We start from the raw sequence: 57,671 nt of genomic DNA on the forward strand, positions 1-57,671 counted from the left end.
TTTAACCGCCCAAGCCGTGAAAATCCCCCATAAAACTGGTAGACTTATCCGTCTTTACCGCTACGGCGATCTTATAGGGCAAACCAGCACGAACCCCCGATTTCGCTTACCGTCCGGGCAAGCGTAAGATTATGCGCGTAGCAGTCACCATCTTTTTCCCAAAAACCAACTGATGCCCCCCATCCTCCGCCACCTCAACCACCAACCCTACGCCGACACTTGGCAAGCCATGCAGGCCTTTACCCAGCAACGCAGCGCCGACACCCCCGACGAACTATGGACAGTCGAACACCCGCCCGTCTATACCTTAGGCTTAAGCGGCAAGCGCGAGCATTTGCTGAACATCGGCGACATTCCGGTGGTGCATAGCGACCGGGGCGGCCAAGTCACTTATCACGGCCCAGGGCAAGTGATCATCTATACCCTCATCGACATAAAACGCTTACCAATCAATATCCGTGAACTGGTGACCCTGTTAGAAAACGCCATGATTGCGGCCTTGTCCGACTACGGTATCAGTGCCCAAGCCCGCGCCGACGCGCCAGGGGTGTATGTGCAAGGCAAAAAAATAGGCTCAATCGGTTTGCGTATTAAAAACCATTGCAGTTATCATGGCTTAAGTCTGAACAATGCCATGGATTTGCGCCCATTTACGCTGATTAACCCCTGCGGTTATGCCGGATTGGCAATGACCCAACTCGCCGACCTCGGTGTCCACGTCGCCACCGCCGAGGCCGCCGCCCTTATTATTGACAAAATTACCCCAGCCTTACAGCCATGAACTATCAAGCACCGTCACGCACCACCCCCGAATCGCACCAGCGCAGCACCGAAAAACTGGCGCGTATCCCCATTAAAGTCGAGCAACCGGACACCCTATTGCGCAAACCTGACTGGATACGCATTAAAGTCACCGCCAACGAAGAGATTACCCGCGTCAAGCAATTGCTACGCGAACACCAGTTACACACCGTCTGCGAAGAAGCCGCTTGCCCCAACTTGGCCGAATGCTTCCAACACGGCACGGCGACCTTTATGATTATGGGCGACTTATGCACCCGCCGCTGCCCGTTTTGCGATGTCGCGCACGGCAAACCCCTGCCCTTAGATGCCAACGAACCGCAGCATCTGGCCGATGCCATTGCCGCCATGGCCTTAAAATACGTCGTCATCACCTCCGTAGACCGCGATGATTTGCGCGATGGCGGCGCGGGGCATTTCGCCGAGTGCATCAGCAAAATTCGGGCGCAAACGCCGAGCACCAAAATAGAAATCCTCGTCCCCGATTTTCGTGGGCGGGTCGAAAAGGCGGTTGCCATCCTCATGCAGCAACCCTGCGATGTTTTTAACCACAACCTGGAAACCGTCCCCAGACTGTATAAACAAGCCCGCCCCGGCTCAGATTACCAAGGCTCTTTAGACCTGCTGCGCCGCCACCACGAAGCCCTGCCGCACATCCCCACCAAATCCGGCCTGATGATGGGGCTAGGCGAAGAGACCGAAGAAGTCTATCAGGTAATGCAAGACCTACGCGCCCACGGTTGCTCGATGCTGACCTTAGGCCAATACCTGCAACCGACCAAAGCCCATTTGCCCGTACAACGCTATGTAACCCCCGAAGAATTTGCCGACTATGGCCGGGTCGCCAAAGAACTCGGCTTTAAACAAGTCGCCAGTGCGCCGCTGGTACGCTCGTCTTACCATGCCGACCTTCAGGCTAAAGGGGTTATTTAACCGATAAGGCATTAGCATGATTAATCATGACCAAACACCCCGCGCAATGTCATGAACGGGAAGTCATCTTCCCCTCTGGAGCTGCCCGCTGCCGCTTGCGCTATTAGATGCCCTGCGCGACCTGATTATGCAAGCCCGCCAAGCAGGTTTTACGCGCTGCCGATGTGGCGCAAGTGCAAACCTATTGGCAAATTGGCAGACATATTGTTGGATTTGAACAAGGCGGGCAAGCGCGGGCGGCTTATGGCAAACAGTTATTGCCGCAATTGGCGCAAACCCTGACCAACGAATTTGGTAAGGGCTTTGATGCCTCAAACTTGCGCTACATGCGGCTGTTTTACCAAGCGTTTCCAAATTGTGACGCACTGCGTCACGAATTGAGTTGGACGCACTACCGCTTGCTATTGCGGGTTGATACGCCAAAAGCCCGTTTATGGTATATGCAAGAGACGGCGGAGCAAAATTGGAGCACACGGGTACTGAGACGACAAATAGCCATTAAGGCCGACCCGCAAACGGCGACGGTGTACCCGGCGGCACTAGCGGATCATTACCCCATTCAGGATAATCGTCGGTCAAGGTCTTCATAAACGCCACCACCGCCTGTTCCTGTGCCGGAGTGAGCCCTAAGTTGCCCAACTCATCATGGTTGACGTTTTTCAGCACTTCCGGCTTCGGCCACCCGGACACGCCAAAATCGGGGCTTAAATTATTCGCCACTTGCCCTAAGACATCACGGGTATTATAAAAATGGGTAATCTGCTCCAGCGTCGCAAAGACACCGTTATGGCCGTACGGCGGGGTGATGGCGATATTACGCAATGACATGACCTTATGCTTGCCCCATTCCAGCTTATCCGGGTCGGATTGCCTAATGTCGCTACGCTCACCCAGCCCTAAGTTTGGCTTAGGCTGGCCGGGAATCTTGAAATTGCGCGGCAAACCGATATTGTCATAAGTAAAATCGGTAAACAACGGCGGCTGCGGGTGGCCTTGGGCATCCGTACCCATGCTGCTGATATGGCAACCGGAACAGCCCGCCTTGCCGTCGAACAATTTTCTGCCCTGCTCTTCCAAGGCCGTAAAATGGGTTTGCCCGGCAAGGACAAAATCAAATTTGGCATTAAACTTATGGAAGGCGGGCGACATTTCAAACGCCGCTATCGCTTGGGCCAATTTCTGATAAATGTCCGCCACCGCTTGCGGAGCCTGTTGTTGGAACTGCGCGTCTTTAATATCAGGCACAGCAGCCAAATCCAGTTGGTACAGCTTATAGAACAGCCGTATATAAGCCGGATCGGCTTTCAGTCGGCTGACCACCGCCCATTCGTTAGGCATCGCCATTTCTACGGGGTTTAACAGCGGCTTTTGTGCCTGTTCGGCTAAATCATTAGCCCGCCCATTCCAAAACTGCCCACCTTCATAAGTACCGTCTTTCGCTTCCCAATGGAACGGCGGGCTGAACCCCGCATAAGCCGCACTCGGCGCATTCAGCGTTCCCGTAGCAAACTCAATCGAACCCAGAGACACAGGCGTGCCTTGTTTGACATTGGCAGGATCGACAAAAGCCGGGGCTTTGCCCGCTACTTTTTTAAGGCTATGGCACGAAGCGCAAGACTGGTTACGGCTGGCGGACAAATTCACATCCTGATACAGACGCTGGCCTAATTGTTGTTCCGGCGTTAATTCGGCGACGGCGGGGGCGGCAAAACACAAATACAGTGCGGTGGTAAGCAAGGGCTTGGCAAGCATGGTGGTCACTCCGGTCAATAGCGGGCAAGAAAAACAAACAGATATTGCATTAAATGATAATGATTATTATTTATAACAACCATACTGTCAACCCAACTATGCAAAAATTATGTAAACTGAAAAATTTTCGCCCTTAATTCTGCTATCATGCCAAAATTTTTTATCCCGCTAATTTCAGGAGCACACCATGTCAGAATTTACTAACGTCACCGTCGTCAAAAAAGCCAATGTGTATTTTGACGGCAATGTCAGTAGCCGCACCATCCGCTTTGCTGACGGCAGCAGCAAAACCTTAGGCTTTATGTTGCCCGGCGAATACACCTTTAACACCGGAGCCGCCGAAATTATGGAGATTATGGCGGGCGATCTGGACGTTCTGCTGCCCGGTTCTGAGCAATGGCAAACGGTTACGGGCGGCGAATCGTTCGACGTGCCCGCTAATGCCCAATTCACCGTCAAAATCCGCACCGCTACCGATTATTGCTGCTCTTTCCTTAGCTAAGCCATGCAAAAAGTCGCCATTTTTGCCGATGTGCAGAACATTTACTACACCACCCGGCAACGTTATCAACGGCACTTCAACTACCACGCCTTCTGGGAGCTGGCGACGGCAGACCGGACGGTGGCGGCGGCGTTTGCCTACGCCATTGATAAGCGCGACAGCAAACAGCAAGGTTTCCAGCAAATCCTCCGCACGATAGGCTTTGACGTTAAGTTAAAGCCTTATATCCAACGCAGCGACGGCTCGGCCAAAGGCGACTGGGATGTCGGCATCACCTTAGATGTGATTGACTATGCCAGCCAAGCGGATGTGGTGATTTTACTGTCCGGTGACGGCGACTTTGACCTATTGCTTAACAAAATCCGCACAGTGCATCAGGTCAAAACCGAAGTCTACGGCGTACCCACCCTGACCGCCCCCTCGCTGATCCAAGCTTGCAACCGCTTTATCGCCATTGATGACCAGCTGTTGCTGTAATGGCTTACCTAAACACTCATCCGCCCGAAGCTGGCTACCTTTTGAGGCTGCTCCCTGGAAAGCATGGGCGTGTCCCGCCCCTTTGCAGGTAAATATGGCCTAAGCTCCGCTCCACTTTTTCCGCCCCAAAACCATTCATTGTTACCCCAAACGCTAATTAATCGGTTATTATTCCGATATGCGCCATTTAGATTGCTTACCGCCTGCCGAACAGTGAACACGCACCCAAAAAACGTCCGCACCACTGCCGAAACCGCCGCCCTGCGTAGCCAACAAGTACCGATTTTATACGCCAGCATCCCCGTCTCACTGTTGGGCAACGCCCTGATCGCTTTAATTCTGGCAGGTATCCAAAGCCAAGTATTGGCGGCTTCGGCATTGCTTATCTGGCTTACCGTCCTGGGCGTAGCACTGGCATTCCGCTGGCTGCTGCTCTTGCGCTACCGTAAAGCCAGCCAGCCGGAACCCGACTTATGGCTGCGCCGTTTCCGCCTCAGCATGTTAGCAACAGGCGTGGCGTGGGGGCTGGCAAGCATCCTGACCTTCCCCGTCAACACCCTCCCCCACCAAGCCTTTTTGGCGTTCGCCATTGCCGGCCTGACCGCCGGAGCCAACACCACCTTATCGGTTGACCGCCAGTCTTTATTGGCGTTTACCTTGCCTACCCTTATCGGGCTGATTACCCGCCTGCTAACGGCAGGCACAACTATGCACATCGCCATGGCGGCCATGGTAATGCTTTATCTGCTGTTCACCGACATGATCGCCCGCCGTACCCATGCCGCCATTGTCGAAAACATCCTGTTACGGCACGCCGGAACATTACGCGAGCAAGCCCTGCGCTCCAGCATGGAACGCATGAAACAAGCCCAACAAATCGCCCATTTGGGCAGTTTTGAATGGGATTTGCGCAACAACACCCTACAGTGGTCCGATGAGCATTTTCGGCTGTGGGGACTGCCGCCGCACAGTGCCACACCTAGCCAAGCGTTATTTCTGCGCGGCATACACCCCGACGATACCGACAAAGTCGCCCAAACTATCGGAAATGCCCGCCGTAGCCGCCAACGTTACACCCTTAACCACCGTGTCGTTTGGCCTGACGGCAGCGAACGCTATATGCAGAACCGTGGCGAAGTGGTCACTGATACCGTCGGCAATGCCGTCGCCATCAAAGGCACGGTACAGGACATTACCGAACGGCGGCAAACCGAAGAAGATTTGCGCATCGCCGCCATTGCCTTTGAATCGCTGGAAGGAATTGTCATTACCGATACCCAAAAACTGATCCTAAAAGTTAATCGGGCTTTTACCCATATTACCGGCTATAGCTCCGCCGAAGCCATCGGTAACCCGCTAGGGGCACTACTGAAATCCAGTTACCATGACAGCGATTTTTATCGGCAACTTTGGCAAACCCTTGATAATGAAGGTTCTTGGCAGGGCGAAATTTGGAGCAGCCGTAAAAATGGCGAAGCCTTCCCCGCCGCCCTGAATCTGACCAGCGTCACCGCAAAAGACGGCGTAACCAGCCATTATGTCGCGACGTTTTTCGACATTACCGAACAAAAGAAATCCGCCGCGCTCATCCATAATCTGGCTTTTTACGACCCGCTGACCGAACTGCCCAACCGCCGCCAGATGCAAGATAAGCTGCAATTTGCCCTATTGGCGGGCTTAAAGCACCACCAGCACGGTGCCTTACTGTTTATTGACCTGGACAAATTCAAGGAGCTGAACGACACCAAAGGCCACCATATCGGCGATTTGTTACTGGTGGAAATCGCCAAGCGCATGAAACGTTGCGTCGGTAACGACGATACCGTGTCACGGCAAGGCGGCGATGAATTTGTCGTCATTCTCACCCACCTCAGCGACGATTTTGACGAAGCCACCGCCCAAGCCGAACAGGTTGCCGAAAAAATCCGTGATGCTATCAACCAGCCCTTCAATTTGCAAGGCCAAGACCATTACAGCTCGACCAGCATCGGCATCAGCCTGTTCCGCCACAATGAATTTAGCGTCGACGAACTGCTGCTACGCGCCGACACCGCCATGTACCAGGCCAAACGCTGTGGGCGCAACACCATCCGCTTTTTTGACCCGACCACCCATGCGGCAATGGAAGTGCGCATCGGCCTGGAGGCCGACCTGCGCACCGCCCTGCTGAATAACGAATTCAGCTTGTACTACCAGATACAGACCCTCGACTCAGGCTACATTACTGGAGCCGAGGCCTTGTTGCGCTGGCACCATCCCGAACAAGGCCTCATAGCCCCAGTCAAATTTATCCCGCTGACCGAAGAAATTGGCCTCATCACCGAAATCGGCTATTGGACTTTAGAAACCGCCTGCATCCAGCTTAAGGCCTGGGCAGATAACCCTGCCACCGCCCACCTGCAACTGTCGGTCAATGTCAGCCCCCGGCAATTCCACCAAGACCAGTTTGTCGAAAAAGTCAGCGCTATCATCACCAATACCGGCATTGATGCCAGCAAACTGAAATTGGAACTGACCGAAAGCCTGGTGCTGGACGACATGAACGACACCATCAAAAAGATGAACCGGCTGAAAAAAATGGGGGTGCAATTTTCTTTGGACGATTTTGGCACAGGTTACTCGTCTTTATCGTATCTGACCCAATTGCCGCTGGACCAGTTGAAAATCGACAAAAGCTTTGTCCATAACCTGACCTTAAAAAATGCCGATAACGTCATAGTCCAAACCATTATCGGCATGGCGATTACACTAGGCTTAGATGTGATTGCCGAAGGCGTGGAAACCGCCGAACAGGCGGCTTTTCTCAAAGCCAACTACTGCTACCACTATCAGGGCTACTTGTTCGGCAAGCCCGTACCCTTGGCGGAATTTGAAGCGGCGCTGGCGGCTATGCCGCCGATAAAGCAGGATTGATAGAGGGTGTCAGAACTTAAGGGCGTTTAGGAACGGGTATAAATAACCCGGTCACGCGGGCAAAACTTTTCAGGTTTTAAGTGACCGACTAATTTTATACCCGTTTTGCCAAAGCCTATGATGCAGAACTAGCAAAAAGGATTGGCGACAGCTTTGCCAGCCGCCGCCTTATATAGCCTTAAGGTTTCTTTTTCAAAGCCTCTTGCGCTAGAGCCCACAGTTTGGTTACACCTTGAACTACGACAGGCTTAATCCAAAGGAAAGCGTTTTTAATGCCCGCCAACAGCTTATCCACTGCCGAGGCTTCTTTACTGTCACGCCACAACAAGTATTGCGAGCCGATACCGTCAATAAACACAGGCTTAAACAGCCACATTTCCAAAATCGACGTGACCCACATAAACATAAACGACACCGCCATGCCCATACCGGCAAAAATCACCAGCCAAGCGAAAATCGGGTCGATTTTAGTCAGCCACCACGACAAGATGTCGGCAATCAAAAACGTATACGGCATCCCGATCGCAATACACTTGTACTGCACCGTCGTGGTCTCGGCAAAACTGAAAATCAGCCCGACAAACATGAAAATAAAGCTGATGCCAAATAAATGGATGTGCGAGACCCGCGTCAACGAGGCAAACGTCGCGCCTTGGTCTTCCGCCGTCAAGGCCTTTAACTGCTTAAAGTCCTTAAAGTTAGGCAAGCCGGAAGCCGCTTCGTTATGGCACATTACACAGCGCTCTTCGACAATTTTTTCGATACCGTCTGCTTTATAATCGGCTTCGTCGGCACCGTTTCTGACCCATTCAATGATGTCAAAACGCTCTTGCGCCGAAGCATTCGCCTTCATCGCCCCGTTCAACTGGTTTTCTAACACCGTTCCTGAGCGGTTACCGTAATAGCTATAAACAATATCGTCAATCGATAAACCGAACTTACCGTCCGCCATGCCATGCGTGAATAATATCTGCATTAGCGCGAACAAATACCCTATGCCGACCGTACAGAGATAGCCGGTAAACAACACCTTAATCGGCGTGTCGTGATCTTTTAAGGGCGTGAATTTTGCTGTCATAATGCCACCTGTGAAGTTGAGAAAAAATAGAAAAAATCTGTGGCCGTACGCCGCTAGCCAATAACGCTTTTATGATAAGTCTACCTGATTACATTATTATTGCCATGGTTTATAGTAAGCCATCTGTTCATCAGGCTATTTCCTAAAACACCCTAAATAAGGTCGCCAACCCTTTAAGCGCTGCTGGCCCCAAACCTTATTTATCCCTATCCCTAACCGATAATACTGTAAAATATAAGCAGTTTTTATACCCATATACCACTTAACACCGCCACACTGCCGAATCCATCCACCCTGGCAAACACCAGCACCGACAACAGCCAAAATCCTCCGAACGGCTAGCAAAACATCGGCTAACATGAAACAATACGCGCCCTAAATAAGGGCATTAACGCTGCCGCCGCCCTTAAAATACCGCCACCCGCCATAAAGCCTGTATGGTATGTTACTTGCTGGATTTGAGTAGCGGCCAGAGTTGTGTTTTGAACGCCCCACCGTTGGTACACCAACGCTTTTACCCGACCCCATACCCTAAGCATACGATACGCCCATTATGTTAAATGTGTTATTGATGGACAGCGACTGCGACAACGCCTTGTTAGAAGCCAACCTTGGCCTACTGGGATTTAACTGCTTAAGGATCCGCTACGGTGCCCAGTTTTTGGCCTTAAGCAAAGACATCAAGCCCGATGTTATTATTTTTAACTTGCACACACCCTCAGAAAACCTTTTGGCCGACCTGCACCAGCTCAACCAGCACACACCCCTACCCGTGGTGATGTTTGCCACCGACGGGCATATCGACACCATTAACCAAGCCATTAAAGCCGACATCAGCGCCTACATCGTCGACGGTTTTGCCGGTGGCCGCCTCGCCAGCATCATCTATGTCGCGCTCGCCCGCTTCCGCCACCAGCAAACCCTAAAAACTGCCTTAGAAGAAGCCCGCGCCCAACTGGAAGACCGCAAGCTAATTGACCGCGCCAAAGCCATTTTGATACAAACCCAAAACTTTACCGAAAATGAAGCTTATCATACGCTCAGAAAACTGGCGATGGACCGCAACATCACCCTCGGCGAAATGGCGAAAAATGTCATTGCCATGGCGGCATTGCTTAAATAAACCGTAGTGTTACTAAGACTTCTTAAAAAATCCCATGAAAACGTTTATCAAGGTTACAGAAATTTGGATTCCAGACCGGCAACGCACCCAGTTGGAATTCGGCTCCGGCTTATACGGGGCATTAAGCGAATTTAAGGCCGCCAGCGAACAACAACATTTTGCCTACGACGAAGGCCTACCCGGCAAAGCCTGGGCGCAAGGCCACCCTGTCATGCTGACCACCTTTGAACACTCTTACTTTAAACGCACCGCAGCCGCCCAAAAAGCCGGGCTGACTTGCGGCATCGCCATCCCCATTTTTTCCGGCGACTTCCTGCTTGCCGTCGTCATGTTCTTATGTGGCGACGACGAAGACCACGCCGGGGCGATTGAAGTATGGAGCAATGCCGCCAACCCCGACAGCCTCAGCGTCATAGACGGCTATTACGGCACCTTGCAACATTTTGAGCAATTGTCCAGGCAACTTGCCATGGCCAAAGGCGAAGGCATACCCGGACAAGTTTGGGCTTCGGGTATGCCGGTACTGATCGAAGACATCGGCCAACCGGCTATTTTCGTACGCGGAGTCGAAGCGCAAAAAGCCGGCATCACCACTTGCTTAGGCATCCCCATCGCTGACCACGGCCAGCAAACCTATCTGATGACCTTCCTTTCTGCTAAAGCCACCCCGCTCGCCAAGCGCATCCAAATCTGGATACCCGATGCCCAAGGCAAGCACCTGATTTGCCAACAAGGCTACAGCAAAACCAATAACGAGCTGGCACAAATTTTTGAGACTATCACCATCAGCAAAGGCGAAGGTGCCTTAGGCCGGGTCTGGCTAACCGGTATGCCCGTCATCACCGGCGACCATGAGGCCGAATACAACCCAGAATTGGATAACCTCAGCGCCATGCTGGCAATTCCGGTCATTGAAAGCGGAAAATTAAAAGCGATTGTCACTTTTTTGTTTTAAAACGGCTTGTTATCAGGCGACAACTTGAAAGCCAAGAAAATTAACCATCCTAAGTCCAAGCACTGACTACCCAAGTAGTAAGCTGACCACTATAATTAAACATGTTGCCCGATTGGCGGGCTAAGCCATCAGGCAAGTTAAACATTATGAGGGGAAAGTTGACATGCTGCTGACTAGGCTCAGAAGATTATGGCGAAGATTCTGCAACAGCGATGTGTATGACCGCTATGCAGCCCAAACCACCGGGCAGTTGCTGGAGTCCCGCGAGCAGTTTTTAGACCAGCACCGCCAAGGCTTAATGGTCGATTTAACTGCCGAAGCCCTATTACAAAAAGTTCTGATTACCGAAAGGAATGTGGGGCCGATTATCGGTTGCTTAGCCCCTTACGAAGCGCGTAATATCGCCAAGCTCATTGATTGGGGCATCGTCTGGCTGTTGTTTTATGCGTGTGCCGCCCTAAAAAACCACTTGGCTCCCACAACTGTCGGTTTTGACCCGCAGGCCTACCTCTTACCTATGGCGTATTTCCTGTTCGCCGATGCCCTACCCAATGGGCAAAGCGTAGGCAAGCGGCTGCTCGGCATAGCGGTCATCCACGAAATCACCCGCCAACCCTGCGGCTTCTTCAGGGCGGCGGGCAGAAACCTGTCATGGCTGCTGCTCACCACAGTGTGTTCGCTCATCCTCGGCCCCCATTCCTACTTAGCTCTGTACATCGACATAGCCTTCGCCGCCGGCCCCAGACACAGACGGCTGGGCGACCTGCTCGCCGCAACGGCGGTGATCAAAGTCGGCACACCCAGCAAATGGCCCTATTACCTGATTATCCTAACCTTCTGGGCAGGTATACTAAGCTGGCTGGCTTTTGCCTTTGTCGTCGGCATCCAAGGCTGGCACACCATCGGGTAAGACCACCTGCCCCCTAATGCTGTTGCTGCCGCCAACGGTAATACGTCTGCCCGTCGTCGCATAGCCAACTGACATGCCCGGTGCCTTGCCCGCCCGTTTGCAAAACACAGTGGTGCTCGGCCTTAAATTGTTGCCAATGCCCATCATCCACTTCGACACTGGTGTATAAACCGTATAATTTGACTAACGCCAAGGCCAGCCCTACCGCCAGCAAAGCCCCAAACGGGTTTTGGCGTATAAAGGTAATGGCCGGGCGGGCGGTAAACTCAGGCATGATCATCCTCCAAGGTTTTTACGCCCCACTATACACCCGAAACAGCCTTTCTGATACCCGCCAAACACCCGCACTTACCCGCCCGCCTTCAGGTTTGTACCCACCTGCCGCCTTTGGCAAAAAATTCTTGCCCTCCCTATACTATTCGTAGCGTTTGCCGCTATCATAAGTTACCGCGTCCTTTTACCCGCGCGGCAAGCCCTAAACTCTTTTTTGTCCCCGTCAATATTACTGTCATGGACACAATGGTATAACAAGAACTATAAGCAGAAAAATAATTGAGGAAGTGCATGTCAGACGATAGTTGTAATATTATTAATAAAAACGGATACGGATTCGATCCCAGCTATGGCTATTCTTTAGAACAATTATTAAATGTTGGCAGCCCCAAGCCCCCGAAGGATTTTCTGGCGTTCTGGCAGCAGCGTTACCAACAGGCGTTACGGATAGCACCCTTGCCAAAAATCACCTTTATCAATACCGACAAATCCGGTTGGCAAATCTTCCACATCAGCTACACCTCCACCAATCAGCGCCTGATCCGCTGTTGGCTGATGTTGCCCACACATGGCGTGGTCAAGCGCGGCTTTGTCATCGGCCATGGTTACGGCGGGCGCACCGCACCGGATTTCCACCTGCCGTTTCAGGACGCGGCCTTGCTGTTCCCCTGCTTTCGCGGCCTGGGCCTAAGCCACGAAATGGACATATCACCTGACCCGTTCTGGCATGTCCGCCACCATATTGAAGATGCCGACCAGTATGTGCTGGGCGGTTGTGTAGAAGACATTTGGCTGGCAACCAGCACCCTCCTTAACTTATTTCCGTATTTAAGCGGTCATTTAGGCTATTTGGGCATTAGTTTCGCCGGAGGCATAGGGGCACTGGCCTTAGCCGTAGAACAACGCATCGCCAGGGCGCATTTCAACGTGCCGACCTTTGGCAACCAGCCCCTGCGCCTGCGCCTGCCCTCGCAAGGCAGCGCCAGCAGTGTCCAGCAATACTATTGCGGACATAAAAAGCAAACGTTGAAAGTGTTGCGCTACTACGACGCGGCCACCGCCGCCCAGCATATTACCCTGCCCGTGCATTGCGCCTGCGCCACCTTTGACCCTTGCGTAGCGCCGCCTGGACAATTTGCTATTTACAATGCCTTACCCGGAGAAAAACAGTTATTTGTCTTAGAGGCCGGACATTATAACTACCCAAACCAAGCCCAACAGCAAGATCAGCTAATTAATGAGCTGGCGGCTTTTTTTGCACCACTAGCAAAATAACCCTTACACCTATAACCCACACAAGCAATCAGGAGTTGTGCGATGAACCGCGAATATCACAAATGGTGGAGTGATAATTTACAACGCGATATGGAATTACTGATTTTCGGCCATGCAGGCGCGAAAGTGCTGGTATTTCCCACCCGTGACGGACGGTTTGACGAATATGAAAGGCTGGGCATGGTCAAGGCGCTAAAACACAAGATAGATGAAGGCTGGCTGCAACTGTACTGCATTGATGCCGTTTATGCGGAAACCTTTTATTGCTGGTGGGCGCACCCCTCAGGCCGTATCCAACGGCATATTGCTTATGAAGATTATGTGATAAAAGAAGTGCTGCCGTTTATGGACAGCCTAAACCCGCACGAATGCACCATTTCGCACGGCCTAAGCCTAGGCGCGTTTCATGCCGCCAACACTGCCTTCCGGCATCCGCACTTATTTAAAAAACTGGTGGCGTTTTCAGGCCGTTACGACCTGACCTTAAATGTTGAATATTTCAATGACTTGCTGGACGGCTTTTACAATGAAGACGTGTACTACCACACCCCCTCACATTTTTTGCCCAATCTGGAAAGTGATGATGTGTTAAGCAAACTGAAAGAAATGGATATTATCTTGGTCATCGGCAATGAAGACCCGTTTTTGGATAATAACCAACAGCTTAGCACAACCTTAGCACACAAGGGCATCCGCCATCAGCTCATTTTATGGAATGAACGGGCGCATAGCGGCTATTACTGGCGGCGTATGGCACCGTTATATATTTAAGACAGCCAGCCTTTCAGGCCACCAAAACCTGAAAGGCCGACTTCACAAGCACCTAACTAAGGCAAACGCCCCACAATAAAGGCGTTATTCCTCCGTCGCCACATTGATCTTTTTCGGCTGTACGGCGGCGCGTTTGGGGATAACGATTTCCAGTACACCATGCTTGGACTTGGCGCTGATAGCCTCGGCATCGGCGGTGTCCGGTAAGCTGAAGCGGCGGTAAAAGCTGCCAAAAGAACGCTCGACCCGCTTATAGCCTTCCTGCTCGGTGGTGGCTTCGGTCTTTTTCTCACCCTTCACCGTCAACACCCCATTCTCCATGCTGATGTCGATCGCTTCGGGTTTAACGCCCGGAATATCGGCATGTAAAATAAATTTATCGCTTTCTTCTTTAATATCCACTGCGGGCGCCCACTCCGCCGTGGCAATCGAACCTTCACCGACACTGCTTTGATAACCGCGCTCCAGCTCTTTTTGCAATTGGTTTAATAAGCCCCAGGGCTGATAACGGACAATAGCCATAATAACCTCCAATCTATTCAGTGATAATAACCTTACAATGAAAAAGTTTATTGGGTACCCGATGACGATATAAGGTAGGCTAATAGGGTTTTCAATAGGGCCGAAATAATTTTTTTTCTAAGGCTTGAGGTTTATCCGGCTTAACGACCACCGATTGTTTCAATTATATTTCATATTAATTTTATGAAACATTAAGTTGTTTCATAATAAACAAAAATGAAACACTACTAATCTACTAAATCTGATAAAAATATTATTATAACAATAAGTTACAACAATGGCATAAGCATTGCTATCCACAAGATATAACCATAACAATACAAAAATCCTGCACAACAGGCATCCCTCCCCATTAAACACACGAGGCCGCACCATGTTATTTAAACAACTCTTCGATACCGAAACGTGGACTTACACTTATCTGATTGCCGACCCTATCAGCAAAGATGCCGTGTTTATCGACCCCGTCAACACCCATATCGACGATTACATCAGCTTATTGGCGACGCACGGCTTGCAGTTGAAATACACGTTTGAAACCCATGTCCATGCCGACCATATCACGGCGGGCGGTTTGTTACGCCAACGCTTGGGCACACCCACCGCCGTTAGCGAACTGTGCGGGGCGACCACCGCCGACATCCAAATCCAAGATGGCGACGTGTTCGCCTTTGGCGACAACGAACAGATCAAAGTCATTGCCACTCCAGGCCATACCCCCGGCAGCTTGTCGTTTTTATGGCGTGACCGCTTATTTACCGGCGATTCCTTATTGATTGGCGGCTGTGGCCGTACCGATTTCCAAGGCGGCAATGCCGGGGCTTTATACGACTGCATCAACCAACGCCTGTTCACCTTAGCCGACGAAACCTTGGTCTACCCTGGCCATGACTACCAAGGCCGCTGGGTCAGCAGCATTGGCCAAGAACGCACCACTAACCCGCGCCTGGCAGGCAAAACCCGCGAGCAGTTTATCGACATTATGGCGAATTTGGACTTGCCTAAGCCCCGCCTGATCGACGAGGCCGTACCCGCCAACCGCTATTGCGGCTTGGATGAAAAAGAACGCCAAGATGCGGTGGCGGTACGCGAACATAACACGCCCGCCAGACAAACGGGCACTGTCCAAGATTGGGTCGCCCAAGCCAAGCAGCAGATTACTGAAGTCACCGTCGACACCGCCAAAAAACTGCTGGCCGAAGGCAATGTGGTGTTAGTCGACACCCGCGAAGAAAGCGAATATGCCGCCGGACATATTGATACGGCACTCCTGCTGCCGCGCGGCGTATTGGAATTTAAGATCGGTGGCATTCCCGAACTGGCCGACCACAGCAAAGCGGTGCTGATTTATTGCCGCACGGGCGGACGCTCGGCCTTAGCGGCACAAAGTATGCAGCAATTGGGTTATAAAAATGTGTTGTCTATGGCGGGCGGCTTTGAAGCTTGGCAAAAAAGTGCCTAAATACGCCATAAAGCCAGCAGCCAATTCTTGGAGACCGCGATAATGCCACCTTATTTATCTTTTCTTTATCTAAAGCTTAATAACCGGAACCAAGACATGCACGCTGAACGGGCTGCATTGGCAGCGTTTTTCCCCATTGTGGACTGGCTAAAAAACTACCGCCGCGAAGATATTAGCGATGATGTCTTTGCAGGTGTCATCACCGCGATTTTGTTAGTGCCGCAAGGCATCGCCTACGCATTACTGGCAGGTTTGCCGCCGCAATTGGGCTTGTACGCCAGCATATTGCCGCCCATCGTTTATGCCCTGTTGGGCACTAGCCGCACCTTATCGGTAGGGCCGGTGTCGGTGGCCGCCATTATGATCGCCAGCGCTTTAACCGCCCCCGAAATCAGCGCCTTGGGCAACCCTATCCAAAGCGGCCTGATTTTATCGGCGGAAATCGGCGCGATTATGCTGGCGATGGCAATGTTGCGCATGGGCGGCTTGGTGAATTTCATCAGCCACCCAGTCTTGGCGGGCTTTACCAGCGGCGCGGCCTTGCTGATTATCGTCAACCAATTGCCGCAAGTCTTCGGCGTAAAAATGCCCACCTGCGCACTGGATTTGGGCTGTTACGCCCAAGCGGTAGGCAGCTTTTCCGCGCCGACCCTAGCCATCAGTTTAGGTTCTTTGGCGTTGTTAATTTTTTTCGGCTCGCCCCTCACCCGCTTACTGAAAAAATTGCGCGTTAACCTCTCGGCGATTACCGCTATCAGCAAATGCGGGCCGCTGTTAACCGTCATCCTGTCCACCCTAGCCGTCAGTTACGCGGATTTTGGCGGCAACCCGGTGGCGATTGTCGGCCCTTTACCGTCAGGCTTCCCCAGCCCGCATTTTACTAGCGCCCATCTGGAAACTTGGCGGCTGTTACTGCCGTATGCGGGGTTTATTGGCCTGATCTCTTATGTCGAAAGCGTCGCCATCGCCAAAGTCACCGCCAATTTAAGGGGAGAAAAAATTGCCCCTAACCAAGAGCTGATTGCCTTGGGCAGTGCCAACTTAACTGCCTTCCTGTTCGGGGGAATGCCCGTAGCGGGCGGCTTTAGCCGGACGATGGTCAACTTTTCGGCGGGCGCACGCACCCAAATGGCGATGATTATTGCCGCCACCTTGCTGGGCCTATCGGTGATTTTTTTAAGCGCGTCGTTTGCCAACATCCCCAAAGCGGCACTGGCGGCGATTATCTTGGTCGCTATCTTCCGCTTGGTGCGCATTAAGCACATACTCCATACTTGGCGCTACGACGGCGGCGACGGCATGGCGGAATTGGCGACCTTGTTAGGCGTACTGGTGTTCGGCATCGAGCAAGGCATCACCTTAGGGATTATCCTGACCATCGCCAGCCATTTGCGCAAAACCAGCCAACCGCATATCGCCGTGGTTGGCCGAGTACCCGACACCGAGCATTTCCGTAACATCAAACGCCATAGCGTCGAAACCTGGCATCATTTGTTACTGGTGCGCATAGACGAAAGCATCACCTTCGCCAATGTCAGCTATATTGAAGATTATCTGGCCGGGGAATTGAAACGCCAACCCAACACCCGCCATATCGTGCTGATTTTGAGCGCGGTCAATGACATTGATGCCACCGCCTTAGACGCGCTGGAACTATTTAACCAAGGCCTGCAAGCCTCAGGGAAAACCCTGAACTTGTCGGAAGCCCAAGACAAGGTCATGGATAAGCTGGAAAAAACCGACTTTTTTGAGCAATTGCAGCCGGGCAAAGTGTTCGCCAGAACCGAGGATGCCGTTAAAGCCTTAGGCTAGGCCAAATCACCAACATAGCCTATTGGGTCGGCATCCCCATTATAAAACGCTAAACTGCCCAAGCAGTTGCTTGTAATCGTCAGCAATCGGATGGCCTGCCTCAGATTGCTCTAGCCTATGCCTGTCCAACAGTCCGTCAGCCGAAACTTGGTGTTCGGCTGACCATTGCTTAGGCCTAACCAATTGATGCGGACGCACCTTACCATCAGTACCGAGGCAATGGCTACAAGACTGTAACGGCTCCGAACTGGTCAAATAACGGTACAGCTCTTCTACAAAGGCTGGCGAGTCGGTCAATTTGATGCCGTCTTGAGCCAGCCTTTCCATAGGCAGATGGCGTAGCTGCGGAATATAAATGCTTTGCGGACATTTATAGAAATACCCTTCATGGACGGAATGGCAACCCCAGACATGCGCCAGTTTACAGCTTTTATAAACCCGCCGCGCCAAAGCCTGATCCTCGTAACCGGCGGTGGCAAAAGTCGCCCGGAATTGGTCAAAATAATACACGCGCAAGCGCACCCCATATTTTATCGCCTGCTGTTTGGCCGCTGCCAGCACATTTTCGGGCAAGCGTGAATCTGGATACACCGATATTTCTAACTCATTAATCAGCGTCCAAACGGCTTCCGGCATACGCGGCAATAACAGACCGTTAGTTACTAACAGAATATAACCGCAGATGCCACTGCTGCGGATGGCTTGCAGTACCGCAGGCAAATTGGGGTGAAGCAAGGGTTCACCCCCTAACACTTTTACAAAACGGGGACTATAGAATTTAGCCAGCAGTGAAAAATCCCGCAACACAGTAGCCGGATCAGCCACTTTCTTTTTCACACCCGGAGACGCGTGGTTACAATCCAAACAGGTCAGGTTACAATGGTCAACAACGTTTAATTCACAGCCATTTTGTGGCTGTAGCTTGCCGTTGACTAAGGTGACAGATGATGTCGCGGACAGGCCAATTGGCGGGCCGGCAACGGCATCAGGCCGGGCAAAGCGGGATATAAGCCGCTGCTTTATATTCAACATAAGATTCTTTGCTTTTACTCGCCGTTATTATTGGGTAAAACGGCAGCACGCTGCCTGTCCAAAGCTTTTTTAAAGACCCGCAAGGTATTCAGTTCGACTAGGGATTTACCCGCCGTCATATTTTGCCCATGCCGACGCACATGCAGCGTCACCGCTTCGGGACGGGCAATGGCCAATGCACAGGCACTGGCACTGGCGCGGTTAAACCAGTCGGTATCCTCGGCAAAACGCAACTCGGTGTCAAACAAACCCACGCGGGTAAAAGCGTTGCGCCGATATAAGCCCGCGCCAATATAAAAGCGGAATGCTTCGCCGGGATTACCGACCATATCATAACCGTTGTGTTCAGCATTATGCACCAGCAATTGTGCCCGGCCATGGACAGCATCCAATGCCGGATCGTTAAGCAAAACTTCCGCCAGCATCAGCAAATTGCCTTCCGGCCACAGATCATCCACATCCAAAAAAGCGATAAAATCACCTGACGCATCCTTAATGCCGCGATTACGCGCCGCCGCCGCCCCAGCATTTTCCTGCCGGAAAAACCGGACATCCACGGGCAATTGCGTCACAACGGCTTCAATATCATCGGTAGAACCATCATCAACGACAATAATCTCCAAAGTCGGATAGTGTTGCGCCAAGACATTGGCTATCGCTTCGGGCAAAAAGCTGGCCCCGTTATAGACAGGGATAATGACGCTCAGCAAGGGCTTAGTAAATTCAACGGCAGAACTTTCCACAGCGGCCAACTTTGCGATGTCCACCGCACCCGTTTGCAACAAATGGCTGATTGCCGCCGGAACGGCACTGATGTCACTGCCTAAAGCCATACCCAAACAAGGCACATTGTTCAGTAACGTGTCGATAAATTCATAGGTTTTACGCCCGGCATAAGGCAATTGCGACAGCGTGGTGAACGCAGCGGCACTGCGCAATGCCAATTTGGTTATAGGCTGGAAACGGGTTTCGGCAATACTGCCAAAATGCGGGGCAACAACCGCTTTTAGCGGCAAAGACAGGCGGATTTGCCCCTGATAAGCCGGCCACAATTGCAAGACAGCTTTTTCCCTATCGAGATGGCGAGTATTGGTAAGCCATGGCGCCAAGCCCGGAAACTGCCGCAACTGCTTAGGCACCAGTTTAGCGGTGGCATAAAGGCTGTAGACCCGTGGCTCCGGGTTCAGCCCGACCACCAGATAATCATCGGCAAGATAATGCAATCCGGCGGCCAAGCCTGCCAAAGCCGTTGTCGATTTGCCGACCCCACCCTTGCCGGTGATCAGCAACGCGCCATTCTCATCACCTAAGGCGGCGGCATGTAACAACTGGTGGCCGCACTGCGCCATCCACCAATGGAATAAGGTGCGTAACGGCGAAGCATCGCACCAATAAGGTAAGGCCGCAGGGTCTTGTACCCAATAAATGGCATGGCTGCTGGCCAAATCCATCAGATTAACCGAACACTCAATCCAATGGAAAGCCGTACGGATGCGCGGGCTGTTCATGCCCCAAATATCACCACGATCGGTAAAACACTGCTGGGGAAACGGTGGCGGCGGCATTGCTATGTGCGTCGAAGTGCTGTCCCAAATATGAAACGTCATATCCGGCCCGCGTATCGGTGTGACTTCCAAATGCGCCAAGGCCGCGCCAAAATGCCCCAACAAGGCTTCGCCTGCATAGACTAGGCGAATTAGCGTCCCGGCTAACTGCAAATGGCGGATAACAACACCCGTCTGCGCCTCGGCACGCATGGCACAGTCCATAACTTGATCAAAAAATGCTATCTGGGCGGCTTCAGAAAAAGCCGGGGTATCGGAAAGGTGTGCGTGGTCCATGAAGATAATTGCTTAAGCTGAGTCAAAGAGGGTTTGTTTTTTGCACCCGCTCCAAACGGCCTTGGTGCAAACGGTACACCTGATCGGCGCAGGCAACCACGTCAGGATCATGGCTGACGATAAGAATCGTCGGATGGTAAGGCGCGTTGACCAGCCCTGCCATTAATTGGGCAATCGCCCCGACATCCAGATGATTAGTGGGTTCATCGAGAATCAACAGCGCAGGCTCGGCCAATAAAGCGCTGGCAATGCCCAGCCGCTGCCGCTCGCCGCCTGACAATAACATGCCGCCTTCGCCAATTTCGGTCGCATACCCATCCGGTAACGCATTAATGAACGTCTCCGCCAACGCCAACCGGGCAGCGGCGGCGACTTGCGCCATGCTGGCCTCAGGTCGGCCATAACACAGGTTTTCCAATATCGTGCCGGAAAAAATCCCCGGTTGCTGCATCACCACCCCCATAGCCTTCCGTAAACCCGCCATATCAAGGTCATCGTAAGCAACGCCGCTGGCATAGAGCTGACCCTGCTGGGGCTTACAAAAACCGACCAGCAAATTGAGCAGCGTGGTTTTACCTGCACCGTTCGCACCGACAATCGCAATTTTACTACCCGCCGGAATCTCCAAATCCACAGACCGCAACACCGTATGGCTACCGTAAGCAAAGGTCACGCCCCGCAAAGACAAACTGCCGTCAAACGCCAGCAGACGCTGGCCTTGATACGGCTCTATTTCGCCTTCATGCAGCACATCGTATAGCTTTATTAAGGCCTCATTGCCCGTGATCAGTTCGGGTAAACCGCCGATCACATTATCGGCTTGACCGTTCAGCAAACCGGCGGCGACATAGAACGTCAGCAAATCGCCTAAACTCATTGTGCCTTGGGCGACGCTTACCCCGCCCGCCACCATAATCATAATGCCCGCGAATCCGGTCAAATTACGCTGTATTTGTCCATGCCACGCGTAACTCATCGCCATACGCTTACCCGTGCCGCTCAGTTCGTCAAGACATTGCCGCTGGCTCTCCTGCTCTTGGCCGACACAGGCTTTCAGGCGGATCATATCCATATACCTCAAAGCAAAACGCGTCCGCTTACTGAACAGCTCAAATGCCGACTGAAACAACTGCACATCCCGTTTCACGGACAGGCCGATCCGCCGCGAAGCCCACAGCAAGACTGGCAAGACCAGCACCGCCAACGCCACCAGTTGCCAATTCAATATCAGCAATACACACAGCAACACCAACCCGGTCGCCACCGCCGGCAACATACCCGATAACAAGCGGTTGCTCAGGTTATCAAAACGCTCACTGTCCAAAACAATACGGCTATGTAACTGGTCAATATCGGCATGGCTAATAGTCTCCCGCGACAAAACTGCCAGCCTGTCCAACACATCACCCCGCAATTGGCCGACGACCTCTTTAATAATCCCCAGGATAAAGTGCCGCAACCACAAGCCGACGGCACTGTGCAGCAAACGCATGACCACCACGCCCAAACCTAGCCATAGCAAGCCGGACACATTACCCTGCGGCAAAGCGTGGTCGAACAACTGCCGGATCATAAACAGAATAGGTATGACCATTAACGATTGCAAAGCAGCGGCCAAAGCGTAGGCCAGCAACTGCCGCCAACAATGCCGATAGTAATGGCGGAACAAGCCTAGCGCATTCTTATCGAACAGATTAAAGCGCTGCCAGTGTTGATGCAGCCATATCCGCACGGCACTCAAACTAGCCGCCGCCATAGCCCGGCCAATACCGTGGGCAGGATTTCCAACCGTCCCCGCAAGCGCCAACGATAGCGCAGATAATGGGAATAGCCATTCAAAAACGGCAACAGGCTATCCGTATCCGCCAGACCGCAATATTCGGCAAAAATCACCCATTGTTTCGTCAAAGGATGTTCATACCAACGCCCCCGTTCGCTGAGAATGACCCCATTTTCGATACGTTCGCGCCAACTACGCCGCAGAGGATTGTGTAAACGCCCAACCACGGCTTCGGGCAGTTCCAAGGCGAAATGTTCCGACAAATAACCTAAGCCCAACGCCAAACGCTGGCTCAGACGCTGGGCATCAGCAAAAGCGAACAAACGCTGCCAATCCACATCGCCCCCGCGTTGCCTTAAAATCATCAATGCGTCGGGAATCCAGCGTATCGGCGTTTCCTCATTCCACCGCATACCATGTAAAATCGTATGCGCCAGCAAAGCGGTCGGCGCCAATTGCCAAACCATGACCCCTTGAAAATCCAAAGTCTCGACATCTTCCCAAAACCAAGTATCGGCGGCGGCGTTCAGTCCGTCCCGCGAAATATGAAAATGCACATCCAAACGCTGATTAAGGTTACGCACACAGCCGATGGCATGTTGATAACGCAGATCATCCTCAGAAGGGTCCGGCCCCGTATCCCAGCCTATTTCCCGCAATAACGCCAAAGCCTTCGGTAACTGCCCGATACGGACAGCCAGATCAATATCGGACATAGGGCGCAAAGCGTAATTGCCATAATACGTTAACGCCAAGGGTGCGCCTTTCAGCAACAGCAAATCCACTCCGCCTTGCTGAAGATGCTGCACTAACGGCAACACATCAAAAAATAACTGCTGGTTTTCACACCAAAACCGTCGGTACACCCCTTTTAACCTGCCCATCAAAGGGTCTTTTGCCCCTAGCCGCAGTAAATTATGATAAACCAACGGCAACAACCGCAATACCGGATAACCCAGTTCAGCATCCAAATCAATGCCCGCCCGCCAATCACAAAATGCCCGGATGGCCTTATCATCAGCAAGCAACGCGGCTTGCAGCAAATGCAATTGTTCCGCAGAAGGCCATAAATGCACAGAATGTCGGAGTTGCACTGACATTTAAGCCTCCGTTGAGGCTTGCAGACCGGGGTCGGCCCGCCGCCTAGCCATAGCCGCATGTAAGATATGCAGATAATCGCGTTGTAAGCACTGGGTTTTCCTGACCGTATTCACCGTATGGATACGTCGGCGCAACACTACCGAACCGACTTGCCCAAAGGCAATATGCCGCTCCTGCGCCCGCGCAATCCAGTCCATCGTTTCTCCTACTTGCCACTCGCCATTAAATCCGCCTACCCGTGTAAACACTGACTGCCGCACCAAGAGCCCCCCCGCTAAACGCCCGGATTGGATGCCCGGCAATTCCGCCAATTGCTGTTGCTCGGCAACGGATAACTCCGGGCTGACAAACGCCTCAATCAACCCGAACACCCCGTCCAAAGCGGGCGTGTCGGCAAATGCCGCTAGCCGGGCAGACAAACTGTCCGTCGGCCAGTAATCATCGGCATCCAGAAAAGCAATAAAGTCACCCTGCGCCTGTTGTACCCCTGCGTTACGGCTGGCAGCGATACCCTGATGGCTATGGCGGATACAGGTGACGATACCGCCATAACCCTCAGCGATCTCGGCACTGGTATCGGTCGAGCCATCATCAATCACCAACACTTCATAAGGCAATACTTGCTGCGCCAATAAACTGTCCAAAGCTTCAGGCAAATAAGCGGCGGTGTTGTAACACGGCACAATCACACTGACACGGGGTGGTTTATTCATCAATAGCCTTTCCTGTCCGTTTACGCTGAATAGAACGGCGTAAGGCGCGTAATAGCAAATGGTTAATATCAGGGTTCAGTAATGAACTGTTCCGGTCATGGACACGTTTGCGCACCAGCACCTCCGGCAACATCATCGGCGTAAATCCCGCATCTAACGTCCGCGCAAACCAATCACTGTCTTCCCCTACCGCAAAACTGGCATCAAAACCGCCGACGCTCATAAACAGCTCCCGCCGCGCCACCAACGCCTCCATAATCCAACCGGGCCGCGCCGCCACCAATAGCTCCTGCCGAAAACCTTCCGGCACGGCACTACCCGAATGTAGAAAATGCTCGACCAAACCTAAGCTATAGGCAAATTGCGGATGTGCTTGCAAGCCAGCAAGCTGGCGATCCAATTTATGGGGCATCCACTCATCATCATGGGAGATAAAGGCGATAAAGTCGCCCTGCGCTTGGGCAATGCCTTCGTTATAGGCATTGGGTATGCCGTGGGAGATTTGCGGGCAGATCCGCACTTTCGGAAATTGCTGGGCGATACTGACCGTCGCATCGTCAGAACCGCCATCAATAATCAGTATCTCAAGGGGTTGAAGGTCAGACAGATAGATGCTGCGTAAGGCATCAGCGATAAAATCAGCCCCATTACGGACAATTAAAATGACGCTGACGGCGGGTGTGCTCTCGCTCTCAGAGACAGAAGCAGGCTCTGCTAATGGGACACTGGACATGATGAGGTTAAGGCTTACTCAGCGGGGCGGGAAGGTTTGGCGACAGGCCAACCCTGCTCGGCAATGTCGTGGATAGGATCTAACAACAGCAAATCCTGCATATCCGAAAAAACCTCCAATACCGGAGGCGAGGTAAACTTATCAAGCAAGGGCTGCCCCATGATCTGGTCAGCAGCCCAAGTATTCGGCCCTTGGGCCACCATAGCCTGTGACACCAGATCATTATCAAGCAAGCTTTTGATAAACAAAAGACTTTGCCCAATCATTGACGGTATGTCGCCATTATAGACATCAGTCAGCAACGCGAGCATTTCATCTTGGCTACAGCCCTTTTCCAGTGCCGACCACAGAAAAACCCCCGTATCGCGCACACTGTAATAATTACCTGATTTAAGATTCATGATGACCAGTTCGCCATCAATTAACTCACTGACAATATAAGGGCTGTTAACCTTGAATATACCTTTCTGTTCCATGATGTAAACTTCGCAAAAATTAAGAAATAGGCTTTTTAAAGCTAAGCCTTAGCTAACTTGAAACTGCGTAGCTTTTGTTAACAAGCTATAACATTACAAAACACATGACATTGTTCAAGCCGTGCCTTCGTGTCCCTTGGGGAAATGACGCTTTTGTAACTAGGAATTTCAAGATGAATGGATTGCTATACTGTCCTAATAGGCCATTAAAGTCCAGCATCACAAAGACAAAAACCACCATTAAGCACCATAGCCCACTATCCGCGAAGGCAGATACTTATTAATGGTATTTATAATCAACAATTTAAAAATACCATTTAAAATATACTGTTATCTGTTGATGATAACACTCTGCGGCAGAAGATACCTCTATTTGCCTTTTCCGGGAATAACAGCATAACTCAGGTGATTTTTCGAAGCAGGACAGCCGCAACAATAGCCGATTATTTTTCAGACCTGTTGATGCTGATAGGTGATGGCAGGCAAGCAGAAGCACTTTGCCTGCCTTAAACAATAAAGTGGTTTTCTATACCGGATGACTAGATGCCGAGCTTGCCCAGCGATTAAGCCTACTAACGGAGCCCGTCCAATATCGCCAAAGTCAACGCCGATTGGTTCATGGTGTAAAAATGCAGCCCCGGTGCACCATTATCCAGCAAGCGTTGGCATAATTCCGTCACTAACTCCAAACCAAACGCCTGTATCGAAGCGCGGTCATCACCGTAGCTCTCCAGCTTTTTCCGCATCCAACGCGGAATGTCCGCCCCGCACATTTCCGAAAACCGGAACAACTGGGTATATTGGCTAATCGGCATAATGCCCGGCACAATAGGAATATCAATGCCGTGCTTGGCGCAATTATCAATAAAATAAAAATACGCTTCGGCATTATAAAAATACTGGGTAATGGCGGCATTCGCCCCCGCTTCCACCTTACGCTTAAAATTCTTAAAATCTTCCGTGGCATTCAGTGCCTGCGGATGCACTTCAGGATAAGCGGCGACATGAATTTGGAAATGGTCGCCCGTCTCCTCACGGATAAAGCCGACCAACTCATTGGCATAACGGAACTCGCCCGCCGACATCATGCCTGACGGCAAATCACCGCGCAGGGCGACAATCTTACTGATGCCGTTATCCTGATAATCTTGCAAAATAGTGCGGATACTGTGCTTGGTCGAGGCGACACACGACAAATGCGGTGCCGCCGCTATGCCCTTGGTCTGAATATCGACCACCGTATCAAAAGTCTTATCACGGGTCGAACCGCCCGCCCCAAACGTCACCGAGAAAAAATCCGGCTGACGTTCCGCCAATTGGCTCTGCACCAACTGTAAACTGGCCGTCCCTTCGGGGGTTTTTGGCGGGTAAAACTCAAAACTGAACAACTGCGGATGGTGTTTTTGTGTGTGCATGTTATATCCGTGGCTAAACTGAGTGTTTAGGATGGGGGAGATTTTTCTTCCCAGAATTATAGGCAACCTTTACGCGCTTTTTTATAATCATAGTCTGGATCGGGGTCGAACTTGCCAAATAATTCAATAAGGTTAAGCTGCTTTCGGCTATTAACAAACTCAAGCAAGGCGGCAGTAACCACCGCTTCTTCACTGTCCAAGCCGCTTAACTGCAAAGCGTCGTTAAGCAAACCGTTATCTATGGCAAAATGCCTGTTCATAATAACCGCTCCTTATTAACGGCAAAAGGCGCGTCATCCAAAATGCCCGCGCCTTTTACCCATTCAAGCGATGGTCAAACCCGCATCAATAGCGGTAATGGTCCGCCTTGTAAGGGCCTTCAACAGGTACATTGATATACTGTGCCTGTTCTGCGGTCAAGACCGTCAAGTTAACGCCCAATTGTTGCAAATGCGAACGGGCGACTTTTTCATCAAGCTTTTTCGGCAAGATATAGACTTTATTTTCATACTGCTCGGCATGTTGCCACAATTCGATTTGCGCCAAGACTTGGTTGCAGAACGAGTTGGACATGACAAAGCTAGGATGTCCGGTCGCGCAGCCTAAATTGACCAAACGGCCTTCCGCCAAGATAATCAGGCGTTTGCCGTCAGGGAAAATGACATGGTCGACTTGCGGCTTAATGTTTTCCCAAGTGTATTGGCGCAAAGAGGCAATGTCGATTTCGGCATCAAAATGGCCGATGTTGCAGACAATGGCTTGGTCACGCATCGCCAGCATGTGTTCATGGCGGATGATATTAAAGTTGCCGGTGGCGGTGACAAAAATATTGGCAATCGGCGCGGCATCCTCCATAGTGACCACGCGGTACCCTTCCATCGCCGCTTGCAGGGCGCAAATCGGGTCGATTTCGGTGATCCAAACTGTCGCACCCAAACCGCGCAGGGATTGCGCACAGCCTTTGCCGACATCGCCATAACCGCAAACTACCGCGATTTTTCCGGCGATCATCACATCAGTGGCGCGTTTGATACCGTCCACCAAAGATTCACGGCAACCGTACAGGTTATCGAATTTGGATTTGGTGACCGAATCGTTGACGTTAAACGCCGGAACAGTCAGTGTGCCTTTAGCAACCCGCTCGTATAAACGCAATACGCCCGTGGTCGTCTCTTCCGACAAGCCTTTGACATCCGCCATCAGCTCAGGGAATTTGTCGTGCATCATATTGGTGAGGTCGCCGCCATCATCCAAAATCATATTAGGCCGCCAGCCGTTCGGGCCGATAATGGTTTGCTCAATGCACCACTCAGCTTCCTCTTCAGTCTCACCTTTCCAAGCAAACACCGGGATGCCCGCCGCCGCCATTGCTGCGGCGGCATGGTCTTGGGTTGAGAAAATATTGCAGGACGACCAACGTACCTCGGCGCCCAACGCCGTCAAGGTTTCAATCAACACCGCCGTTTGGATAGTCATGTGCAAACAACCGGCAATCCGCGCCCCTTTTAACGGCTGCGCCGCACCAAACTCGCTACGCAAAGCCATCAAGCCCGGCATTTCGGTTTCGGCAATATTAGTTTCCTTACGGCCCCAATCGGCCAGAGCCATATCGGCTACTTTATAATCGTGCTCGCTCATTAGTCATAATCCTGATGTGGTGATTAAATGCCCGCCGCCGCTTTTAACGCGTCGACTTTATCGGTTTTTTCCCAGCTAAAGGTCGCTTCGTTACGGCCAAAATGCCCATAAGAAGCGGTCGGCTGATAAATCGGTTTTAACAGGTCGAGCATGGCGATCAGGCCTTTCGGACGCAGATCAAAAGTATCCCGGACGATTTGCACCAAACGGTCTTCGCTGAGCTTGCTGGTGCCGAAGGTTTCCACACTGATAGAAGTCGGCTCGGCAACCCCGATAGCGTAAGAGACTTGAATTTCGCACCGCTCCGCCAAACCGGCGGCAACGATGTTTTTGGCGACATAACGCGCCATATAAGCCGCTGAACGGTCAACTTTAGACGGGTCTTTACCGGAAAACGCGCCGCCGCCGTGCCGTGCCATACCGCCGTAAGTATCGACAATGATTTTCCGGCCTGTTAAGCCACAGTCGCCTACAGGGCCGCCGATGACAAATTGCCCGGTCGGGTTAATAAAATACTTGGTGTCCTTATGCAGCCATTCTTTCGGCAACACGTGCAGGATAATCTCGTCCATCACCGCTTCATGCAGGGCTTTGGCGCTGATTTCCGGCGAATGTTGGGTAGATAAGACCACCGCATCAATCGCTACCGGCTTGTTGTTCTCGTAACGGAAGGTAATTTGGCTTTTGGCATCGGGACGCAGCCAAGGCAGGGCTTTATTTTTCCGCACTTCGGCTTGGCGTTTCACCAACAAATGCGAATAAGTGATCGGGGCGGGCATAAACACATCGGTTTCGTTGCTGGCATAACCAAACATCAAACCTTGGTCGCCGGCACCTTGTTCGTGGTTGTCGCTTTCGTCCACACCCATCGCAATATCGGCGGACTGCTTGCCGATTGCATTCAGTACGGCACAGCTTTTGCCGTCAAAACCAATGTCGCCGTTGTCATAACCAATCTCGCAAACCACTTTACGCACCAAGGCTTCCATATCCACCCAAGCATCCGTGGTGATCTCGCCCGCCAAAACGACCATACCCGTTTTGACTAGGGTTTCGCAAGCGACCCTGGATTTTGGGTCTTGCGTTAATAAAGCATCTAATACGGCATCGGAAATTTGATCCGCGACTTTATCAGGATGGCCTTCGGACACGGATTCTGATGTAAAAATGAAATTATTGCTCATGCTATCGCCTCGTTGAAAGAATAAATCCCAGATAGACAAAAGGCTGCACTAAGCAGCCTTGTTTTTAATATGGTGGGCCATGTAGGACTTGAACCTACGACCTGCCGATTATGAGTCGGACGCTCTAACCAACTGAGCTAATGGCCCTGGTAACTGTGCTTATTCGCCGTCCAAAAAGCAACGCAACTGCTCTGAACGGGATGGATGCCGTAATTTTCTTAAGGCTTTTGCTTCAATCTGACGGATACGCTCACGGGTGACATCAAATTGCTTACCCACTTCTTCTAAAGTATGGTCGGTGTTCATGTTAATCCCAAAGCGCATCCGCAACACTTTTGCTTCGCGGGCGGTCAGCCCAGCCAAAACATTTTGGGTGGATTCACGAAGTCCGGCAATGGTTGCCGCCTCTACTGGAGACAATACTTTACCATCCTCAATGAAATCCCCCAAATGAGAATCTTCATCATCACCAATCGGCGTTTCCATCGAAATAGGTTCTTTGGCTATTTTCAATACCTTACGTACTTTATCTTCCGGCATCTCCATGCGTTCTGCCAGCTCTTCAGGGGTCGCTTCCCGCCCCATTTCCTGCAAAATCTGCCGTGAAATACGGTTTAACTTGTTGATCGTTTCGATCATGTGTACCGGAATACGGATGGTACGCGCCTGATCGGCAATCGAGCGGGTGATCGCTTGGCGTATCCACCACGTCGCATAAGTCGAAAACTTATAACCACGGCGGTATTCAAACTTATCAACTGCCTTCATCAAGCCAATATTGCCCTCTTGGATCAAATCCAAGAACTGCAAGCCCCGGTTAGTGTATTTTTTGGCAATCGAAATGACCAGCCGTAAATTCGCCTCAATCATTTCTTTTTTAGCGCGACGGGCTTTCGCCTCACCAATGGACATACGGCGGTTAATGTCTTTCAGGCCGTTAATGGTCAGGCCGTATTGCGCCTCAATGTCAGCCAAGGTCTTTTGCGCTTTGCGTAACTCTTTTTCGTACGGCGCTAAGCTTTGGGCATACTCATGCCCTGCCCGCAGAAACTGGTCTAACCACGCCGGGTCAGACTCGTGTTCAGTAAAGGAGACAATGAAATTTTTACGCGGCATTTTCGCATACTTAATAAAAATTTCCAGGATCAGCCGTTCCTGCTCACGCACCGCCGCTACCCCATTAGGGATAATCCCGGTGAGCTTTTTCAAATATTGCGGAGTCCACTTAAATTCCATGAACAAATCCGCCAATACATCAAACGCCGCCTCGGTTTCGGGGCTGACATAGCCGTATTGCTTAATCGTGTCGGAAGCGATGGCCAATTGCCGCCGCAAGCCTTCGACTTTTTCTTGGACTTCTTCGTAAGTCAAGCCCTTAAGCTCATCTTCCGGCGACGCATCAACCGCGACATCACCGACTGGCTGGGCAGAAATCAAATCTTCCGGCTCGCTGGACAAATCGACAAAACCGGAAATCAGGTCAGTCAAACGTACCCCGCCCTCGTCACCGGAAATGTTATCGAACGAGTCCAGAAAATCTTCCACCACCACACACGAGCGGGAAATGGCCTTAACCAGTTGTTGCTGGCCTTCTTCGATGCGTTTGGCGATTTTTAGTTCATCGGCACGGGTCAACAACTCGACCGAACCCATTTCACGCATATACATACGCACAGGATCAGTGGTGCGGCCAAATTCGCTATCGACCGAAGCCAGAGCGGCAACTTCTTCCGCATCTTCATCATCCGTGGTAACGGTCGCCGAATCGGTAATCAGGGAATCTTCATCAGGAGCCACTTCATAGACTTGAATGCCCATGTCGTTGATCATGGCAATAATATCTTCAATTTGCTCAGGATCAGCAATGTCACTGGGTAAGTGATCATTCACCTCGGCATAAGTCAGATAACCTTGGACTTTACCTTTAGCGATCAGTTGTTTAAGCTGGGACTGCTGTTGTTCTTGATTCATCGTTTTCTCACTGAATACCGTATCCAGCACCATTTTGCTGAACCCGTAATTATACTACAAGTTTCCACTGATTTAAAACCAGTTATTTGCTTGCCCCGTGCATTGATAATGTCTTGAACTCTATTTTTTCTTGTTCACTGGCTTTGCCGCTCTCCACTTTTGCCAACAGACGGTTGAAACGGACATCAATGCCCTGCTCCAACAACTTATCCCACGCTCCACTAAACTCCTCCGCCATACCCGCTATCGGCACTTCCAGCCGCAACGCCGCCAACTGCCGGATAATGCCCTCATCAGGATGCCCCCGATAATGCTCCAACAACACACCCGTGCTAGCCGGCCTTTCGGCCAGCAACACCTGCAAAATAGCCTTGAATTTGTCTGCACCTTTAAAATCCAGACACTCCCAATCGATACCCTGCTCGGCCAGCACCGCTATCAGTTCAGGATTTTGCACCAGCATTGCCAAGGTTTGCCGCTCCAGCGGCGGACGGCTGTCTTTTTGGCGGGGCACAAGCACAGTTTTATTAAGTTTAGCCGTTTTATCAGAAACATCCACCGCCGCCTTGCTTATTTCTTGCAAACGCGCCAGCATCATGTCCTTAAAGACGCTATCAGGCAATTTTGCCAAGTAAGGCTTGGCCTTATTGACATATTGCGCCCGCCCTTCGGTCTCTTGGAGATTAAATTCTTCCGCCAGTTGGCCGAAAAAATAATCCGATAACACTTGTGAAGCGAGCATGTCGCCGATAAAGCCCTCCACGCCCTGCCCGCGCACCCAAGAATCCGGGTCATGGCCTTGCGGCAACAGCATCACACGGATTTGCCGACCGTCTTGCAGCACCGAAAACGCCGCCTCCATCGCCTTCCATATCGCTTCCCGCCCCGCATTGTCGCCGTCAAAACACAGCACCACTTCGGCGGTATAGCGGAACAGCAATTCAAAATGGGCTTGCGAAGTTGCCGTACCTAAAGCCGCGACGGCATAATCAATGCCCGACTGCGCCAAGGCGATCACATCCATATAGCCTTCAACCAGAAGGATACGCGGTGGCTTGGCATTACTTTTTAGCAGTTCATACAAGCCATACACTTCACGCCCTTTATGAAATAAGGGCGTTTCCGGCGAATTCAAGTATTTGGGCAGAGAATCGTCCAATACCCGCCCGCCAAAGCCGATCACCCGCCCGCGCTTATCGCGGATAGGGAACATCACCCGATGGCGGAAACGCGCATAAACTCCGCCATTATCGTTAGCGCCCAGCAAGCCGACTTCAATTAAGGCCTGTTGCGGAAAATGCGCGGTCAGCGCTTGCCAATCCTGGGGGGCGTAGCCGATCTTAAAGCGTGTCGCCGCCGCACCGCTCAGGTCGCGTTTTTTCAAATACGCCACCGCCTGCCGACCCGCTACGCCTGTGCGTAATTGCTGGACATAAAAATCGGCGACTTGTTCCATCAGCCCATAAAGGTTTTGCAAATCGACTTTATCGGCCTGCGCCCCACTCTCTTCCTTAGGCACATCGACACCGGCAAACGCCGCCAAATCTTCAACCGCCTCAACAAAGTCAAGATGGTTAAACTCCATTAAAAAACTGATGGCGTTACCGCTCGCGCCACAGCCGAAACAATGGAAAAACTGCTTATGGCTGTTGACGGAAAAGCTGGGGGTTTTTTCGCTATGGAAAGGGCAACGGGCAACATAATTGGCACCCGTTTTCTTTAGGGGGACATGCGAATCGATGAGTTCGACAATATCAATCCGCACCAACAGATCATCAATGAAAGCACGGGGAATTCTGCCGCCGGACATGGCTACCAGAACCCGGCCAGCTTATTCAGCCAAAGCCGCCTTGATTTTGACGCCGACGACCGCCATATCGGCACGGCCTTGCAGAGGCGCTTTTAACAGCCCCATGACCTTACCCATATCCTTGATCGAAGCCGCGCCGGTTTCGGCAACAGCGGCGGCAATCATCTGGTCAACTTCAGCATCGGAGAACGGCTGCGGCAAATAATCCTGGATTACCAGAATCTCCGCCTCTTCGACAGCCACCAAATCAGCACGGCCCGCGTCGCCATATTGGCGAATAGACTCACGGCGTTGCTTAAGCATCTTATCCAGCACTAAAATAGTCCGCTGGTCATCCAAAACGATACGCTCGTCAACCTCAACTTGCTTGATGGCTGACAAAATCAGACGGATCACACCCAAACGGGCCTTGTCGCCGCTTTTCATAGCGGCTTTCATGTCGTCTTTAATGCGGTCGGTCAATAAGCCACTCATAATTAGACGGCAGGACGGCCACGACGCAGGTTTTTCAGGGCATAACGCTCACGCGCCAACTTCTTCAAATGTCTTTTAACGGCCGCTGCGCCTTTGCGTTTGCGCTCTGCGGTTGGCTTTTCATAAAACTCACGGCGGCGCACTTCGGCTAAAACACCCGCTTTTTCACAAGCGCGTTTGAAGCGACGGATAGCAATGTCAAAAGGTTCGTTTTCTTTAATTTTTACTGACGGCATTATGTGGTTCCAAGTGTGTTAACATTAAAACAGGAAGCCCAGTGATAGACTGAGCTTAAAAAGCCTTGAATTATACCTTTACTTTAGCCATTTTCAAAAACTCAATGTACGTTTTAGGCATAGAAACTTCTTGCGACGAGACGGGGGTCGCCATTTACCACCCCCAACACGGCCTTATTAGCCACTTTTTATACAGCCAAACCGACATGCACAGCGAGTATGGCGGGGTCGTGCCGGAACTCGCCTCGCGTGACCATATCCGCAAATTGGTGCCGCTCATCCAGCAAACGTTGGCCGACAGCCGCCTGTTGCCCGCCCAAATCGGCGGCATCGCCTATACTGCCGGCCCCGGCTTAATGGGCGCTTTGCTAGTCGGGGCAGCCACTGCCAGAAGTTTGGCATGGGCATGGCAAATCCCCGCCGTCGCCGTCCACCACATGGAAGGCCATCTGCTCGCACCCATGCTGGAGGCGCATCCGCCCCAGTTCCCGTTCGTCGCCCTACTGATTTCCGGCGGCCACACCCTGCTGGTGCGGGTGGACGGCATAGGCCGTTACCAACTGCTCGGCGAATCGCTGGACGATGCCGCTGGCGAGGCCTTCGACAAAACCGCCAAATTATTGGGGTTAGGCTATCCCGGCGGCCCAAGATTGTCGGCATTGGCCGAACAAGGCCAGCCGACTTGGGTATTCCCACGCCCGATGACTGACCGCCCCGGCTTGGATTTTAGCTTTAGCGGCCTCAAAACTTTCGCCCTTAACACCTTCAACGCTTGCGGTAAAACCCAGCAAGATAAGGCAGACATTGCCGCCGCTTTCCAAACGGCGGTATCGGAAACGCTGGTCATCAAATGCCGCCGCGCCTTACAGCAAACCGGGTTGAACAGCTTGGTGGTCGCGGGGGGAGTCAGTGCCAACAAGCAAATCCGCCACGCCCTAGGCGAAATGGCCAACAAAGAAAACGCCGAATTGCACTTCCCCCGACCGGAATTTTGCACCGATAACGGCGCAATGATCGCCTACGCGGGTTGCCAACGGCTTTTGGCCGGCCACCATCAGGACTTGCGCATTTTTGCCAGACCGCGCTGGCCTATAGACGGCTTGGACGCTTGCCCTTAAGGGTAAAAAGTAGCCTGCCGTGAAAAACAACTGGCAAAAACTCACCCAAACTTGCTGAAACCAGTTAAAATATTAGGATTTACCGTAAATCCCGATAACAAAGCAGCAGCTTGGTAGCTATCATGCAAACAAAATACAACACTGATGATTTGAGAATTTGTGAAACAAAAGAAGTCATTGCACCAATTCAGGTTCATGAGGAATTGCCGATTACCGAAGCGGCGGCAGAAACTACCTTAGCCGCCAGAGCCGCCATCCATAACATCCTCACCGGTGCGGATGACCGTGTTCTGGTGGTCATCGGCCCCTGCTCCATCCATGACCCGGTGGCAGCCAAAGACTACGCCCAACGCCTAAAAGCCCTGAAAGATGAGCTACAAGACGACTTGCTCATCGTTATGCGCGTGTACTTTGAAAAGCCCCGCACCACCGTCGGCTGGAAAGGCCTGATCAATGACCCCGACCTGGACTCCAGCTTTAACATCAACAAAGGCCTGCGCATTGCCAGACAACTGTTGTTGGATGTCAGCAGCATGGGTATGCCCGCCGCCACCGAATATCTGGACTTGATCAGCCCGCAATATATTTCCGACTTGATCGCTTGGGGCGCCATCGGTGCCCGCACTACCGAAAGCCAAGGCCACCGCGAACTGGCTTCCGGCGTATCCTGCCCTATCGGCTTTAAGAATTCCACCGATGGCACCATTAAAATCGCCATTGATGCCATTGGCGCGGCCATGAGCCCGCACCATTTCTTATCACTGACAAAAATGGGCCATTCGGCGATTTTTTCCACCACCGGCAACGAAGACGTGCATATCATCCTGCGCGGCGGCAACGACCGCCCCAATTATGATGCCGTTAACGTCCAACAAGTCGCCGAAGGCCTACACAAAGCTAACCTTCGCCCCAATATCATGATCGACTTTAGCCACGCCAACAGCCTGAAACAATGCCAACGCCAGCTCATTGTCGGCGAAGATGTCGGCAGCCAAATCGCCAATGGCGACCACCGCATCATGGGTGTGATGGTCGAAAGCCACCTGAAAGCGGGTAGCCAAAAAATCGTCGACGGCCAAGCCCTCGTTTACGGACAAAGCATCACCGACGCTTGTCTGGCTTGGGAAGACACCGTGCCGTTGCTGCGTGACTTGGCTAAGGCCGTGCAAAAACGCCGTATTGTCAACCCTGAGCGGAGCCTAAAAATATGATGGTCTATGTTAACGGCGACAGCCGTGAATGCGCGGACAACAGCCCTGTGGCCGACTTGCTGGCCGACTTAGGCCTAGTCGGCAAAAAAATCGCGGTCGAACTGAACCACGAAATTTTGCCGTTTACCGATTATGCCAAACAAACCTTAAAGGCAGGCGACCGCCTGGAAATCGTCCATGCCATCGGCGGTGGCCAAGATGACTCATTTATTCTGGCGGGCAAAGCCTACCAGTCGCGTTTATTGGTCGGCACCGGCAAATACAAGGATTTGGAAGAAACCCGTTTGGCGATTGAAGCCAGCGGCGCACAAATCGTCACGGTGGCAATCCGGCGCACCAATATCGGCCAAAACCCCGGCGAACCTAATTTATTGGATGTCATCTCCCCCGACAAATACACTATCTTGCCCAATACCGCAGGCTGCTACAGTGCCGACGACGCGGTACGGACTTGCCGTTTAGCACGGGAATTGCTCGGTGGTCATAATTTAGTCAAACTGGAAGTATTGGCCGACCAAAAAACCCTGTTCCCCGATGTCGCGGAAACCTATCTGGCCGCCGAAAAACTGGTACGCGACGGTTTTGATGTCATGGTCTACACTAACGATGACCCTATCGCCGCCAAACGCCTGGAGGCTATTGGCTGCGTCGCCGTGATGCCGTTGGCGGCACCTATCGGCTCTGGCTTGGGCGTGCGCAACCCGTACAACATTCTGACCATCGTCGAAAATGCCAAAGTGCCCATTTTGGTCGATGCCGGGGTCGGCACGGCTTCAGATGCCGCGATTGCGATGGAGTTAGGCTGCGACGGTGTCCTGATGAATACCGCGATTGCCGATGCCAAAAACCCCATCCTCATGGCTTCAGCCATGCGCAAAGGCATAGAAGCCGGGCGCGAAGCCTTTCTCGCCGGACGAATGCCCAGACGGCGCTTTGCCTCTGCCTCCTCACCCATTGACGGCTTAATCATCTAAGCTTCTGGCAGCCTGCCATAAAGCGGGCTGCGCCTTTTCTGTGCGTATTTATGCTGCCTTCTTCCGATACACCGCTAAAAAAAATCCGTAGCTTCATCCGCCGCCAAGGCCGCTTGACACCCGGCCAGCAACAGGCCATTGACAGCCACTGGCACACCTACTGCCTAGACCCTACCCAAACCTACGACCTACCCACCGTGTTCGGGCGCACCGCACCGCTGATTATGGAAATCGGTTTCGGTAACGGCGAGAGCTTGGCGAAAACGGCTCAAGCCAACCCCGATAAAGACTATCTGGGCATTGAAGTGCACCGCCCCGGAGTCGGGCATTTATTGCTGCTGCTGGCGCAAGAGGACATCAGTAATGTGCGGATTTATTGCCATGATGCTATTGAAATATTAGAGCAGAAAATTCCCGACCATAGCTTAGCGGGTCTGCATCTGTTCTTCCCCGACCCTTGGCCGAAGCAAAGACATCATAAGCGCCGCATCGTCAACCCCGACTTTATCGCCCTGCTGCTGAAAAAACTGCAAGCGGGCGGCTATTTCCACGCCGCCACCGACTGGCAACACTATGCCCGCTCGATGCTGGGAATACTGTCGGCAGAACCGCTGCTGCACAATACCAGCCAGACGGGTGACTATTGCGAACGGCCTGATTACCGGCCTCTGACCAAATTTGAACAGCGCGGCCTGCGCTTGGGGCATGGGGTTTGGGATTTGATTTTTAAAACCCCCACATAAAATTAAGGGCATTCATTATCAGCGTAAAGGCAAGCCTTATAAGGGGTCAGGAACTACATTTTGGCCCATGGCCTCATCAATCTTTACTATAATGGCTTTCAAGCGCTGCAAAGAAGGTAACGTTAAGTCAGGCGGCTTACCTGCAACCGCCCAATCCATCGTATAACTGCCGTCATCATCATACTGACCCACTGCGCCCAACCTAGCGAGCCAACGCCTCATCACTTTATTTTCCAAAGACACCGATGCGCGTAGAGTATCAATAGCCTTGCTGACGGCCATTTTATAGAGCAACGCCAATAAAATCAGCCCCAAGCCCCGGTTTTGATAGCTATCTATAACAACGATGGCAAATTCGGCAACCCGTGGTTGATGCGGCAAACGGATAAATCGGGCTATCCCCAAACCCGTTTGCCCCGCATTGTCTGAGGACAGCGCGATCCAGGCGACATGGTCAGACTGGTCGACCTCCGTAAAATAATCTAATTGTTGGGCAGATAAGCAGACCATAGGGGTAAAAAAACGGAACAAACGCGATTCGAACGATAATGCCGACATACCTTCCGCCACTATTTTCCGGTGTTCAGGCCTAACCGGCCTAAAGCTGACCAACTCCCCATCGGCCAACGCCATATCAAATCCCTCAAGGCCGTCATAAGAATTGCCTTGCATGATACCCCTCGCTTTTAAGATAGGAACAGACATAAAAAAACCCGAAGGGTGCGAACTTTATCCGCACCCTTCGGGTTTTTATAGCACAGGCCAAGCCCACTGTTAACCGCTTTCCCCGACCTGATTTTCTAACTGCATAGATTTGACCATAATCGCCAGTTCGTCGCGTTGACGCTTTAACGGCGCCACTTCCGCCTCTAAGGCGGCAATATTTTCCGCGACCGTGCCTTTGGATTCGTTAATTTTCCTTAACATCTGCAAACGGCCTTCAATCTGCTTTTTGTGGTCTTTGATTTGTCTTGCCAGCGGCGATAACGCGCTGTTGCTCCAAGCTATCGCATCGTCATGGGCTTGCTTAAGGATATTTCGTGCCTTCAAAATTAAGGTGCTATACAATTTATCCACCACAATATGCTGCTCGGTCATAGTGACTTTAGTGCTGGTGCGGAATATCTCACCTTCTTCAAAAACCTGCTCCAGCTCAATCTGATATTTCTTGATATCAAACAGCTTTGGCTCAATTTCCTTAAAGCCGTATTCATCCTTAAACTTTTTATGGATAGCCTTAACCAGACGGCGGGTCTCATTAGTGATGTCAGAGGAATCTTGCAACATATCACGCAAATCATCGAACAGCTTGCGGATATTTTGCTTCATACCCACGGTAGTCAGACTCTTAGTAATGTCATGCCGGGCGACACTAATAACATCATTGATTTTCTCGTCAGAAAAAGAGTCGATCAGCATTTTTGCTTGGACGATAAACACTCGGCGGCTAGATTGGAAGTTTTCCACATTCGCCATATAAACACTTTGTCGGTCACGGGTTTCCGCCATCAGCTTGCCGGTCATATCCTGATTATGGAAATCGACTTTCCTAAACTCTTCCAGCTGCTCAGTGGCATGGGTCAGCGCTGTAGAAGTCAGGTTAATGGACTCGTTCACCAAGCCGCCAATATCGCGCATGACGGTAGCCGCCATGATATTACGCTTTTCCCGCAAAATATCGTTGGCAAGATACCCTTCCAAGCCACTAATCCGGCTTCTTTTCAATAACTCAGCGTCACCTTTGATTTTGGCAAGCAGCGCCTGCTTGGCGGATAACGGAAAAATAGACTCTTCATCTATCTTTAAAATAGTCGCCGAAGCTTTAATTTGCGACTTGATCGCACGGTCATAATCCGTATTGCCGCCCAAATCGTCCCACATGGCATCAATCTTATTCATGACCACCGCCAAGCCCTGCTTTTTAGCGCTACGGGCACGGTTAATATGGTTTAGCCAGATTTCCAAGTCGCTTTTCGTCACACCCGTATCGGCCGCCAACATAAAAACAATCGCTTGGGCACTAGGCAACATATTCAGCGTCAATTCCGGCTCGGTACCTAACGCATTTAAGCCTGGGGTATCAATGATGGACAAGCCTTCTTTCAGCAAAGGGTGCGGAAAACTGATGAGGGCATGACGCCAACAGGGAATTTCCACGCTGTCAGGATTAATAGAACCCTGAGTTGCCGCTTCCCGCTCATTCCACAGACCCAACTTATCCGCTAGTTCCTTATTGACTTTTTTAGTGGCGATCAACTCCTTAAACACCGCCTGCATTTGCGTCGGCGAATTGGGGTTAAGCTCAAACTTAGTCCACCGCTCAGGCATGGTTTTAAACTCCGCCAGCGACATATCTTCCAAACGGCTTTCGATATTCAACAGACGGATATAACTGCCGCCCTCTGCATCATAAAAAATTTCCGTAGGCGACATGGTGGTACGGCCAGGCGAAGACGGCAATAAACGTACCCCCGACTCGGCAAAAAACATTGCATTAATCAGCTCGGTTTTACCGCGCGAAAATTCCGCCACAAATGCCAACGTGATTCGGTCATTCTTTAAACTGGACAGGATATTTAAAAGTGTATTGGTGCGATGGGCATCATCCATCCCATAACGCACCAGCCATTGCTGATACATCTCTATCGCCTGTACCAGATTTGCACGCCATTGCGAATATTCGTGCATTTTTTCTTTAAATTCCAAGTTCCTCATGGCAAGCCTTTTGTAAAAAACACGATTTTAGTAAATGAATCGGGACAGCACGTTTATGTAACAAATTGTAGTTGAAATATCTGCAAGCGTTAGGATAATCCACTATTATTTTTGCGTCTGTTAAAAATTACCGTTTTCAAGCCCGTAGAGCTGCTGGTAAGCCTTAATCGCTTCGACCTGGATGCTGGCTTGGGGGGTCAGATAGGCAATGATATCCGCTAAAGTGATAATCGCAACAACCGGCAAACCAAAACTATCGCTCACTTCCTGGATCGCCGACAGGCCGTTCTGGCCTTGCTCCTGCCGGTCCAGAGCAATCAGCACCCCAGCAGGCCGGGCATGAACCGCCTTAATAATTTCCACCGACTCCCGCACCGACGTACCTGCCGTAATGACATCATCAACAATCACCACACGTCCCGCCAAAGGCGTACCGACCAAAGCCCCGCCTTCACCGTGGTCTTTACTCTCTTTACGGTTAAAGGCAAATGGCATATCACTATCAAATAACTGTGCATAAGCCATAGAGGTGGCACAAACCAAAGGGATACCCTTATAAGCCGGCCCATAGAGCATATCAGGGGCTATGCCTGACTGCCGCAGAGCTTGGGCGTAAAAGCCGCCAAGCTTAGCCAGCTTAGCCCCGGTATTAAATAGGCCCGTATTGAAGAAATAGGGGCTGGTGCGTCCTGATTTAAGCAGGAATTCACCGAATTTTAAGACACCGCATTCCAATGCGTAAGCAATAAACTCTCTCTGATAATCAAACATATAATTTCATTAAATAATGTGGTTGCCATCCGCCGCCACTTTACAAGCCTTAGTAAAGGCATAAACGCCCCGCTGCCATTTTATTTCTTGCCTCCTCCGCCAAAGCGGAAAGGCAACGCAAAATACGCGCCAGAACTACAGCTAACCTATTTTATTCTTTAACGGCACAAGTTGCTATGCTAATAAAAAACGCGCTAATTTTCCAGAAATCTCTCTTTTATGGCATGATTAATTTTACCTTTATGCGGATATTGAAGGATTTTATCCCGCTCGCTATAGGCCATGGCCATAATTCATAGCAAGGCTGCCCCCTTCCCTATTCCGGCGACACCCTCAGGATATACAGGATTTGCCCAAAACAGCTAACTAGTTAACAGATATAGTAACAAGGACGATATCGGTTTAACAAAGCCCTGAAAAAAACCTATAAGGCCTTAATTTCCGCTTCTTTTCGGCAGGCAAGCCTTACATGCCGCTTTAGTTGGACTATTCAACCCTAAACAAATCAAGCAATATGACCAATTTGACCAATTTGTGACAAAAATTGTCAGCTTTTTTAACAAGAGACCGGCCTTATTACGCCAGAATCCATCACCAAAACCTAATAACAACACTCCAATCCCTGTTTATCAACAGACCAAAAATTTTTGCAACACCGTATCCAAAAAATTCCAGCCTTGTGGGGTGCAACGGTAAACCCCGCCTTGGCACACCATCAGGCCTTGCGCCAAACAATCGGACAACCCCGGCTCCAAACTAGCGTCCGCCAATCCTGTCACCTGCCGATAATGCGCCAAAGAAAAGCCATCCCGCAAGCGCAATTGGTTCATGACAAACTCCAAAGGCAAATCGGCACGCGCAATCGCCACCGCCCCCTCCGGCTGATGGCTCGCCCGCAGATACTGCTCGGGGCTTTTCGGCTTCTGGGTACGCATAAGCTGTGCAGGGGCGGCCAAGGTGATTTTGCCATGCGCCCCCGCACCTATACCCAAATAGTCGCCAAACTGCCAATAATTGCGGTTATGGCGGCATTGCCAGCCGTTACGGCTATAAGCCGAGACTTCATATTGTCCAAACCCTGCTTCTGCCAGCAAGGCCTGCCCGGTTTTTTGGCTCGTAAACACCGCTTCATCGTCAGGCAAAGCGGGCGGAAACTTATGGAAATAGGTATTAGGTTCTAATGTTAATTGGTAAAAAGAAATATGGGTGGGCTCCAAAGCCAAGGCCGTCTGCACATCCTTTTGACTACAATCCGCTGTTGCGCCAGGCAAACCGAACATCAAATCCAGGTTCATATTGGCAAATCCGGCATAGTGGGCGATCTCTACCGCGCGGATGGCTTCCTTAGCCGAATGCACCCGCCCCAAACGGGCCAGCAAACCGTCCTGAAAACTTTGTATGCCTACCGACAGACGGTTAATCCCTAAAGCCCTGAATTCGGCAAACTTCTGGCTTTCAAAAGTGCCGGGGTTAGCCTCCAGCGTGATTTCGGCATCCGCCGCCACCACCATCTGCTGCGCCACCCCCTCCAAAAGCCGACTAAACGCCTCCGGCGCAAATAGGCTGGGCGTACCGCCACCGATAAAAATACTGGCAAGCGGGCGCTCCCGACATGCGTATAAATCCAAATCCTGCGCCAAATCGGCCAGCAACGCACTAATATAAGCCGCTTCCGGCAAAGTATCCTTGACCGCATGGGAATTAAAGTCACAATAGGGGCATTTTTTTATGCACCAAGGAATATGTATATAAAGGCTAAGAGGCGGTAAAGTCAATGCTACTGGACAGGAAAAACTAAAAGCGGCAAGTTTACCATCAATACCTTAGCCTTGCAGATTTATGCACATTTGCACCACCCTGACACGCCGCCGCGAAAGTCTATACATTACGAAGGCCTTATTGGGTGTTAGAATAGGGGATTATTTTTCAATTGGCGGCGGGTCGCCCCCTGATGCCAATGGCAGCATCATTTAATATATTTTAAGAGGACGGTATGGGGAATTTGAAGTCTTTACCCGCGTTGATAGGATCGGCACTGGTCATCATGGGCATTTTATATATTGCCTTCCATTTCATCTTTCTCGACCTGTTTGTTGACTTATGGTGGTTCGAGTCCTTAAAGTTAGAAAACTATTTCTGGCTAAAGCTGCTATATAAATACCTGCTGTCAGGTGCCGTCACCTTAGGCTTTTTTGCCATCTTCTTCCTGCATTTTTGGATAGCCTCCAGCTATTTAGGCCTTAATCCGCCCGATGACGTGCGCCATGACGTGGCCAAACGGCAAAAATTCCAAAAAATTGCCAACACCTTTATGAGCGGTTCGGCAAAAGTCTACACCCCCATATCGCTGGTGCTGGCGATCATTATCGCCATCCCCTTTTACACCCAATGGGAAACCGCCTTATTATATTTTTTCGGCAGCAACTCCGGGGTCAACGACAACGTCTACGGACAAGACATCAGCTTCTACCTGCTGTTTTATCCGGTTTACCAACTGGTCCAACAAGAATTGTTAGGCACGGCCATCCTGATATTTGCCATGATTGCCGCCCTCTATTGGTTGGAACACACCCTTATCCCCAACCAACGCAAAGACTATCCCAAAGGGGCAAAAATTCACCTGTCCTTATTGCTCGGCTTTGTCGTCGGGTTTGTCGTCTGGGGTTTTATGCTGCAACGCTTCGCCCTGCTTCATAGCGACTCCCACGAACCGATTTTTTACGGCCCAGGCTTTATCGAACTGCGCTACCAACTGCCGCTGATCTGGGCGGCCATTGGTACATTTTTAGCCACCGCCGTAACGGCGGGCTTATTTATCTTCTGGCCTAAGCACCGCATCAAAACGCCATTTTTGGTGTCACTGACCGCCTTTGTCTGCGTCTTAGTGTTACCGAAGATCGGCTTTATCCCCAGCCTGCTCCAGCGCTACCTGGTCAACCCCAACCCGGTCAAAACCGAAAAACCGTTCATCCAGAACAATATCGACGCGACCCTAGCCGCCTACCAGTTGGGCAACATTAAACAGGCGGACGTGTCCATCAACCTCAACGCGGCCAAAGACATCGAAACCTGGGGGACACAAAAACGCTTTGAAAACATTCCGGTTTGGGATCGGGAATTTATCATCGACAGCTATCGGCAATTGCAGGAAATCCGCCCTTACTACCATTTCCGCTCCGTCGATGAAGACCGTTATTTCGTCCTTGACCACATCCGCCAAGTCAATATTTCTGCGCGTGAGCTGAACACCTCGAAACTGCCGCAGGAAGCGAAAAACTGGGAAAACCTGCATTTACGCTACACCCACGGCTACGGCGCGGTCATCAGCCCGGCAGCACAAGATGCCGACAAACCGCAAGTCTGGTATTTGCGCGACCTGAATATGACCTCCGACATCGGCCTTAGCACTGCCCACCCTGACATTTATTACGGTCAGGAGCAATTTGATTATGCCATCGTCCCGAACAAACTGGATATTGTCGGCATTGCCGGCACTGACCCCAGCCAAAACGAAGCCTACCATGGTGAAGGCGGCATCCCTATCGCTTCGACCTTCCGCAAGGCCTTGTTCGCCATTTACTTACACGACGAAAAAATCTTCTTTTCCACCAATATCGCCTCAGATAGCCGACTTAAAATCCATCGCAACATCAGCGAGCGCGTCGCCAAACTGGCACCGTTCCTGCGGCTCGACAAAGACCCTTATCTGGTCATCACCAAAGACCGTTTTTATTGGCTGATGGACGCTTATACCGTATCCGACAAATATCCGGTCTCCAAACCGACGGACAGCGACTTCGGGCAAGGCCAACAACGTTTCAACTACATCCGCAACTCGGTCAAGGTAGTGGTTGACGCTTTCGACGGCGACGTGGACTTTTACATCGCCGAACCCAAAGACCCGATTATCCAGGCCTACCACAGCGCCTACCCCAACTTGTTTAAAAATCTGGCAGACATGCCGGCGGATTTGCGCAGCCACCTGCGCTACCCCCGTGACCTGTACACCATACAAATGCAAATGTACGCCAAATACCACCAAAACAGCCCCGAATTGTTCTACGAACAGGCCGAGACTTGGCAGTTCGCCAACGTCCGCGACAAGCCGGTCTTGCCCTATTATCAGACCATGGATTTTGGCAATTGCAACGACAGCGAAGAATTTGTCCTAATCAACCCGATGACCCCGGTCAACCGCAACAACCTCAGCATGATAGGGGTTGCCAGCACCATAGACAGCCGGCAGTGCGGCAAGGATTACCAACCCAGCATCACCGTCTACCAATTCGGCAAGGACGTGCAGGTCAATGGCCCCGCACAAATTGAAGCGCTTACCCAACAAGTGCCGGAAATCTCGGCGCAGTTCACCTTATGGGGACAATCCGAATCGATTGTCGAAATGGGCCGCATGATCATCCTGCCCATGGGTAACACCGTGCTGTACGTCCAACCGATTTACATAGCTTCGGTCAAAAACAAAATGCCCGAACTGACCCGCGTGATTGTCTCTATCGGCAACGAAACCGTCATGGACAAAACCATCGCCGGCGCGTTTGAAAAACTCAAACAAATCTTCATCAAAAACGCCGGCCCGGTCAGCCGTGTAATGCCCACCATTCCGCCGCAATAGGCAAAACAGGGCAAGCGCGTAGTAGACTACGCGCTTGCCCTGTCTCTAGTCGGTAAAAAAATAGCTTAGCATAACAACCGCATCTAAAATTCGCCGGATTTTTTGGTTACCGCTATGGTTTTGGCAAGCGTGGATTTAGTGTTGGTTTTGCCTTTGCTCAAGGTGGCATTGGCTGTTGTTGTGGAAGGGAAAGCTAATTTTAGCACCGAATAATCCAACATAGAAACGCCTGCATAGCCCATGTCGCCGTTGTTGTCAGCCGCCGCTGGCGTACCCAGGAAAACATTATAACTGAGCGTTTGGTTGCCGCTCATGGCAAAAGAAGCCGTTATGGTTGTGGCCACACCTTTCAGTTTTAATGTGGCATACAGCAAGTAACTGTCGGCCCCGTCGGTTTTCCACACCCCATCATAACTGCTGCCGTTATACGCAAAATACAAATTGGCGTTTAAATCCTGCGGTTCGGCGGCGGCGGGCGATAATATGCCTGTAAACGATTCACCGACCACGGTAGCCGTTAAGGTGGTTGTGCCGTCTTTCGTCGCCAATGTCAATTGGTCGCCGGTCATCTCGCCGGTCAACACATAACGCAATTGTTTCGCCGCCGAAATGTCCAAAGCGATCACTTTGTTTTTGGTGGATTTGACCAAAAAAATCAAGTCACCATTGTCCGCTAACCAGCCGCCGTTGATGGATTGGGCTTGGGCAGAGGCAATATGGCCGGAAAACAGCAAAATAAAAAAAAGTATAGTGGTTTTGATAGCGGTACGGATCATGGTAATTCCCCAAAATAATGGCTGATAGGCGGTTAGTGACTAGAAACATAAGCGATGGGAGCCCGTTTCCATGGCAATAGTGTCCGATAAAAATATGCCGGAATAATGAGCGGATAGGCCGTTTTTATGAGCAAATGTTACCGATGCGGACGGATGTCACAATTTGCCATAACTTTCTCGGCTAGCGTGTGGCCGTTGGTTGGATAGCTGTAGAATCAAACTTATGCGACAAGCGTTTTACGCTTGTATATCAGGAGCATGCCCCAACCGCATAAAAATACCCCTAGGGTAAAAAGCCAAGCCTGTACCCTAAGGGGTTAACGTAAGCTTACGGCGGTCTAGCTTAGCCAAATCCCATATTCCGCCGTGCCGTCCGTCACCAAACGAGAGGCCAATACGCCCGTCAATTGCACCACCGTATCCTCTGCGCCGTGATCTTGAAACACATAGGAACTGTAATTTGGCGCCTCAAACGCGACGGTCTCGCCATTGTTCAAATTTAGCTGTAAATACTCAAGCATTGAGGCGACACTGGTGAAATACGGCGATAATGCGTGGTGAAAGCTGTCGGTATTGTCAAAACTGATGATGCCGTTTTTAATGGCATGGCTTTGGATATGGCCAACATTCACCCCATCGACGCTATTGGCATCAGCAGCAATTAAGGAACCGTACAAATCCAGCTTATCTTCACCCAGACGAAAACCTTGGATCGTGTCAAATGCACCCAGTAAACTATCGGTAACACCGATTTTCACCGTATCGGTAGCCGACGCGCTTTCGTTTAACAGCAAAGTATCTTTGCCTAAACCGCCTATCAGCGTATCCGCGCCTTCGCCGCCGATGAGCGTGTCGTTACCTTCAGCGCCCGCCAAAGTATTTGCCCCGGCATTGCCGAGCAGCACATTGTTTAAGGCATTGCCGGTAGCGTCGGCCGCACCGCTCAGTAGGGTAAGTTTTTCGGTAAAGCCGGTTAACGTATAAGTGACCGAACTGACCACAGTATCGCTGCCTTGCAGTTCAGCTTCGGTAACGCTATCGGCGCTATTATCGACAAAATACACGTCATTACCCTCACCGCCTGTCAAGCTGTCGGCACCTGCCTGCCCGACGAGGAGATCATTGGCATCAGTGCCCACTAGGTTATCGTCGCCGTCCCCCCCAACAATAATATTATCCACTACAATGTGGCGGGGTCCCGGGCCGTTAAAATAATTCATAAAACTGAAACGGTCGACTTGGTAATCACCGCCGCCAAATTGGCCGCTGACCGTTAATTGATCATCAGTGCCGTAATGGATGATGAGATCATCGCCCGAACGGTTAATGGCCGTTACATCGGCTAGCCCGACATTATCAAAGCGGATAGTGTCGGCCTTATTATCGGCATGATAATTGTTGATAAGGTCTTGGCCAGCACCTATAGAAAATAAGTAAGTATCTTTACCGTTACCGCCGGATAATATATCGTTGCCCCGCTCGCCGTATAAGACATCATTGCCGCCATCGCCGGATAAGGTATCGTCACCGTCACCACCCCACAGCACATCACCACTCAATCCACCCGATAGGCTATCGTCACCGGCGTTGCCATACAACGTGTCATAACCGCTGCCGCCGTCTAAATGATCGGCTAAGCTGCCGCCTGTCAACTTATCATTACCCGCTAAGCCAGCCAGCGTATTTTCGCTATTCTCAAGCCCAGTCAGATAATCATCGCCTTCCGTAGCGTGTAAAGCTTGAAGATAGATATTCTCCCAAGTCCACACCACCCCATCACTAAAATGGATCTCGCCAATACGGTAAGCGCTACCGTAAAAATACTTGTCAATATGAAGATGGTCGCCATCGCCATAAGACAGCAACAGTTCGCCGTAACTGCCTTGCTTGACCCCAGCCAACTCAGTCGAAGCGACATTGGTAAATTTGACAATATCATGATTATTTTCATAATAATATTCTATCTGGATAGTGTCATAGCCATCGCCTTTAGCAAACAAGAAAATGTCGGCGCCATCACCGCCCTTAAGCCCATCATTGCCTAGCCCACCTGACAGCACGTCATCGCCTCCTTCCCCGCTTAAATAGTCGCTGCCCGCATCCCCGGATAACGTATCCGCTAAGTTAGCGCCATAAATGATGTCATCGCCGTCCAACCCCGATAGGGTGTGTTGCTCGCCGTCAAAGCCGTGTAAATCATCGTTGTATGCTGTCCCTTTGAGGACTTGGTATTGAATATCATCCCATGTCCAAACGACACTGTCGCTAAATTGGATTTGCCCGACACGGTTTTCGGGGGCGTTAAAATAGCCCTCAATCGTCAGTAAATCTCCATTACCATATAACAAATAGAAATCCCCATAATGATCTTGATAATTGTCACGGCTGGCCCGTAACACATCAGTAGAAGCCACATCAATGAATTTTACGGTATCCGCGCTAGCGTCAGCACTGCCGCTCTGAATAGTGTCATAACCCGCACCTTTGGCAAACACATAGCTATCCGCCCCTTCGCCGCCGTATAGATGATCACTGCCCTCTCCCCCTTCTAAGGTATCATCGCCTAATTCACCATATAAGCTATCACTAGAACCGCCGCCAGACAGCCAATCATTGCCCGTACCGCCAAACAGACGATCGCTACCAGCCAAACCCATTAGGATGTCATCGCCACCGTAACCCTCCAAGGTGTCGCGTTGTTCGGATGCGGTAATCGTGTCGTTACCGTCAGTCCCCTTATAAATAGCCATAATCGTCTCCAAATAAGATAATTTTTTTAAGCAAGCCATCAGAAGAGGCCAGCCATATCGGCCTCTGCTGTGTTGCTTCTCTAGGGAAAAATAACAACTGCCTTAGCGACAACCTTATTGACCAATTTCCATACGCAGATAAGCGAATTGGCCAAGATGTGCCGAGCGGGCAAACCGTGCGCCACCAAAGCCCAAATCAAACAAACAGTTATGGCGGTCAAAACGTTCCGGCAATTCGGCCTCTAGGGCATCGCATTGCGTTTGTGCTTTCGCCAAAGGCTTGCTGGCTAAATGGGATAAGGTATAAATCTTGCCGCTATAATTGGGAATTTCGGGTAAAGTGGCGGTCGTAAATGGATTGCCGTCCGTCAAGCGCCAGCTGTCAATAAAATGGATAAAATCGGCACGGGCCACCTGAACCTGTTGCGGATCTTTGTCGGTTGGGGCAAAGGGCAGTTCTAGGGTTTGCAGGCGGTCATAAAGTGCCGGAGCGGATGCCCAGCCCAGCAAACCCACGGTAGTAACGGTGCGTGGCACCGTCACATTCATATCCAAATAGAATTTATTGGCATTGACTATAACGGCCACATCGCTGGTCGTATCGGCAATAAAATAAGACTCGCCTTTGCGGATAACATAACCGACATCTGCAATCGGCACTTTTCTGTTATGTTTCAAGGGCACTATTTTGCCATCGATAAAAATGACCGCCCCATCGTCACCACGATGGATTTCTAGGCTATGCTCAGTAAACATTGCCCACGACAACTTAAATGCTTCTGGAATCTTAAACGCCCCTGCTTTATTGGCTTTATCGACGACAAACCGCCCTACAATGGCCAAATGGTGACCGCCCCATACTTCCGTCACCGTATAATCGCCCGGAAAGTTGAGGTCATAACCGATACCGCTATGGGTCAGCCCGCTGAAAGTGGTGATATGCGGGTCGGAAATCACCGAGCCGTTGGCGCATAAGGGATGGACAGGCCCATAAGGGCTTTTTCCGTCCACCGTCCAAGCCGCTTTGGCATATTGCTCGCAGTTGGTAAAGCCGTCGTCCGCTTGGGCTACTGTCAAGCCAGAAAGTAACAGGCCGGATAACATCAGTTTAATCAGTTTCATAAGGGTTCCCGCTAGGTAAAAAAGTTAGGTTCGGCCAAGCACAGGCTAGGGTTACGCTTGACGCTGGGTTGTTATGAAAACAGCAGTTTTCCTACCGTGTTTTCATAACTCAAGTTTAGCCGCGAGTTATGGCAAAAGCATGTGCAAATTTACCGCCTTTATGAGCAAATATGACAAGCAGTCTTTTTTGTCATGTTTTGTCACAATTTAGTCCGCATTGGCGTATTGAAACTGATAAGCTAATAGGGTTGTGAAAAATTAACTTTTTTTATGTGCATAAATCACTTGACTTGCTAAGCTATTTGTCAAAATTTTTTCACCATGAAGGGCATGGTGTTTTGCTGTTATGGCAAGATGCAGAAAAGCAGGCAAACTTTATCTTGGATATTTGCATAATTTTATGACTTATTGGCAAGGACTATGAGCGACCGAATTTTAATTGTTGATGATGACTTGGAAATCCGCACGTTGCTGACGCGGTATCTGAGTGAACAAGGTTTGACCGTGCGGGCCGTCGAAAATGGTGTCGCCATGCGGCGGCTGATGGAGCGGGAGACGTTTGACGTGCTGATTTTGGATATTATGTTGCCGGGCGAAGATGGCCTGAGCCTGTGCGCCAAACTCCGCGCCGAAGGGTTTTATTTGCCTACCCTTATGTTGACCGCTAAAGGCCAAGATATTGACCGGATTATCGGCATTGAAGTCGGCGCCGATGATTATCTGCCAAAGCCGTTCAATCCGCGGGAATTGTATGCGCGGATTAAAAGCCTGTTGCGGCGCCAAGCCTATGCAAAAATACCCGGTACACCGGAGCGGGGCGAGCAAATTCCCATCGGCCATTTCATACTGGATTGCCAACAGCGGGCGCTAAAAAATGCCGATGAAACCATCAACCTAACCACGGGCGAATTTGCTTTGCTGAACGCCTTAGTCAGCCATCCTTTAAAAGCCCAGTCGCGTGACCGTTTGCTGGAACTGTCGCGCAACCGTGACAATGAAGTGTCCGACCGTAGTATTGATGTCCAAATTCGGCGTTTGCGTAAAATCCTTGAGGACAACCCTGCCGACCCTAAATTTATCCAAACCGTTTGGGGGTTTGGCTATGTATTTGTTCCGACAGGAGAAAAACGGTGAAGATGATACCCCATTCGGTCTTCTCACGCAGTAGCTTATTAATTATGGGTATCATTATCATTACCCAACTGCTCACTGCCTCTTTTTTCGCCTATTGGGTGCAACGTCCGCGCCTATTATTAATGGCCGATTTAGCGGAAGGCCACTTATACAGCGTCAAAGCGGCTTTGACTTTGTTGCCGCCAGAAAAACGCCACCTTTATGTTGATAAATTAGCCAATAAACTCAGTATCCATGTCCAGCAGACACCGCCCAATATAGGCCAAAACCCCAGCCCGCCACCGTTCATTGTCGAAAAATTTTTGCAGGCGTTCGCCAAAAAACTGAATCCTGATGAAACCTTGATTTACCAAAGCGATCCTGAGGTAACGGTTTGGGTACGGATTGACATTGATAAGCAGCCTTACTGGCTAAGGTTCACTACCGCACCCTTCAATGCCGACATGAACGAAAGATGGTTAGGCCTGGCTGTTTTTATGGTTTGTTTAGCCTTATTAGGCGGATTGATTAGCCAACAAGCTTTAAAACGCCCCTTACAGCACCTGTCGGATATAGTCGGGCGCATTGGTAAGGGACAGCGTGTCGGAACGATTAAGGAAGAGGGGCCGCAAGAAATTATCGCTTTTATCCATGCCCTTAACCGTATGAGCACCGATTTGTCGGCAATGGAAGCTGACCGTAATTTGATGTTGGCAGGCATTTCCCATGATTTGCGCACCCCCATCACCCGCATCCAATTAGCCATTGAAATGATCGGCGGCGATTTTGACAGTGCCCTAAAAAACCGTGTCCTTGCTAACCTGACAGAAATAGAAAGCGGCCTCAAACAATGTTTAGATTTTGCTTATGATTCGGCTAACGAGCCTATGCAGTATGTTGACCTGAACGATCTGGCACTGCTTTGCGCCGCCAACTACAAGGCCAACGGTTATCCTATCGGCTTAGCGTTATGTGAAGAAGCAGATGTCTGGGTACGGCCATTTGCCATTGAAAGGTTACTGAAAAATTTACTCGATAACGCCATCAAATATGCCAATAAAGACATTACCATCGCTACCGACCACCAAGACGGTGTGCTTTATTTGCGGGTTTTAGATCGTGGGGCGGGCATTTCAACAGCCGATATCGACAAATTACGCCGACCTTTCGCCAGGGCCGACACGGCCCGCGGTTCGGTGGGTTATGGTTTGGGTTTGGCGATAGTCGATAAAATCATCGAAACGCACCAAGCCGCCATTGATTTTCTACAGCGTGACGGTGGCGGCTTAGAAGTGCGGATAGGTTTTTGTGCACCGCTATCCGATCAGCCCTATCCCCAAAAGACAATATGAGCCAAGACAATCTTTAACTCCACTATATCTAAGACACCCTAAGCATCCTCAAAAAACTATACTTAAACGCCACCTGCGGATCATCATCCACATCCTCGCGCTCCACCTCCCGCCAAGCCGACATATCCAACGCCGGAAAATAAGTGTCGCCCGCAAACTCCCGGTGGATTTGCGTCAAGTACAGCTCAGCCGCCAACGGCAAGGCGGCTTCGTATAAGCTTGCCCCGCCGATGACAAACACCTGTTCAGACTCACCACAGGCATGGCTTAAGGCCGCCGCCAAAGACGTAAACACGACTACTCCCTCCGGCTGATAAGCGACATTACGGCTGACGACAATATTTGTCCGACCCGGTAAAGGCCTGCCAATGGATTCGAATGTTTTTCGGCCCATGATAATCGGCGACCCTAGGGTAATCTGCTTAAACTTTTTTAAATCCGCCGACAAATGCCAAGGCATTTGCTTATCCGCCCCAATAACACGGTTACTGGACAGGGCAACAATCAGTGATATTTTCATGTTCTTACTAAGAAGGCTTTGCTATGCTAAACGCTAAAAAGAGACGGGAAGGGCAGATATGCCGCCACATCGACTAAAAGGCCACATCATACTATGACTAGAAAAAATATTTTGCTGGTATTTACTGGCGGCACCATCGGCTCCACGGTCGCTGGCGGCACGATCAATACCTCCACCCGCGCACCGTACACGCTGTTGCAACAGTTCCACGACCAATACGCTGAAGCCGGACAAGTGACGTTCACCACCCTCCAGCCCTTGACCCTGTTAAGCGAGAACCTGACCCCCGCCGATTGGACTACCCTGATCAAGGCTCTGGAAGCCGCGCCAGCCACCGACTTCGACGGCATTATCGTCACCCACGGCACCGACACCTTAAGCTTCACCGCCGCCGCCTTAAGCTGCTATTTCCATACCTTAACCGTACCCATATTACTGGTCTCCAGCAATTACCCGCTCACCGACCCCCGCGCCAACGGCTTGGCGAATTTTAGCTGCGCCGTAGATTTTATCCGCCACCAGCACCAAGCGGGCGTGTTTGTGCCTTACCGCAACCCCAGGCAATCTATGCAGGTGCATCAAGGCCACCACCTTGCAGCCTCCCTGCAACTGAGCGGCGATTTTATCAGCGTCCAACATAAAAGCTATATGCAGTACAGCGATGGGCAATTTACCGTCCTCAACCCACGGCAAGCCGCATCGGGCAAAACCTACCCGCTGCAACCGCGCTTTTGCGACCGCATCACCCTGATACGCCCGTACCCCGGCTTAGACTACCGCAGCATCAACCTCACCCATACCGATGCCATCCTGCATGACCTCTACCACTCCGGCACCGCCTGCGTCTCCCCCAGTAGCGGTCCAAACCGCGCCCTGCCCGCTTTTCTCGACCATTGCCGGACGCACAACATCCCCCTCTACCTAGCCCCCGCCCTGCACTCGCCCGACGCTTACCAAAGCACCCGCCAGTTACTCGACCAGGGGGCGCAAGTGTTATGGAATTTATCGTTAGAAACCGCCTATACCAAATTGGCTTTGGCATACGGTAATTTTACGCGGCAAGAGGAGATTAACGAATTTATGGCGGCGGATATTGCGGGGGAACACGTTGCATCGGCATGAACGCATTTTTGCTCTTACCGCCAGACCTTCCAGGTTTTAAAGTATTGGAAAGCCTAGACGGAACAGGTATGACATAACCTAGATAAACAGAGAAATGCGGACATCTTGCCCGCCTCATCCCTTTAAGCCCAAACTATCGGCGGTTTGCATTCAGCGGGAAAAATAAACTGATGCCCGGCGATTGTACGGGTCTATAGTACAACGGTCTCGGCACATAAACTGGTTGGGCGTAGGTATAACGTGGCCTATAACCATAGCCATAAGGTGAACGGTAGCCATAACCATAAGGAGGCCGATACCCAGACCGATAAGCATAAGGTTGCCGATACCGAAGCGGATAGCCATAATTCCGGCCATAATGATGGTCGTTATCGCCATGCTGGTTGCCATGGCCATGTTGCCCCCCATGATCTTTGCCTTTGCCTTTGCCATGACCATTGCCATTGTCACGGTCAGCAAACGCCGGCGATACAGACAACGCACTTATCACGGCAACGAAAGCGAGTGCCGTTATAAGCTTGCCGCCGCCAGACCTGAAAAACCTGCCTAACTGGAGTAAAAATTTCATAGCTTTTCCTTTATGTTGGAATGCTTGCTACTAAAACGACCTGAAATAGCCGATACGGATAGCCATCATTATTTGGCTTTTTTATGGCCTTTCGTTTGAGGGCCTTCACGGAAAAACGTATCGGCGACTTTTTTCTGCGGGTCTGCCATACCGTCATAGAGGGTAGCAAACAACGGAATCAATTTCTTAATCCCGTCTGCATGGGCTTGCGCTATTTCGCCGTAGGATTTCAGATCATCAACTGCGGTCATGTCTTTTTCGTGATCGATTCTTGCCTGACTCAGCGCATCCATATTTTTAGCATCTTCCTGCATCGCCTGAGCGATTTTTGCCCACTGCTCTTCCTGTGGGGCCGTAATTTGTAGCTTAGCGTGCATATCATTAATGCGTAATTCCGCATGATCTGCCTCTGGATCATCTTTAGCGGCAGCCAGAACCGATCCAGACGCGATAAAACAGCCAGCGATTAATGTTGCCGCCGCAAAACGGCGAATGCTTGCAAAAGTAAATTGATTGCCACTTAGTTTCATGAATAGTCTCCGAATTGTTTCAAGATTTGGCGCATAGACACCACAGAATGCGCCTCGAACCATGATTATCCGTCTGCATCTAAACGTTGTCTGTTGGCTAGGACACACATTGACACTGGAAACGTCGCGGGATTTGCTGAAAAAGAGGTCTTCCTAAGCGAAAACAAGAAGGTGTGGGCGGTTAATCCTTTAAGCCAAGCCCAACCGTAAGAGAGTGGCATTTTCTGTTTTGGCAACGGCAAAGCGTTTAATACAAATCGACCGGATCCACATCCAAAGACCAGCGCACTTTCTGCTTAGACTTTAAAGCCTCCATTTGCGGCACCAACCGCCCTAAAGCCTGATGCAACAAGCGGCGGTCGGTACTTTGCAACAACAACTGATAACGGAACAACCCCGCACGTTTTGCCATCGGCGCGGCGACCGGCCCCAACACCAGCAGCTCCGGCGAGGCGGCTTCCGCCAACAAGTCCACCACCGCCGCCAAAAATTGCAGCGGCGCGTCGGCGTGGGCCGCCTGTACCCGTAGCAAGGCCTGATAACTGAACGGCGGCAACTGCGCCTCCTGACGTTCCGCCAAGGCCGTTTGGGCAAAACGGTGATACCCCGAATGCAGCAAAGCCAGCAACAAGGGATGGTCAGGGCGGCGGGTCTGCATCACCACCTTACCCAGCTTGTCGGCACGTCCGGCACGGCCTGAGACCTGCACCAACAACTGCGCAAGCTTTTCCGCCGCATGAAAATCAATACTGAACAACCCGCTGTCCACATCCAAAACCGCCACCAGCGTAACATTGGCAAAATGGTGGCCTTTCGCCAGCATTTGCGTACCCAAAATAATATCCGCCTGCCCGCTATTGATTTGCGCCAAAAACTGCTCCAACATGCCCTTGCGCTGGGTCGTATCGCGGTCCAAACGCACCACCACCTTATCGGCAAACAATCCGCCCAACAGCTGTTCGACCCGTTCCGTCCCTAAGCCTAAGGCTGTCAGCGCCCCCGTTTTACAGGCCGGACACTTTTGAGGCAACGCCTGCTCCGAGCCGCAATGGTGGCAACGCAAACGCTGTTCATGGCGATGGATGACCAGATTGGCCTCACAACGGCGGCACCGCGCCACCCACGCGCAACTGTGGCAAATCAAGGTCGGCGCAAAACCGCGCCGGTTCAAAAATATCAGCACCTGTTCACCCTTCGCCACCGTCGCGCGGATCGCTGCCAGCAACGGCTCAGACAAACCCTCTTGTAAGCGTTGGTTACGGATGTCCAACAACTGCAAGCCCGGTTGCACCGCCTCCCCTGCCCGCTTCGGCAAACGCAAATGCCGATAACGCCCCGCTTCGGCATTATAAAGGCTCTCCAAAGCGGGGGTCGCCGACCCCAACACCACCGGAACCCCCACGCGTTGCCCGCGCACCACCGCCACATCCCGCGCCGAAAACCGCAAGCCCTCCTGCTGCTTAAACGAGGTGTCATGCTCCTCATCCAGAATAATCAGCCCCAACTTTTTAAACGGCGTAAACAACGCCGAGCGCGTACCCAACAAAATCGCACACTCGCCTTGCTGCATTTGCAACCACGCCGTTTGCCGCTGGGTATCGGTCAACTTAGAATGCGACAAAGCAATATTGACGCTAAAACGCCGCCGGAACCGCTCCTCCAATTGCGGTGTCAGGGTAATCTCCGGCACCAG

Annotated in this window: 51 protein-coding genes and 1 tRNA gene (1 of these 52 only partly in view); 22 read left to right on the plus strand and 30 right to left on the minus strand. The window is 51.2% G+C overall.

All coding sequences use genetic code 11. The features are described from left to right. Positions 1–172: 172 nt before the first annotated feature. The 3 genes from lipB (at position 173) to CEK71_RS05755 (ending at position 2,324) form a co-directional block, all read left to right on the plus strand. Positions 173–781 (plus strand): lipoyl(octanoyl) transferase LipB, encoded by a 609-nt coding sequence (lipB, locus tag CEK71_RS05745; RefSeq protein WP_088618487.1) that lies wholly within the window; start codon positions 173–175, stop codon positions 779–781. After that, positions 778–1,734: a lipoyl synthase gene (gene lipA, locus CEK71_RS05750; RefSeq protein ID WP_088618488.1), complete on the plus strand. Its 957-nt coding sequence runs from the start codon at positions 778–780 to the stop codon at positions 1,732–1,734. The genes lipB and lipA overlap by 4 nt, the downstream gene beginning before the upstream one ends. A gap of 164 nt (positions 1,735–1,898) precedes the next feature. Next, the gene (locus CEK71_RS05755; protein WP_088618489.1) at positions 1,899–2,324 is read left to right on the plus strand and encodes a DUF1016 N-terminal domain-containing protein; all 426 of its coding nucleotides are present in this window, start codon (positions 1,899–1,901) and stop codon (positions 2,322–2,324) included. On the opposite strand, the gene CEK71_RS05760 is transcribed toward CEK71_RS05755, so the two are convergent. Further along, positions 2,233–3,486, minus strand: coding sequence for a cytochrome-c peroxidase (locus tag CEK71_RS05760; RefSeq protein WP_088618490.1), 1,254 nt, complete (start codon positions 3,484–3,486; stop codon positions 2,233–2,235). The genes CEK71_RS05755 and CEK71_RS05760 overlap by 92 nt on opposite strands. Before the next feature lie 187 nt (positions 3,487–3,673). Here CEK71_RS05760 and ppnP point away from each other — a divergent pair, with 187 nt between their 5' ends. The 3 genes from ppnP to CEK71_RS05775 all read left to right on the plus strand — a co-directional run bounded on the left by ppnP (position 3,674) and on the right by CEK71_RS05775 (position 7,378). Next, on the plus strand, positions 3,674–3,988 hold the full coding sequence (gene ppnP, locus CEK71_RS05765; protein ID WP_088618491.1) for a pyrimidine/purine nucleoside phosphorylase: 315 nt from the start codon (positions 3,674–3,676) through the stop codon (positions 3,986–3,988). Between the two features lie 3 nt (positions 3,989–3,991). Beyond that, the gene (locus tag CEK71_RS05770; RefSeq protein ID WP_088618492.1) at positions 3,992–4,465 is read left to right on the plus strand and encodes a LabA-like NYN domain-containing protein; all 474 of its coding nucleotides are present in this window, start codon (positions 3,992–3,994) and stop codon (positions 4,463–4,465) included. Between the two features lie 213 nt (positions 4,466–4,678). After that, positions 4,679–7,378 carry a bifunctional diguanylate cyclase/phosphodiesterase gene (locus CEK71_RS05775; RefSeq protein ID WP_198328472.1) on the plus strand — a complete coding sequence of 900 codons (2,700 nt, stop codon included), beginning with the start codon at positions 4,679–4,681 and terminating at the stop codon, positions 7,376–7,378. Between the two features lie 178 nt (positions 7,379–7,556). On the opposite strand, the gene CEK71_RS05780 is transcribed toward CEK71_RS05775, so the two are convergent. After that, on the minus strand, positions 7,557–8,456 hold the full coding sequence (locus CEK71_RS05780) for a hypothetical protein (RefSeq protein WP_088618494.1): 900 nt from the start codon (positions 8,454–8,456) through the stop codon (positions 7,557–7,559). 553 nt (positions 8,457–9,009) lie between these two features. Between CEK71_RS05780 and CEK71_RS05785 the strand changes: the two genes are divergently transcribed. The 3 genes from CEK71_RS05785 to CEK71_RS05795 all read left to right on the plus strand — a co-directional run bounded on the left by CEK71_RS05785 (position 9,010) and on the right by CEK71_RS05795 (position 11,444). Then, the gene (locus CEK71_RS05785) at positions 9,010–9,579 is read left to right on the plus strand and encodes an ANTAR domain-containing response regulator (protein WP_088618495.1); all 570 of its coding nucleotides are present in this window, start codon (positions 9,010–9,012) and stop codon (positions 9,577–9,579) included. 34 nt (positions 9,580–9,613) lie between these two features. Beyond that, the gene (locus CEK71_RS05790; RefSeq protein WP_088618496.1) at positions 9,614–10,534 is read left to right on the plus strand and encodes a GAF domain-containing protein; all 921 of its coding nucleotides are present in this window, start codon (positions 9,614–9,616) and stop codon (positions 10,532–10,534) included. Positions 10,535–10,697: 163 nt separating this feature from the next. Next, positions 10,698–11,444, plus strand: a complete 747-nt coding sequence (locus tag CEK71_RS05795; RefSeq protein ID WP_088618497.1) for an RDD family protein — start codon at positions 10,698–10,700, stop codon at positions 11,442–11,444. A gap of 13 nt (positions 11,445–11,457) precedes the next feature. Here the strand turns inward: CEK71_RS05795 and CEK71_RS05800 are convergent, their stop codons facing one another. Further along, positions 11,458–11,718, minus strand: coding sequence for a hypothetical protein (locus CEK71_RS05800; RefSeq protein ID WP_088618498.1), 261 nt, complete (start codon positions 11,716–11,718; stop codon positions 11,458–11,460). A gap of 290 nt (positions 11,719–12,008) precedes the next feature. Between CEK71_RS05800 and CEK71_RS05805 the strand changes: the two genes are divergently transcribed. After that, positions 12,009–12,992: an acetylxylan esterase gene (locus CEK71_RS05805; protein ID WP_088618499.1), complete on the plus strand. Its 984-nt coding sequence runs from the start codon at positions 12,009–12,011 to the stop codon at positions 12,990–12,992. Positions 12,993–13,034: 42 nt separating this feature from the next. Further along, positions 13,035–13,763, plus strand: a complete 729-nt coding sequence (locus tag CEK71_RS05810; protein WP_088618500.1) for an esterase family protein — start codon at positions 13,035–13,037, stop codon at positions 13,761–13,763. A gap of 84 nt (positions 13,764–13,847) precedes the next feature. On the opposite strand, the gene CEK71_RS05815 is transcribed toward CEK71_RS05810, so the two are convergent. After that, positions 13,848–14,285: an Hsp20/alpha crystallin family protein gene (locus CEK71_RS05815; protein WP_088618501.1), complete on the minus strand. Its 438-nt coding sequence runs from the start codon at positions 14,283–14,285 to the stop codon at positions 13,848–13,850. Positions 14,286–14,658: 373 nt separating this feature from the next. Between CEK71_RS05815 and CEK71_RS05820 the strand changes: the two genes are divergently transcribed. Beyond that, entirely contained in the window at positions 14,659–15,747 is a 1,089-nt protein-coding gene (locus CEK71_RS05820; protein ID WP_088618502.1) for an MBL fold metallo-hydrolase, read from the plus strand. 96 nt (positions 15,748–15,843) lie between these two features. Then, complete coding sequence (locus CEK71_RS05825; RefSeq protein ID WP_088621516.1) at positions 15,844–17,559, plus strand: SulP family inorganic anion transporter; 1,716 nt, start codon at positions 15,844–15,846, stop codon at positions 17,557–17,559. Positions 17,560–17,598: 39 nt separating this feature from the next. On the opposite strand, the gene CEK71_RS05830 is transcribed toward CEK71_RS05825, so the two are convergent. From CEK71_RS05830 to rpsU, 16 genes are all read right to left on the minus strand, one after another. Then, positions 17,599–18,591, minus strand: coding sequence for a radical SAM protein (locus CEK71_RS05830; RefSeq protein WP_088618503.1), 993 nt, complete (start codon positions 18,589–18,591; stop codon positions 17,599–17,601). 14 nt (positions 18,592–18,605) lie between these two features. Beyond that, positions 18,606–20,432 (minus strand): glycosyltransferase, encoded by a 1,827-nt coding sequence (locus tag CEK71_RS05835; protein ID WP_088618504.1) that lies wholly within the window; start codon positions 20,430–20,432, stop codon positions 18,606–18,608. A 22-nt stretch (positions 20,433–20,454) separates the two neighbouring features. Next, positions 20,455–22,188, minus strand: a complete 1,734-nt coding sequence (locus tag CEK71_RS05840) for an ABC transporter ATP-binding protein (RefSeq protein ID WP_088618505.1) — start codon at positions 22,186–22,188, stop codon at positions 20,455–20,457. Beyond that, entirely contained in the window at positions 22,170–23,312 is a 1,143-nt protein-coding gene (locus CEK71_RS05845; RefSeq protein ID WP_088618506.1) for a nucleotidyltransferase domain-containing protein, read from the minus strand. The genes CEK71_RS05840 and CEK71_RS05845 overlap by 19 nt, the downstream gene beginning before the upstream one ends. Then, the gene (locus tag CEK71_RS05850) at positions 23,313–24,026 is read right to left on the minus strand and encodes a glycosyltransferase family 2 protein (RefSeq protein WP_088618507.1); all 714 of its coding nucleotides are present in this window, start codon (positions 24,024–24,026) and stop codon (positions 23,313–23,315) included. Continuing rightward, entirely contained in the window at positions 24,019–24,759 is a 741-nt protein-coding gene (locus CEK71_RS05855; protein WP_088618508.1) for a glycosyltransferase, read from the minus strand. Before CEK71_RS05855 ends, CEK71_RS05850 begins: the two co-directional genes overlap by 8 nt. Before the next feature lie 14 nt (positions 24,760–24,773). After that, positions 24,774–25,235, minus strand: a complete 462-nt coding sequence (locus CEK71_RS05860; protein ID WP_088618509.1) for a PqqD family protein — start codon at positions 25,233–25,235, stop codon at positions 24,774–24,776. Positions 25,236–25,807: 572 nt separating this feature from the next. Then, a complete protein-coding gene (gene metF / locus CEK71_RS05865) occupies positions 25,808–26,650 on the minus strand; it encodes a methylenetetrahydrofolate reductase [NAD(P)H] (protein WP_088618510.1) in 843 nt (280 codons plus the stop codon). Between the two features lie 56 nt (positions 26,651–26,706). Further along, entirely contained in the window at positions 26,707–26,910 is a 204-nt protein-coding gene (locus CEK71_RS05870) for a type II toxin-antitoxin system VapB family antitoxin (RefSeq protein ID WP_088618511.1), read from the minus strand. A gap of 85 nt (positions 26,911–26,995) precedes the next feature. Then, positions 26,996–28,288: an adenosylhomocysteinase gene (gene ahcY / locus CEK71_RS05875; RefSeq protein ID WP_088618512.1), complete on the minus strand. Its 1,293-nt coding sequence runs from the start codon at positions 28,286–28,288 to the stop codon at positions 26,996–26,998. 23 nt (positions 28,289–28,311) lie between these two features. Next, complete coding sequence (gene metK / locus CEK71_RS05880; protein WP_088618513.1) at positions 28,312–29,472, minus strand: methionine adenosyltransferase; 1,161 nt, start codon at positions 29,470–29,472, stop codon at positions 28,312–28,314. Between the two features lie 70 nt (positions 29,473–29,542). Beyond that, positions 29,543–29,619, minus strand: a tRNA-Ile gene (locus CEK71_RS05885). 12 nt (positions 29,620–29,631) lie between these two features. Further along, positions 29,632–31,443, minus strand: a complete 1,812-nt coding sequence (gene rpoD / locus CEK71_RS05890) for an RNA polymerase sigma factor RpoD (RefSeq protein ID WP_088621517.1) — start codon at positions 31,441–31,443, stop codon at positions 29,632–29,634. A gap of 82 nt (positions 31,444–31,525) precedes the next feature. Further along, positions 31,526–33,253, minus strand: a complete 1,728-nt coding sequence (gene dnaG, locus CEK71_RS05895; protein WP_088618514.1) for a DNA primase — start codon at positions 33,251–33,253, stop codon at positions 31,526–31,528. Positions 33,254–33,274: 21 nt separating this feature from the next. Continuing rightward, positions 33,275–33,727 carry a GatB/YqeY domain-containing protein gene (locus CEK71_RS05900; protein ID WP_088618515.1) on the minus strand — a complete coding sequence of 151 codons (453 nt, stop codon included), beginning with the start codon at positions 33,725–33,727 and terminating at the stop codon, positions 33,275–33,277. Between the two features lie 2 nt (positions 33,728–33,729). Continuing rightward, entirely contained in the window at positions 33,730–33,963 is a 234-nt protein-coding gene (gene rpsU / locus CEK71_RS05905) for a 30S ribosomal protein S21 (protein ID WP_088618516.1), read from the minus strand. Positions 33,964–34,067: 104 nt separating this feature from the next. Between rpsU and tsaD the strand changes: the two genes are divergently transcribed. The 4 genes from tsaD (at position 34,068) to trmB (ending at position 38,009) form a co-directional block, all read left to right on the plus strand. Then, positions 34,068–35,081: a tRNA (adenosine(37)-N6)-threonylcarbamoyltransferase complex transferase subunit TsaD gene (gene tsaD, locus CEK71_RS05910; protein WP_088621518.1), complete on the plus strand. Its 1,014-nt coding sequence runs from the start codon at positions 34,068–34,070 to the stop codon at positions 35,079–35,081. A 122-nt stretch (positions 35,082–35,203) separates the two neighbouring features. After that, the gene (gene aroG, locus CEK71_RS05915; protein ID WP_088618517.1) at positions 35,204–36,292 is read left to right on the plus strand and encodes a 3-deoxy-7-phosphoheptulonate synthase AroG; all 1,089 of its coding nucleotides are present in this window, start codon (positions 35,204–35,206) and stop codon (positions 36,290–36,292) included. Next, complete coding sequence (thiS, locus tag CEK71_RS05920) at positions 36,289–37,266, plus strand: sulfur carrier protein ThiS (RefSeq protein WP_088618518.1); 978 nt, start codon at positions 36,289–36,291, stop codon at positions 37,264–37,266. The genes aroG and thiS overlap by 4 nt, the downstream gene beginning before the upstream one ends. 50 nt (positions 37,267–37,316) lie before the next feature. Continuing rightward, a complete protein-coding gene (trmB, locus tag CEK71_RS05925) occupies positions 37,317–38,009 on the plus strand; it encodes a tRNA (guanosine(46)-N7)-methyltransferase TrmB (protein WP_088618519.1) in 693 nt (230 codons plus the stop codon). A 36-nt stretch (positions 38,010–38,045) separates the two neighbouring features. Here the strand turns inward: trmB and CEK71_RS05930 are convergent, their stop codons facing one another. From CEK71_RS05930 to hemW, 4 genes are all read right to left on the minus strand, one after another. Then, complete coding sequence (locus CEK71_RS05930; protein WP_232463772.1) at positions 38,046–38,714, minus strand: GNAT family N-acetyltransferase; 669 nt, start codon at positions 38,712–38,714, stop codon at positions 38,046–38,048. Between the two features lie 69 nt (positions 38,715–38,783). After that, positions 38,784–40,724 carry a dynamin family protein gene (locus tag CEK71_RS05935; RefSeq protein ID WP_088618521.1) on the minus strand — a complete coding sequence of 647 codons (1,941 nt, stop codon included), beginning with the start codon at positions 40,722–40,724 and terminating at the stop codon, positions 38,784–38,786. Positions 40,725–40,844: 120 nt separating this feature from the next. After that, positions 40,845–41,495 (minus strand): orotate phosphoribosyltransferase, encoded by a 651-nt coding sequence (gene pyrE, locus CEK71_RS05940; RefSeq protein WP_088618522.1) that lies wholly within the window; start codon positions 41,493–41,495, stop codon positions 40,845–40,847. 629 nt (positions 41,496–42,124) lie between these two features. Beyond that, complete coding sequence (gene hemW, locus CEK71_RS05945; RefSeq protein ID WP_088618523.1) at positions 42,125–43,270, minus strand: radical SAM family heme chaperone HemW; 1,146 nt, start codon at positions 43,268–43,270, stop codon at positions 42,125–42,127. Positions 43,271–43,488: 218 nt separating this feature from the next. Here hemW and CEK71_RS05950 point away from each other — a divergent pair, with 218 nt between their 5' ends. Further along, a complete protein-coding gene (locus CEK71_RS05950; RefSeq protein WP_088618524.1) occupies positions 43,489–46,125 on the plus strand; it encodes a UPF0182 family protein in 2,637 nt (878 codons plus the stop codon). Positions 46,126–46,208: 83 nt separating this feature from the next. Here CEK71_RS05950 and CEK71_RS05955 read toward each other — a convergent pair whose 3' ends face one another. From CEK71_RS05955 to CEK71_RS05965, 3 genes are all read right to left on the minus strand, one after another. Continuing rightward, on the minus strand, positions 46,209–46,901 hold the full coding sequence (locus CEK71_RS05955) for a hypothetical protein (protein WP_088618525.1): 693 nt from the start codon (positions 46,899–46,901) through the stop codon (positions 46,209–46,211). A gap of 338 nt (positions 46,902–47,239) precedes the next feature. Continuing rightward, positions 47,240–49,651: a calcium-binding protein gene (locus CEK71_RS05960; protein WP_170065030.1), complete on the minus strand. Its 2,412-nt coding sequence runs from the start codon at positions 49,649–49,651 to the stop codon at positions 47,240–47,242. A gap of 114 nt (positions 49,652–49,765) precedes the next feature. Continuing rightward, complete coding sequence (locus CEK71_RS05965) at positions 49,766–50,773, minus strand: hypothetical protein (RefSeq protein ID WP_088618527.1); 1,008 nt, start codon at positions 50,771–50,773, stop codon at positions 49,766–49,768. A 420-nt stretch (positions 50,774–51,193) separates the two neighbouring features. On the opposite strand from CEK71_RS05965, the gene CEK71_RS05970 reads away from it, so the two are divergent. Next, positions 51,194–51,907, plus strand: coding sequence for a response regulator (locus CEK71_RS05970; protein ID WP_088618528.1), 714 nt, complete (start codon positions 51,194–51,196; stop codon positions 51,905–51,907). Positions 51,908–51,909: 2 nt separating this feature from the next. Continuing rightward, complete coding sequence (locus CEK71_RS05975) at positions 51,910–53,238, plus strand: ATP-binding protein (protein ID WP_088618529.1); 1,329 nt, start codon at positions 51,910–51,912, stop codon at positions 53,236–53,238. A 28-nt stretch (positions 53,239–53,266) separates the two neighbouring features. On the opposite strand, the gene CEK71_RS05980 is transcribed toward CEK71_RS05975, so the two are convergent. Next, positions 53,267–53,758 (minus strand): dihydrofolate reductase, encoded by a 492-nt coding sequence (locus tag CEK71_RS05980; RefSeq protein WP_088618530.1) that lies wholly within the window; start codon positions 53,756–53,758, stop codon positions 53,267–53,269. Positions 53,759–53,851: 93 nt separating this feature from the next. On the opposite strand from CEK71_RS05980, the gene CEK71_RS05985 reads away from it, so the two are divergent. Together CEK71_RS05985 and CEK71_RS05995 are read left to right on the plus strand one after the other, a co-directional pair. After that, entirely contained in the window at positions 53,852–54,880 is a 1,029-nt protein-coding gene (locus tag CEK71_RS05985; protein ID WP_088618531.1) for an asparaginase, read from the plus strand. A gap of 358 nt (positions 54,881–55,238) precedes the next feature. Further along, complete coding sequence (locus tag CEK71_RS05995) at positions 55,239–55,430, plus strand: hypothetical protein (protein WP_088618533.1); 192 nt, start codon at positions 55,239–55,241, stop codon at positions 55,428–55,430. Between the two features lie 86 nt (positions 55,431–55,516). On the opposite strand, the gene CEK71_RS06000 is transcribed toward CEK71_RS05995, so the two are convergent. Next, the gene (locus tag CEK71_RS06000) at positions 55,517–55,978 is read right to left on the minus strand and encodes a Spy/CpxP family protein refolding chaperone (protein WP_088618534.1); all 462 of its coding nucleotides are present in this window, start codon (positions 55,976–55,978) and stop codon (positions 55,517–55,519) included. 247 nt (positions 55,979–56,225) lie between these two features. After that, positions 56,226–57,671: the 3' portion of a primosomal protein N' gene (locus tag CEK71_RS06005; RefSeq protein WP_088618535.1), read on the minus strand. Its footprint extends 768 nt past the window's final position; only the last 1,446 of its 2,214 coding nucleotides appear in the window; the start codon falls outside the window, past its right edge; it ends in the stop codon at positions 56,226–56,228.

It is taken from the genome of Methylovulum psychrotolerans, from assembly GCF_002209385.1.
GTDB classification, from domain to species: Bacteria; Pseudomonadota; Gammaproteobacteria; order Methylococcales; family Methylomonadaceae; genus Methylovulum; species Methylovulum psychrotolerans.

What these genes read in the sequence shown, in the direction of transcription:
- lipB (WP_088618487.1), top strand. Translation starts at nt 173, where the DNA reads ATGCCCCCCATCCTCCGCCACCTCAACCACCAACCCTACGCCGACACT.
- lipA (WP_088618488.1), top strand. Translation starts at nt 778, where the DNA reads ATGAACTATCAAGCACCGTCACGCACCACCCCCGAATCGCACCAGCGC.
- CEK71_RS05760 (WP_088618490.1), bottom strand. Translation starts at nt 3,486, where the DNA reads ATGCTTGCCAAGCCCTTGCTTACCACCGCACTGTATTTGTGTTTTGCC.
- ppnP (WP_088618491.1), top strand. Translation starts at nt 3,674, where the DNA reads ATGTCAGAATTTACTAACGTCACCGTCGTCAAAAAAGCCAATGTGTAT.
- CEK71_RS05770 (WP_088618492.1), top strand. Translation starts at nt 3,992, where the DNA reads ATGCAAAAAGTCGCCATTTTTGCCGATGTGCAGAACATTTACTACACC.
- CEK71_RS05780 (WP_088618494.1), bottom strand. Translation starts at nt 8,456, where the DNA reads ATGACAGCAAAATTCACGCCCTTAAAAGATCACGACACGCCGATTAAG.
- CEK71_RS05785 (WP_088618495.1), top strand. Translation starts at nt 9,010, where the DNA reads ATGTTAAATGTGTTATTGATGGACAGCGACTGCGACAACGCCTTGTTA.
- CEK71_RS05790 (WP_088618496.1), top strand. Translation starts at nt 9,614, where the DNA reads ATGAAAACGTTTATCAAGGTTACAGAAATTTGGATTCCAGACCGGCAA.
- CEK71_RS05795 (WP_088618497.1), top strand. Translation starts at nt 10,698, where the DNA reads ATGCTGCTGACTAGGCTCAGAAGATTATGGCGAAGATTCTGCAACAGC.
- CEK71_RS05800 (WP_088618498.1), bottom strand. Translation starts at nt 11,718, where the DNA reads ATGCCTGAGTTTACCGCCCGCCCGGCCATTACCTTTATACGCCAAAAC.
- CEK71_RS05805 (WP_088618499.1), top strand. Translation starts at nt 12,009, where the DNA reads ATGTCAGACGATAGTTGTAATATTATTAATAAAAACGGATACGGATTC.
- CEK71_RS05810 (WP_088618500.1), top strand. Translation starts at nt 13,035, where the DNA reads ATGAACCGCGAATATCACAAATGGTGGAGTGATAATTTACAACGCGAT.
- CEK71_RS05815 (WP_088618501.1), bottom strand. Translation starts at nt 14,285, where the DNA reads ATGGCTATTGTCCGTTATCAGCCCTGGGGCTTATTAAACCAATTGCAA.
- CEK71_RS05820 (WP_088618502.1), top strand. Translation starts at nt 14,659, where the DNA reads ATGTTATTTAAACAACTCTTCGATACCGAAACGTGGACTTACACTTAT.
- CEK71_RS05825 (WP_088621516.1), top strand. Translation starts at nt 15,844, where the DNA reads ATGCACGCTGAACGGGCTGCATTGGCAGCGTTTTTCCCCATTGTGGAC.
- CEK71_RS05830 (WP_088618503.1), bottom strand. Translation starts at nt 18,591, where the DNA reads ATGTTGAATATAAAGCAGCGGCTTATATCCCGCTTTGCCCGGCCTGAT.
- CEK71_RS05835 (WP_088618504.1), bottom strand. Translation starts at nt 20,432, where the DNA reads ATGGACCACGCACACCTTTCCGATACCCCGGCTTTTTCTGAAGCCGCC.
- CEK71_RS05840 (WP_088618505.1), bottom strand. Translation starts at nt 22,188, where the DNA reads ATGGCGGCGGCTAGTTTGAGTGCCGTGCGGATATGGCTGCATCAACAC.
- CEK71_RS05845 (WP_088618506.1), bottom strand. Translation starts at nt 23,312, where the DNA reads ATGTCAGTGCAACTCCGACATTCTGTGCATTTATGGCCTTCTGCGGAA.
- CEK71_RS05850 (WP_088618507.1), bottom strand. Translation starts at nt 24,026, where the DNA reads ATGAATAAACCACCCCGTGTCAGTGTGATTGTGCCGTGTTACAACACC.
- CEK71_RS05855 (WP_088618508.1), bottom strand. Translation starts at nt 24,759, where the DNA reads ATGTCCAGTGTCCCATTAGCAGAGCCTGCTTCTGTCTCTGAGAGCGAG.
- CEK71_RS05860 (WP_088618509.1), bottom strand. Translation starts at nt 25,235, where the DNA reads ATGGAACAGAAAGGTATATTCAAGGTTAACAGCCCTTATATTGTCAGT.
- metF (WP_088618510.1), bottom strand. Translation starts at nt 26,650, where the DNA reads ATGCACACACAAAAACACCATCCGCAGTTGTTCAGTTTTGAGTTTTAC.
- CEK71_RS05870 (WP_088618511.1), bottom strand. Translation starts at nt 26,910, where the DNA reads ATGAACAGGCATTTTGCCATAGATAACGGTTTGCTTAACGACGCTTTG.
- ahcY (WP_088618512.1), bottom strand. Translation starts at nt 28,288, where the DNA reads ATGAGCGAGCACGATTATAAAGTAGCCGATATGGCTCTGGCCGATTGG.
- metK (WP_088618513.1), bottom strand. Translation starts at nt 29,472, where the DNA reads ATGAGCAATAATTTCATTTTTACATCAGAATCCGTGTCCGAAGGCCAT.
- rpoD (WP_088621517.1), bottom strand. Translation starts at nt 31,443, where the DNA reads ATGAATCAAGAACAACAGCAGTCCCAGCTTAAACAACTGATCGCTAAA.
- dnaG (WP_088618514.1), bottom strand. Translation starts at nt 33,253, where the DNA reads ATGTCCGGCGGCAGAATTCCCCGTGCTTTCATTGATGATCTGTTGGTG.
- CEK71_RS05900 (WP_088618515.1), bottom strand. Translation starts at nt 33,727, where the DNA reads ATGAGTGGCTTATTGACCGACCGCATTAAAGACGACATGAAAGCCGCT.
- rpsU (WP_088618516.1), bottom strand. Translation starts at nt 33,963, where the DNA reads ATGCCGTCAGTAAAAATTAAAGAAAACGAACCTTTTGACATTGCTATC.
- tsaD (WP_088621518.1), top strand. Translation starts at nt 34,068, where the DNA reads ATGTACGTTTTAGGCATAGAAACTTCTTGCGACGAGACGGGGGTCGCC.
- aroG (WP_088618517.1), top strand. Translation starts at nt 35,204, where the DNA reads ATGCAAACAAAATACAACACTGATGATTTGAGAATTTGTGAAACAAAA.
- thiS (WP_088618518.1), top strand. Translation starts at nt 36,289, where the DNA reads ATGATGGTCTATGTTAACGGCGACAGCCGTGAATGCGCGGACAACAGC.
- trmB (WP_088618519.1), top strand. Translation starts at nt 37,317, where the DNA reads ATGCTGCCTTCTTCCGATACACCGCTAAAAAAAATCCGTAGCTTCATC.
- CEK71_RS05930 (WP_232463772.1), bottom strand. Translation starts at nt 38,714, where the DNA reads ATGTCTGTTCCTATCTTAAAAGCGAGGGGTATCATGCAAGGCAATTCT.
- CEK71_RS05935 (WP_088618521.1), bottom strand. Translation starts at nt 40,724, where the DNA reads ATGAGGAACTTGGAATTTAAAGAAAAAATGCACGAATATTCGCAATGG.
- pyrE (WP_088618522.1), bottom strand. Translation starts at nt 41,495, where the DNA reads ATGTTTGATTATCAGAGAGAGTTTATTGCTTACGCATTGGAATGCGGT.
- CEK71_RS05950 (WP_088618524.1), top strand. Translation starts at nt 43,489, where the DNA reads ATGGGGAATTTGAAGTCTTTACCCGCGTTGATAGGATCGGCACTGGTC.
- CEK71_RS05955 (WP_088618525.1), bottom strand. Translation starts at nt 46,901, where the DNA reads ATGATCCGTACCGCTATCAAAACCACTATACTTTTTTTTATTTTGCTG.
- CEK71_RS05960 (WP_170065030.1), bottom strand. Translation starts at nt 49,651, where the DNA reads ATGGCTATTTATAAGGGGACTGACGGTAACGACACGATTACCGCATCC.
- CEK71_RS05965 (WP_088618527.1), bottom strand. Translation starts at nt 50,773, where the DNA reads ATGAAACTGATTAAACTGATGTTATCCGGCCTGTTACTTTCTGGCTTG.
- CEK71_RS05970 (WP_088618528.1), top strand. Translation starts at nt 51,194, where the DNA reads ATGAGCGACCGAATTTTAATTGTTGATGATGACTTGGAAATCCGCACG.
- CEK71_RS05975 (WP_088618529.1), top strand. Translation starts at nt 51,910, where the DNA reads ATGATACCCCATTCGGTCTTCTCACGCAGTAGCTTATTAATTATGGGT.
- CEK71_RS05980 (WP_088618530.1), bottom strand. Translation starts at nt 53,758, where the DNA reads ATGAAAATATCACTGATTGTTGCCCTGTCCAGTAACCGTGTTATTGGG.
- CEK71_RS05985 (WP_088618531.1), top strand. Translation starts at nt 53,852, where the DNA reads ATGACTAGAAAAAATATTTTGCTGGTATTTACTGGCGGCACCATCGGC.
- CEK71_RS05995 (WP_088618533.1), top strand. Translation starts at nt 55,239, where the DNA reads ATGATGGTCGTTATCGCCATGCTGGTTGCCATGGCCATGTTGCCCCCC.
- CEK71_RS06000 (WP_088618534.1), bottom strand. Translation starts at nt 55,978, where the DNA reads ATGAAACTAAGTGGCAATCAATTTACTTTTGCAAGCATTCGCCGTTTT.